At 66.1% G+C, this 56,108-nt stretch carries 52 protein-coding genes and 3 pseudogenes (2 of these 55 cut by a window edge); 25 read left to right on the top strand and 30 right to left on the bottom strand.

All coding sequences use genetic code 11. The annotated features are described in order from the left end of the window. A protein-coding gene (locus tag ACWEO2_RS30730; protein ID WP_355184873.1) for a QsdR family transcriptional regulator crosses the window boundary here: on the top strand, positions 1–433 show its 3' portion. The gene continues 176 nt to the left of window position 1, outside the view; 433 of the gene's 609 nt are visible here — the last part of the coding sequence; its start codon lies beyond the left edge, outside the window; its stop codon occupies positions 431–433. On the opposite strand, the gene ACWEO2_RS30725 is transcribed toward ACWEO2_RS30730, so the two are convergent. From ACWEO2_RS30725 to ACWEO2_RS30715, 3 genes are read right to left on the bottom strand one after another with little or no spacing between them, the layout of a single operon-like run. After that, entirely contained in the window at positions 418–1,410 is a 993-nt protein-coding gene (locus ACWEO2_RS30725; protein WP_452408524.1) for a 1-aminocyclopropane-1-carboxylate deaminase/D-cysteine desulfhydrase, read from the bottom strand. The genes ACWEO2_RS30730 and ACWEO2_RS30725 overlap by 16 nt on opposite strands. Positions 1,411–1,427: 17 nt before the next feature. Next, positions 1,428–2,462, bottom strand: coding sequence for a phosphotransferase family protein (locus ACWEO2_RS30720; RefSeq protein WP_452408523.1), 1,035 nt, complete (start codon positions 2,460–2,462; stop codon positions 1,428–1,430). Between the two features lie 5 nt (positions 2,463–2,467). Next, the gene (locus ACWEO2_RS30715) at positions 2,468–3,583 is read right to left on the bottom strand and encodes a hypothetical protein (protein WP_452408522.1); all 1,116 of its coding nucleotides are present in this window, start codon (positions 3,581–3,583) and stop codon (positions 2,468–2,470) included. 92 nt (positions 3,584–3,675) lie between these two features. Here ACWEO2_RS30715 and ACWEO2_RS30710 point away from each other — a divergent pair, with 92 nt between their 5' ends. Continuing rightward, positions 3,676–4,278 (top strand): TetR/AcrR family transcriptional regulator, encoded by a 603-nt coding sequence (locus ACWEO2_RS30710; protein WP_452408521.1) that lies wholly within the window; start codon positions 3,676–3,678, stop codon positions 4,276–4,278. Between the two features lie 186 nt (positions 4,279–4,464). Here ACWEO2_RS30710 and ACWEO2_RS30705 read toward each other — a convergent pair whose 3' ends face one another. After that, positions 4,465–7,311, bottom strand: a complete 2,847-nt coding sequence (locus ACWEO2_RS30705; protein WP_452408520.1) for an ATP-binding protein — start codon at positions 7,309–7,311, stop codon at positions 4,465–4,467. Between the two features lie 110 nt (positions 7,312–7,421). Between ACWEO2_RS30705 and ACWEO2_RS30700 the strand changes: the two genes are divergently transcribed. Continuing rightward, positions 7,422–8,579, top strand: coding sequence for an epoxide hydrolase family protein (locus tag ACWEO2_RS30700; protein ID WP_452408519.1), 1,158 nt, complete (start codon positions 7,422–7,424; stop codon positions 8,577–8,579). 292 nt (positions 8,580–8,871) lie between these two features. On the opposite strand, the gene ACWEO2_RS30695 is transcribed toward ACWEO2_RS30700, so the two are convergent. Next, positions 8,872–9,357 (bottom strand): hypothetical protein, encoded by a 486-nt coding sequence (locus tag ACWEO2_RS30695; protein ID WP_452408518.1) that lies wholly within the window; start codon positions 9,355–9,357, stop codon positions 8,872–8,874. Positions 9,358–9,618: 261 nt separating this feature from the next. Continuing rightward, a complete protein-coding gene (locus tag ACWEO2_RS30690; RefSeq protein ID WP_452408517.1) occupies positions 9,619–10,410 on the bottom strand; it encodes a CPBP family glutamic-type intramembrane protease in 792 nt (263 codons plus the stop codon). 122 nt (positions 10,411–10,532) lie between these two features. Here ACWEO2_RS30690 and ACWEO2_RS30685 point away from each other — a divergent pair, with 122 nt between their 5' ends. The 3 genes from ACWEO2_RS30685 to ACWEO2_RS30675 all read left to right on the top strand — a co-directional run bounded on the left by ACWEO2_RS30685 (position 10,533) and on the right by ACWEO2_RS30675 (position 13,324). Then, positions 10,533–11,357, top strand: coding sequence for an IS5 family transposase (locus ACWEO2_RS30685; protein ID WP_452408516.1), 825 nt, complete (start codon positions 10,533–10,535; stop codon positions 11,355–11,357). 666 nt (positions 11,358–12,023) lie between these two features. Continuing rightward, complete coding sequence (locus ACWEO2_RS30680) at positions 12,024–12,203, top strand: hypothetical protein (RefSeq protein ID WP_452408515.1); 180 nt, start codon at positions 12,024–12,026, stop codon at positions 12,201–12,203. A 335-nt stretch (positions 12,204–12,538) separates the two neighbouring features. After that, positions 12,539–13,324 (top strand): GNAT family N-acetyltransferase, encoded by a 786-nt coding sequence (locus tag ACWEO2_RS30675; RefSeq protein ID WP_452408514.1) that lies wholly within the window; start codon positions 12,539–12,541, stop codon positions 13,322–13,324. Between the two features lie 399 nt (positions 13,325–13,723). On the opposite strand, the gene ACWEO2_RS30670 is transcribed toward ACWEO2_RS30675, so the two are convergent. The 3 genes from ACWEO2_RS30670 to ACWEO2_RS30660 all read right to left on the bottom strand — a co-directional run bounded on the left by ACWEO2_RS30670 (position 13,724) and on the right by ACWEO2_RS30660 (position 14,750). Continuing rightward, on the bottom strand, positions 13,724–13,903 hold the full coding sequence (locus ACWEO2_RS30670; RefSeq protein WP_452408513.1) for a hypothetical protein: 180 nt from the start codon (positions 13,901–13,903) through the stop codon (positions 13,724–13,726). A 35-nt stretch (positions 13,904–13,938) separates the two neighbouring features. Further along, on the bottom strand, positions 13,939–14,190 hold the full coding sequence (locus tag ACWEO2_RS30665) for a hypothetical protein (protein ID WP_452408512.1): 252 nt from the start codon (positions 14,188–14,190) through the stop codon (positions 13,939–13,941). A gap of 74 nt (positions 14,191–14,264) precedes the next feature. After that, positions 14,265–14,750, bottom strand: a complete 486-nt coding sequence (locus ACWEO2_RS30660) for a DNA-directed RNA polymerase subunit beta (RefSeq protein ID WP_452408511.1) — start codon at positions 14,748–14,750, stop codon at positions 14,265–14,267. Positions 14,751–15,116: 366 nt separating this feature from the next. Here ACWEO2_RS30660 and ACWEO2_RS30655 point away from each other — a divergent pair, with 366 nt between their 5' ends. From ACWEO2_RS30655 to ACWEO2_RS30630, 6 genes and pseudogenes are all read left to right on the top strand, one after another. Beyond that, positions 15,117–16,004 carry a helix-turn-helix domain-containing protein gene (locus ACWEO2_RS30655; protein WP_452408510.1) on the top strand — a complete coding sequence of 296 codons (888 nt, stop codon included), beginning with the start codon at positions 15,117–15,119 and terminating at the stop codon, positions 16,002–16,004. 2 nt (positions 16,005–16,006) lie between these two features. Then, the gene (locus tag ACWEO2_RS30650) at positions 16,007–16,207 is read left to right on the top strand and encodes a DUF397 domain-containing protein (RefSeq protein ID WP_452408542.1); all 201 of its coding nucleotides are present in this window, start codon (positions 16,007–16,009) and stop codon (positions 16,205–16,207) included. Positions 16,208–16,345: 138 nt separating this feature from the next. Beyond that, positions 16,346–16,783 (top strand): annotated as a pseudogene (locus tag ACWEO2_RS30645) (IS701 family transposase); the annotation flags it as partial. Positions 16,784–17,066: 283 nt separating this feature from the next. After that, positions 17,067–17,975 carry a phosphotransferase family protein gene (locus ACWEO2_RS30640; RefSeq protein WP_452408509.1) on the top strand — a complete coding sequence of 303 codons (909 nt, stop codon included), beginning with the start codon at positions 17,067–17,069 and terminating at the stop codon, positions 17,973–17,975. 118 nt (positions 17,976–18,093) lie between these two features. After that, on the top strand, positions 18,094–18,369 hold the full coding sequence (locus tag ACWEO2_RS30635; RefSeq protein ID WP_452408508.1) for a hypothetical protein: 276 nt from the start codon (positions 18,094–18,096) through the stop codon (positions 18,367–18,369). Between the two features lie 68 nt (positions 18,370–18,437). After that, positions 18,438–19,370 (top strand): MerR family transcriptional regulator, encoded by a 933-nt coding sequence (locus ACWEO2_RS30630; RefSeq protein WP_452408507.1) that lies wholly within the window; start codon positions 18,438–18,440, stop codon positions 19,368–19,370. 43 nt (positions 19,371–19,413) lie between these two features. Here the strand turns inward: ACWEO2_RS30630 and cysC are convergent, their stop codons facing one another. The 3 genes from cysC to ACWEO2_RS30615 are packed head-to-tail and all read right to left on the bottom strand — an operon-like array spanning position 19,414 to position 23,103. Next, positions 19,414–21,252, bottom strand: coding sequence for an adenylyl-sulfate kinase (gene cysC, locus ACWEO2_RS30625; protein WP_452408506.1), 1,839 nt, complete (start codon positions 21,250–21,252; stop codon positions 19,414–19,416). Continuing rightward, positions 21,252–22,184, bottom strand: a complete 933-nt coding sequence (gene cysD / locus ACWEO2_RS30620) for a sulfate adenylyltransferase subunit CysD (protein ID WP_452408505.1) — start codon at positions 22,182–22,184, stop codon at positions 21,252–21,254. The genes cysC and cysD overlap by 1 nt, the downstream gene beginning before the upstream one ends. Positions 22,185–22,215: 31 nt before the next feature. Then, on the bottom strand, positions 22,216–23,103 hold the full coding sequence (locus tag ACWEO2_RS30615; RefSeq protein WP_452408504.1) for a helix-turn-helix domain-containing protein: 888 nt from the start codon (positions 23,101–23,103) through the stop codon (positions 22,216–22,218). 123 nt (positions 23,104–23,226) lie between these two features. On the opposite strand from ACWEO2_RS30615, the gene ACWEO2_RS30610 reads away from it, so the two are divergent. From ACWEO2_RS30610 to ACWEO2_RS30600, 3 genes are read left to right on the top strand one after another with little or no spacing between them, the layout of a single operon-like run. Further along, on the top strand, positions 23,227–24,390 hold the full coding sequence (locus ACWEO2_RS30610; protein ID WP_452408503.1) for a hypothetical protein: 1,164 nt from the start codon (positions 23,227–23,229) through the stop codon (positions 24,388–24,390). Next, on the top strand, positions 24,390–25,166 hold the full coding sequence (locus ACWEO2_RS30605) for an SDR family oxidoreductase (protein WP_452408502.1): 777 nt from the start codon (positions 24,390–24,392) through the stop codon (positions 25,164–25,166). The genes ACWEO2_RS30610 and ACWEO2_RS30605 overlap by 1 nt, the downstream gene beginning before the upstream one ends. Before the next feature lie 4 nt (positions 25,167–25,170). Then, positions 25,171–26,340 (top strand): sulfotransferase family protein, encoded by a 1,170-nt coding sequence (locus ACWEO2_RS30600; RefSeq protein WP_452408501.1) that lies wholly within the window; start codon positions 25,171–25,173, stop codon positions 26,338–26,340. Between the two features lie 189 nt (positions 26,341–26,529). Here ACWEO2_RS30600 and ACWEO2_RS30595 read toward each other — a convergent pair. Next, positions 26,530–26,613 (bottom strand): annotated as a pseudogene (locus ACWEO2_RS30595) (hypothetical protein); the annotation flags it as partial. 287 nt (positions 26,614–26,900) lie between these two features. Here ACWEO2_RS30595 and ACWEO2_RS30590 point away from each other — a divergent pair. Next, positions 26,901–28,361, top strand: a complete 1,461-nt coding sequence (locus ACWEO2_RS30590; RefSeq protein WP_452408541.1) for a flavin-containing monooxygenase — start codon at positions 26,901–26,903, stop codon at positions 28,359–28,361. On the opposite strand, the gene ACWEO2_RS30585 is transcribed toward ACWEO2_RS30590, so the two are convergent. Together ACWEO2_RS30585 and ACWEO2_RS30580 are read right to left on the bottom strand one after the other, a co-directional pair. Further along, on the bottom strand, positions 28,342–29,013 hold the full coding sequence (locus ACWEO2_RS30585; RefSeq protein ID WP_452408500.1) for a PaaI family thioesterase: 672 nt from the start codon (positions 29,011–29,013) through the stop codon (positions 28,342–28,344). The two genes, ACWEO2_RS30590 and ACWEO2_RS30585, sit on opposite strands and share 20 nt — an antisense overlap. A gap of 71 nt (positions 29,014–29,084) precedes the next feature. Further along, entirely contained in the window at positions 29,085–30,506 is a 1,422-nt protein-coding gene (locus ACWEO2_RS30580) for an MFS transporter (RefSeq protein WP_452408499.1), read from the bottom strand. Between the two features lie 71 nt (positions 30,507–30,577). Between ACWEO2_RS30580 and ACWEO2_RS30575 the strand changes: the two genes are divergently transcribed. Beyond that, complete coding sequence (locus ACWEO2_RS30575; protein WP_452408498.1) at positions 30,578–31,591, top strand: GlxA family transcriptional regulator; 1,014 nt, start codon at positions 30,578–30,580, stop codon at positions 31,589–31,591. A gap of 170 nt (positions 31,592–31,761) precedes the next feature. Continuing rightward, positions 31,762–32,415, top strand: coding sequence for an HAD family hydrolase (locus ACWEO2_RS30570; protein ID WP_452408497.1), 654 nt, complete (start codon positions 31,762–31,764; stop codon positions 32,413–32,415). Here ACWEO2_RS30570 and ACWEO2_RS30565 read toward each other — a convergent pair. Together ACWEO2_RS30565 and ACWEO2_RS30560 are read right to left on the bottom strand one after the other, a co-directional pair. Next, positions 32,412–33,395, bottom strand: coding sequence for an NAD(P)H-dependent flavin oxidoreductase (locus ACWEO2_RS30565; protein ID WP_452408496.1), 984 nt, complete (start codon positions 33,393–33,395; stop codon positions 32,412–32,414). The genes ACWEO2_RS30570 and ACWEO2_RS30565 overlap by 4 nt on opposite strands. Positions 33,396–33,460: 65 nt before the next feature. Continuing rightward, positions 33,461–34,054 carry a TetR/AcrR family transcriptional regulator gene (locus ACWEO2_RS30560; protein ID WP_452408495.1) on the bottom strand — a complete coding sequence of 198 codons (594 nt, stop codon included), beginning with the start codon at positions 34,052–34,054 and terminating at the stop codon, positions 33,461–33,463. A 21-nt stretch (positions 34,055–34,075) separates the two neighbouring features. On the opposite strand from ACWEO2_RS30560, the gene ACWEO2_RS30555 reads away from it, so the two are divergent. After that, positions 34,076–34,444, top strand: a complete 369-nt coding sequence (locus ACWEO2_RS30555; protein ID WP_452408494.1) for a hypothetical protein — start codon at positions 34,076–34,078, stop codon at positions 34,442–34,444. Continuing rightward, the gene (locus ACWEO2_RS30550; RefSeq protein WP_452408493.1) at positions 34,441–34,935 is read left to right on the top strand and encodes a hypothetical protein; all 495 of its coding nucleotides are present in this window, start codon (positions 34,441–34,443) and stop codon (positions 34,933–34,935) included. The genes ACWEO2_RS30555 and ACWEO2_RS30550 overlap by 4 nt, the downstream gene beginning before the upstream one ends. A gap of 315 nt (positions 34,936–35,250) precedes the next feature. Here the strand turns inward: ACWEO2_RS30550 and ACWEO2_RS30545 are convergent, their stop codons facing one another. The 4 genes from ACWEO2_RS30545 to ACWEO2_RS30530 all read right to left on the bottom strand — a co-directional run bounded on the left by ACWEO2_RS30545 (position 35,251) and on the right by ACWEO2_RS30530 (position 38,563). Beyond that, positions 35,251–36,501 (bottom strand): RNA polymerase sigma factor, encoded by a 1,251-nt coding sequence (locus ACWEO2_RS30545; RefSeq protein ID WP_452408492.1) that lies wholly within the window; start codon positions 36,499–36,501, stop codon positions 35,251–35,253. A gap of 58 nt (positions 36,502–36,559) precedes the next feature. Further along, positions 36,560–36,907, bottom strand: a complete 348-nt coding sequence (locus ACWEO2_RS30540; RefSeq protein ID WP_452408491.1) for a YciI family protein — start codon at positions 36,905–36,907, stop codon at positions 36,560–36,562. A gap of 107 nt (positions 36,908–37,014) precedes the next feature. Continuing rightward, a complete protein-coding gene (locus ACWEO2_RS30535) occupies positions 37,015–37,818 on the bottom strand; it encodes an ABC transporter ATP-binding protein (protein WP_452408490.1) in 804 nt (267 codons plus the stop codon). Between the two features lie 73 nt (positions 37,819–37,891). Next, the gene (locus ACWEO2_RS30530; RefSeq protein ID WP_452408489.1) at positions 37,892–38,563 is read right to left on the bottom strand and encodes a FadR/GntR family transcriptional regulator; all 672 of its coding nucleotides are present in this window, start codon (positions 38,561–38,563) and stop codon (positions 37,892–37,894) included. Positions 38,564–38,814: 251 nt separating this feature from the next. Between ACWEO2_RS30530 and ACWEO2_RS30525 the strand changes: the two are divergent. Beyond that, positions 38,815–39,885 (top strand): annotated as a pseudogene (locus ACWEO2_RS30525) (2-isopropylmalate synthase); the annotation flags it as partial. Between the two features lie 264 nt (positions 39,886–40,149). Then, complete coding sequence (locus ACWEO2_RS30520) at positions 40,150–42,450, top strand: LuxR C-terminal-related transcriptional regulator (RefSeq protein ID WP_452408488.1); 2,301 nt, start codon at positions 40,150–40,152, stop codon at positions 42,448–42,450. Between the two features lie 6 nt (positions 42,451–42,456). On the opposite strand, the gene ACWEO2_RS30515 is transcribed toward ACWEO2_RS30520, so the two are convergent. The 5 genes from ACWEO2_RS30515 to ACWEO2_RS30495 form a co-directional block, all read right to left on the bottom strand. Beyond that, positions 42,457–42,972, bottom strand: coding sequence for a DinB family protein (locus ACWEO2_RS30515; RefSeq protein WP_452408487.1), 516 nt, complete (start codon positions 42,970–42,972; stop codon positions 42,457–42,459). Positions 42,973–43,062: 90 nt separating this feature from the next. Further along, positions 43,063–43,911 (bottom strand): alpha/beta fold hydrolase, encoded by an 849-nt coding sequence (locus tag ACWEO2_RS30510; protein ID WP_452408486.1) that lies wholly within the window; start codon positions 43,909–43,911, stop codon positions 43,063–43,065. Beyond that, on the bottom strand, positions 43,911–45,131 hold the full coding sequence (gene hsaA / locus ACWEO2_RS30505) for a 3-hydroxy-9,10-secoandrosta-1,3,5(10)-triene-9,17-dione monooxygenase oxygenase subunit (RefSeq protein WP_452408485.1): 1,221 nt from the start codon (positions 45,129–45,131) through the stop codon (positions 43,911–43,913). The genes ACWEO2_RS30510 and hsaA overlap by 1 nt, the downstream gene beginning before the upstream one ends. 121 nt (positions 45,132–45,252) lie before the next feature. After that, positions 45,253–45,957, bottom strand: a complete 705-nt coding sequence (locus ACWEO2_RS30500) for a response regulator transcription factor (RefSeq protein WP_452408484.1) — start codon at positions 45,955–45,957, stop codon at positions 45,253–45,255. Positions 45,958–46,088: 131 nt separating this feature from the next. Then, positions 46,089–47,579, bottom strand: coding sequence for an FAD-dependent oxidoreductase (locus ACWEO2_RS30495; RefSeq protein ID WP_452408483.1), 1,491 nt, complete (start codon positions 47,577–47,579; stop codon positions 46,089–46,091). A 169-nt stretch (positions 47,580–47,748) separates the two neighbouring features. Here ACWEO2_RS30495 and ACWEO2_RS30490 point away from each other — a divergent pair, with 169 nt between their 5' ends. Continuing rightward, positions 47,749–50,178, top strand: a complete 2,430-nt coding sequence (locus ACWEO2_RS30490; RefSeq protein WP_452408482.1) for a PEP-utilizing enzyme — start codon at positions 47,749–47,751, stop codon at positions 50,176–50,178. A 59-nt stretch (positions 50,179–50,237) separates the two neighbouring features. Then, entirely contained in the window at positions 50,238–51,176 is a 939-nt protein-coding gene (locus ACWEO2_RS30485) for a tyrosine-protein phosphatase (RefSeq protein WP_452408481.1), read from the top strand. A gap of 79 nt (positions 51,177–51,255) precedes the next feature. Here ACWEO2_RS30485 and ACWEO2_RS30480 read toward each other — a convergent pair whose 3' ends face one another. The 4 genes from ACWEO2_RS30480 to ACWEO2_RS30465 form a co-directional block, all read right to left on the bottom strand. Continuing rightward, positions 51,256–51,885: a maleylpyruvate isomerase family mycothiol-dependent enzyme gene (locus ACWEO2_RS30480; protein ID WP_452408480.1), complete on the bottom strand. Its 630-nt coding sequence runs from the start codon at positions 51,883–51,885 to the stop codon at positions 51,256–51,258. 108 nt (positions 51,886–51,993) lie between these two features. Next, complete coding sequence (locus ACWEO2_RS30475) at positions 51,994–53,592, bottom strand: hypothetical protein (protein WP_452408479.1); 1,599 nt, start codon at positions 53,590–53,592, stop codon at positions 51,994–51,996. Positions 53,593–53,720: 128 nt separating this feature from the next. Further along, on the bottom strand, positions 53,721–55,133 hold the full coding sequence (gene xylB, locus ACWEO2_RS30470) for a xylulokinase (RefSeq protein WP_452408478.1): 1,413 nt from the start codon (positions 55,131–55,133) through the stop codon (positions 53,721–53,723). Then, complete coding sequence (locus ACWEO2_RS30465; protein ID WP_355187726.1) at positions 55,133–55,720, bottom strand: alcohol dehydrogenase catalytic domain-containing protein; 588 nt, start codon at positions 55,718–55,720, stop codon at positions 55,133–55,135. Before ACWEO2_RS30465 ends, xylB begins: the two co-directional genes overlap by 1 nt. Before the next feature lie 67 nt (positions 55,721–55,787). On the opposite strand from ACWEO2_RS30465, the gene ACWEO2_RS30460 reads away from it, so the two are divergent. Beyond that, a protein-coding gene (locus tag ACWEO2_RS30460) for a hypothetical protein (protein WP_452408477.1) crosses the window boundary here: on the top strand, positions 55,788–56,108 show its 5' portion. Its footprint extends 195 nt past the window's final position; only the first 321 of its 516 coding nucleotides appear in the window; it begins with the start codon at positions 55,788–55,790; the stop codon falls past the right edge of the window.

Genomic DNA, 56,108 nt, shown 5'->3' with positions numbered 1-56,108 from the left:
GGACGGTCTGCTCGGCGCGGTCATGGTGTCGGAATTCGAGCGGATGGTCCTGGCGGCGCGCACCCGCGTCGACGGATCGGGCGCACCGCGCGTGCTCGCCATGCTCGACCGGGTGGCGCGCTGGATGACGCGCAGCGAGGCGTACCGGTATTTCATCGCGACCGAACAGGCCACCGCGGGCCGCATCATCACCACCAGCGACGGACCGGTGCAGCCGAAGGTGGTCGGGGTGGTCGCCGAGATACTCGATATCGCGATCGAGGAGGGCTATCAGAACCGGGTCGACACCGAGACGTTCGCGTATGCCCTGGTCCGGCTCATCGAGGCGTTTCTATATCAGGATGCGGTGACCGGTATTCGGGGCGATGTGGATCGGCTGCGCGCGGTGCTGGCGGTGATCCTGGGGCTGGATCCGGATCAGCGCGGCCCGTAGGTATCGAGGAACAGCACGGGTCCGTCACCGAAGTCGCCGCGGGTATCCATATCCAGCAGTCCCGCCAAAGCCTTTGCGGTGTAGACGGTTTCCAATTCCAGTCCGTTGGTCGCGGCGAGCTGCTGCGCGGCGATAGCGGCCGGGGTTTCGTGGCCGTAGCCGGGACCGAGCCAGTCGCGTACCATTGTCACGTCCTCCGGACGCAGCTCGGGCACGGTGACTTCCGCGCCCCGCGCGCGCAGCACTGCCGCGGCACGGTTCGCCAGCCCGACAATGTGCCGCGCGTCGAGCGGGAGCGAATCGTTGACGATGACACCGACAACGCGGGTGGGTAATCCGGCCAGCCGTAGGCCGAGGGCCAAACCCGCTGCCGTGCCACCGGATCCGACGGCGGTCACCAGATGCGTCGGTTCGGGTAGTTCGCCCGCGGCGATTTGCGCCGCCAGCTCCAATGCGACCTCGACGTAGCCGAGCGCGCCGATCGGCGACGATCCGCCGACGGGCAGCACATACGGCAGGGTGCGGCCGCGCATATGCCGCAGCAGCAGCCACGGCGCGGCGAGGACCGTGCGCAACTTGCTGTGCGTGAAATGTAAAGTGGCGCCGGAGTTTTCCAGCCGCCGCAATTGTGCGCGGACGTGGTCGTCCACCGGTTGGTCGACCAGCGCCAGCGCCGTGTCGATGCCGAATTCCCGAGCGTAGAGCGCCGTGGCCAGACCCCAGTTGGTTCCGGTGCCGCCGAAGGTGAGGATGGTGTGGGCTCCGCGTCGTCGCGCCTCGGGCAACAGCCACTCCAGTTTGCGGATCTTATTGCCACCCCAGCCGCCCGAGCCGTATCCACTTTCGTCCTTGCACCACACAGCGGCACCGGTGCCGAGATCGAGCAGGCGGACCGGCGTCGGCGCGCCACCGAGCCGGGTAAACGGCAGGGTGCTGGCCAGTTCGGGGAAGCGCTGGTGAAGCAGGGATTCGGTCATCCGACCATTATTGGGGTTCAGCTCCCTTCGGTGAGCAGTTGGTCGAGGCGGGCCGCGCAGACCTGGGAGAGATCGCCCATGCCGAGATGGCTGGACATGCGCAACAGGGGTACCGAAAGCAGAACCGCGCAGAGGATTTCATTGAAACGCAGGTTGCGCACCGGCCAGCCCGTGCGCGCCTCGTAGCCCGCGATGGTCTCCGCGCGTGTCGGCGTGCCGGGCAGTCGCGCTTGGCCCTGGAAATCGCTGCACAGCCAGTCCGTCAGCAGTAGCCAGGCGAGGTCGGCCTCGTGATCGCCGAGGTAGGCGATCTCCCAGTCGAGGACGCCGATTACCGAGAGATCGTCACCGTAGAGGAGATTCGATAGACGGCTATCACCCCAGCACAGCGTTATATGTTCGGGTCGATAGCGATTGCCGCGCAGCCAGGCCAGCGAGCGTTCGAAGATGGGCGATGGGGTGGGACTTGCCCAGTGCACCGCCAGATCCAGATAGTTGACCACCTGTTCGACCGGTTCGGCTCCGAGTCGAGGCATGCGCAGAAAGTCCAGGCGCAGTGCGGCCGGATCGAGCCGGTGCACCTGCGTCATGGTGTCTACACAGGACCACCAGATCGATGCGCGCTCTTCGGGTTTCGCCTCGAAGTACATCCCGGCCTCGTGATAGGTCGGGACATCGCTCGGTGTCCGGCCGCCATCTATTCGGTCCATGACGAAGTAGGGCGCGCCGAGCGGATTCGGGTCGGTATCGATCCAGCGCACTGTGGGGACCGGGATATCGGTTGCGGCGAGGCGTTTCATCACCAGGAACTGCCTGCGCAGATCGTAGTCGGGGAACAGTGCGACCTCGGGTGGTCGGCGAAAGACGAAGCCGGCGTGTCCCGGTGCGGTGTTCAGCCCCTCGACATCGAAAAGGAAGGTGTCGGAGGCAAAGCCCTGGTCGGCGCGCTTCCAATTCGCGATGGTTGCCTGTTGCGAGGCTGTAATGTGCTGGTGCACAAGGGGTTCCAAATGCGCGGGCAGTTCATCCGGGGTGAGCCGGGTGGCACTCATATTGCTCACCAACCGGTGTAGCCGTAGCGCGGGTAGCTGCCCATGAACACCATCTCCAGCAGTCCGTGCCCGACCTTGTCGCCCGCGCGCACCTCGCACAACGTCTCGCTCAGCAGGCTGATCGGCCGGACCTGGTCGAGATCGGTGATGTCGACAGTGAATCCATCGCTGAACGACTTCCCCCGCCACATGCCCGACGCGTAGCCGCGGTACTCGTTGTACCCGGCGAAACCGGGCCAGAAGCGACAGCTCGGGCGCACCTCGAGCACCGAGGACGCGCGGTCGGCGCGATGCACGGTGAAGGTGCCGCCGGTGGCGACGCGCAGTTCGGATTCGAAGGTGAGATCGTGCTCGACATCGATGATCGGCGTCGAATCCCGTCCGGTCGCGATCGGGTACAGCACCTCCCCCTCGAATTGCCAGCGCGCGCCCGTGCTGGTCTCGCGCTGCGCGAAATGCACCAGCTCATCGTCGAATTGGAAAATGCCCATGTAGTAGAGCACGCCGTCGGGCACCTCGGTGGGTTGTAGGCCCGCGCCCTCGTCGAGACTGCCGCCGCCGGGACCGTGCCGCACGCCCCACGAGTGGTCGCGGCCGAACCACCATTGCTCGGGGTCGATGTCGATACGCCTGCCGTCGATCTCGATCCAGCCGGTGACGGTGCCGTTCTGGTAGTACCGCCGCGCGTCTTCGCGCACCCGTCCGTGGGAACGGTGGAAGGCGGGTGTCTGCTCGTAGGCGGGGAACGTCCCGTGGAAGTCCAGCCGCAGACGCAGGCCGTGGTCGTTATCGGTCAGCGTGGCTCTGGTGCCGAGCAGCGGTTCGGTCACCTCGTAGGTGTACGGGCCGACATCCCAGGCGCCGAGGGTCGCCGCGCGATGGTTGTATTCGGTGGACAGGCGCACGACCTTCGCCCGTTTACCGCCGACGGTCACCATGGCATAGGCGTCCATGACATTGCGGTTGGGGAAGCGGGCGAGACCCGTCATCACACTGATCTCGCCGGATTTGTCGAAGCCGTACATCACCACGCGCTCGGTCCAGCGCAGATCGCTCTGTCCGACGTGATCGAACGTCGTCGCGAGTTGATGGGACAGCATTTCGTCTTCGGGCACCAGCATTCGGACTCCTTCATCGGGGTACCCGCGAATGTAATGCGTTGCACATCGCAACGTAATTGTTTCGCCGATTCCCGCCGGGTACGCTCCGCCGTATGACGTCCACCGATTCCGCGCCCCCGAGGTCCGCCGCCGGGCGGCCACGCGATGCGCAGATCGATCGGGCCGTCCTCGACGCGACCAGGGAACTGCTCGCCGAGGTCGGCTATCAGGACACCTCGATCGCCGCCGTCGCCCGGCGCGCCAATGTCGGGACCGCACCCATCTACCGGCGCTGGCCCGGTAAGGAAGCGCTGATCGAGGACGCCGTCTTCGGCTCCGAAAACCTCTGGCTCCCAGCAGAAACCGATGATCTACACGCCGATTTGATCGCGTGGGTGCGCGTTTTTCTGGCTCGCATCGCCGAACCCTCCACGCGCGCCGCGATTCCTGGACTCATCTCGGCCTACCACCGCGACCCCGACCGCTACCGCGCCCTGCACGACCGCGCCGACCTACCCGCCCGCCAGGCGTTCACGGCCCGAATCCACTCGGCCATACCCCCGGACGCCGATGCAACCGCGACCGCGGACCTGGTATTCGAAATCCTGGTCGCCCGGACCCTGGTCCGCGGACTCACCCACGGCACCGATGACGACGAAACCTTCTGCGCCCGCACAGCCGATGCTCTGGTGACCCTGATCCGTTCCGCCACCTGACCGGGTTCGTGGAAAGAGTTCGCGTTGGGGATCGGCAGGCCGGCCGGTACGAAGACGAGTGAGCCCAGCGAATGCCATCGACCACCGCCTTGGCGCGCAATGCGATCGACGACTGTCGGTGGCGATCCGGTTATCGGATGGCGTGCCACCGCACGACCCGCTCAGGGCGTCGATATCGAGCCGGGCTCAGTCGAGCTCGATGAGGCCGTGTTTGCGCGCGACTGCGGCGGCCTCCGTTCGCGTCGCGGCACTGAGCTTGGTGAGGATTCGCGAGACGTGTACGCCCGCGGTATTGCCGCTGATAAAGAGTTCGGCCGCGATCTGCCGATTGCTCAAACCCTGTGCGACCAAGCGCAATACGTCGATCTCACGTGGTGTCAGGCCGAATGTTCGCGGCGCGGCCGCCGCCGGTTCCGGGCGGCTCACCTCGAGTGCGACCCTGGCGCGCTCGGCCAGTTGCCCGGCCGCCTCGGTCAATGGCGTCGCGCCCAATTCCGCTGCCAGTTCGGCGGCTTCGCGCAGGGGTTCTCGGGCGGCGGTGCGATTGCCCACCGCCAGTTCGGCTTCGGCGCAACCGAGGAGGCTGCGGGCCAGGTCGTAGCGCTGGCCGATGGTGCGCCACGCGGATACCGCTTCGGCCCAGGCGGCGGGATCGCTGTTCCGGGTGGCAGTGAAGACGGCACGGTGGGCCGTGTCGACCATGGTGGTGACCGGCAATTGGTCGGCGATCGACGCGAGATCCGTTGGCGCGTTCTCGATCCGGGCTGCGGTCGCGAGCAGCGGCCACGCCTCGTGGTGATGGGTGGCCAGATCATCGGCCGCCAGCGCCTCGGCAACAACCTCACCTGCACGAAGGGATTCTCCGTCGGCGATCGCGATATCGGTTCGCAGAGTGTGCAATTGGAGCTGGTACTGGCGTGCCCACCGTCCGTCGCTCAGTAGCGCCGCGGCGGCGTCGGCACTGTTCGTCGCCGCCGCTGACGAGCCCTGTGCCAGGACGATCCTGGCATGGCACAGCAGTAGCGCGGCCTTGCTCAGCGGTGGCAGCTGCCCGGTGAGCGATTCATCGATGAGACCGAGCGTCTCCGGCCAGCGGCCGAGAGCGGTGAGCGCTTGGGCCCATTTCACCAGCAGAATGGGCCCGGCCTCGGCGAAACGGAAGGTTTCGTGCGCCGCTCGTAATCCCTGTTGGATCGCTTCGATAGCCGCATGATGCTGGCCCGCCGTGACGAGTGCTGCCGACTCCCACAGCACCACGGTCAACAGCGTCTGCGGATCGGCTGCCGCGGCATGGGCCTTTTCGAAATATGTAATAGCGGAGCCGGTCCGGGTGGCCGCCGCCAACCCCTGATAGGCGTAGCCGCGCGCCGCCAGCGCTGGCGTCCCGGTCTGTTCGGCGACCTCGACCGCGGCCCAGGCGGCCCGGGCGGCCCCGGCGGCGTCACCGCTGAAGACACGGGATGCGGCGAGTTCGGCGAGTGCCTCACCACGCAGCACGGTCGGCGGCTGCTCGGGCAGCAATTCGAGTGCCCGGTCGAGATCGCCGACGGATCCGCCGCCGCTCTGATTCCTCAGCACCGCGCGGTAGTAGTAGAGCCGGGCGGCGCGCTCCGGTGCGGCCGTCGCATCCAGCAGTTCCAGCGCCTCGTCGGCCGCCGCGACACCGTGCTCGACGATGCCACCGAGATGACAGGCCTCGACGACGCGTTCCAGTACGTCGAGGCGATCGGCCCCGACCAGCATCGCGGCATCGGGCACTCGATCCCACAGTGTCAGCACCCGGTCCAAATGCCGCAGGCGTTCGCCATGTGCCGCTTCGGATTCCGCGGCTGCGGCGGCCGCCCAGGATGCGGTGACCGCGCGCGGTAGATCGCCCGCGGCGTACGCGTGATAGGCCAACTCGCCCATCCGCCAGTCGTCGGCACGCAGCGTATCGTCGGCGATCAGCGCGTGAGAAAGTCTGGTGTGCAAGCGCTTTCGTTCGATCGGCAGCAGGTCGTCGTAGACGGCATCGCGAATCAGGCTGTGCGGGAACTCGTAGCCGGTATCGGTGGCGAGCAGCAGCCGCTGCTCGGTCAGCTGGCGCAGCGCGAGGTCCAGCGCATCGTCGGTCAGGTCCGTGGCGGACTCCAGTAGTCCGCCGCGCACCGGCGACCCCGCGACGGCGGCGAGCCGCAAGAGCGCCTTGGCATCGTCGGGCAGACCGGATTGATAGTCGAGCAACAGTTCGGACAGGTCCGCGGGAACGTCCTCCGGCGCGCGATCGGGATCCGTTCGCAGCGCACGGCCGAGCGCCTCAACGAACAGCGGAATTCCCTTGCTGCGCTGGAAGACTCGGGTGCCAATGCCCGGATCTGGTTCGCGGCCGAGCATTGCGGCGAGCTGGCGACCGACCTCGTGTTTGGTCAGCGGCTCCGGATTGAGTACGCGCACACCGGGATTGCGCCGCAGTCCGGCGACGAGCCGACGCAGCGGCTCCGCATCGCTGGGCCGATAAGTCCCGATCAGCAGTAGATCGCGCTGGGCGAGATCGGCGACCAGGAAGGCCAGCAGTTCCTGGCTCGAATCGTCGGCCCAGTGCAGATCCTCTAGGACGAGCACCACCGGACGCGCAAGTGCCAGCTGTTCCAGCACGGTCAGGATCTCGCCGAACAGTCGGATCCGATCCGACTCGGGCTCCGCCGATCCGGCCCGCATTGCCAGTTCCGGCAGCCAGCGCGATAGCGCGGGGCGGGTGACCGGAAGTAGCGCGGTCAGCTCCTCGATGCCGATCCGGCGTAGCAGAGCGCGCATGATCGAGACGAACGGCGCGAACGGCACCCCGTTGTCTCCGGACTCCGGGCACTGGCCGACCAGTACGACCACATCCGCGCCGAGCCGCGACGTGAACTCGCCGACCAGCCGCGATTTACCGAGGCCGGGCTCACCGGCGATCAGCACCGTATGCACCGACTCGTCCCGATACGCCTGCTGGAGCGCGGCGACCTCTGCTGCTCGCCCGACAAAGGCACCGCGGTCGGGAAGGCTCAACACCACGCGATCATGCCTCGATCGTGGGCCCGGTGCCAATAAAGAGCGCGCGGCCCGAAGATAACGAATTCTCGTGATTCGCCGGCACTCCCGTTACCAGCAGAGTCAATGCCATGACGAACAACGACATCCGCCCCTACCGCATCGAAATCCCACCGGCCGCGATCGACGATCTGCGCGAGCGCCTGGCCCGCACCCGCTGGATCGACGACCTGCCCGGCACCGGCTGGGAGCGCGGCGTACCCACGGCATATCTGAAGGAGCTTGCCGGTTACTGGGCCGAGAAATTCGATTGGCGCGCGGTTGAGGCGGAGCTCGACGAGTACCCGCAGTTCATCACCACCATCGATGGGCAGGATGTGCACTTCCTGCATGTGCGCTCCGCCGAAGCCGACGCCACCCCTCTGCTGTTGCTGCACGGCTGGCCCAGCTCGGTGCTCGACTTCCTGGACATGATCGGCCCGCTGACCGATCCGAAGGCGCACGGCCAAGCCGACGTGCCCGCCTTCCACCTGGTCATTCCGTCGCTGCCGGGCCACGGCTTCTCCGGTCCCATTACCGAGGCGGGCTGGCATGACGGCCGGGTCGCGGCGGCGCTGGCGGAGCTGATGGCTCGCCTCGGCTACGACCGGTACGGGGTGCAGGGTGGTGACCACGGTGCATTTCTCGCGCCACGGCTGGCCCGGCTCGATGGCGAGCATGTGCTCGGCGTGCATGTCAATGCGCTGGTCACCTTCCCGACCGGCGATCCGGCCGATATGGCCGCGCTCACCGACGCCGAGCGGCAGCGAATGGCGCGCATGCAGAACTTCCAGGACGACGGCTCGGCCTATATGCAACTCAACGGCTCGCGCCCGAACACCATCGCGCAACTGGTGGCCGATTCTCCGGTCGGGCAGCTCGGCTGGATCATCGAGAAATACAAGGAGTGGATCGACCAGTCGCACGAACTGCCGGAACAAGGCATCGACAAGGACCGGATCCTGGCGAATGTGAGCATTTACTGGTTTACCGACACCGCCCGCAGCGTGGCCAATTTCTACTACGAGCGCTTCCACGATGCCGCGATGTTCGCACCCGCCCCGAAAGGCACCGTGCCCACCGGGGTGGCGGTCTTCAAGGACGGTGACTACGCGATCCGCCGCTTCGCCGAGCAGGCGCACAACATCACGCACTGGTCGGAGTTCTACTCCGGCGGCCACTTCCCGGCCCTCGAGGTGCCCGACCTGCTGGTCGGCGATATCCGCGAGTTCTTCCGCACCATCGGCTGAGCGCATCGCGCCCGTAACATCGCGCTGGGACTTGCGTCTCCACCAAGGGGAGGAGAGTAGGAAGCAGTAGGCACGAGAGCGGCCCGGCGCCCTTCGAGGTGCCGGGCCGCTCTCGTGCTACCAGGTTCGGGGGCACGATGGAACAGAGCCGGACGGGTGAATCAGCAGCGCTGAGATGGCCGCGCTCGGTTGGACATTCGAGTTCGGCCGCGCCCATTTCGTGCCCACAACCGCCCGGAAATCCGACGTCATCGCGGATCAATCACAGTCATGTGTTTCCGCCCCGGTGGTTTCAACCGGCCGAGCCAGTGCGGACCTTGGGGGCGTTGGGGTCGTATATCACAGCCTCGGAATAGCCGATACGTGTTGGTTCGGTCGGCAATTGACTAGTTCTCGAGGGGAAATCGTCGCCCAGGGACGAATGTTCAGTTGTCACATGCGGTGGGCACTTCACCCCTTCGACTTCCACCGATTCGTGGGGTCGAACCACCACATTGAAGGGGGTTTCGGTTTCTGATGCGGTGCCGATGATGCGGCAGTGCTGCCAGGCTTCGATGAGATAGGTGTCGTCGGTGTCGTTACGGCAACTCGTGCCCGAACAAGACACCCCCTCGGGAAAGGGCCGCGCACTGGCCTGCGGGGCCAGTCCGACGACGGTGGCTGTGAACACAGCGCCCGCGATACCCGAGACAGCCAGCAACCGGTTGAACAAATTGATCGTTGTCCTTTCGACTTTCCTGCATGCTGTGACATGCGCGATTACCGACCACTGCCGCACTCGGCGGACCCGGTGTCGACGGCGGCCAGGACGGCTGCCCGTCCATCGCAGTATGCATTCGCCTCGATGGTGGGAACATCCGCCGGCGCCCAAGTGATCACTAGGTGACCGCCGTCGCTGCGACCGGCCGGACACACGGACAGCGTGTGCTTCCAGGAGGCTTCAGCTGGTGGAAGCTGGATAAGACCGTGTCTCATATCGTCTGATTCCGGAGTAGAAGCTGTGTCGGTCTCGTTCTCGGGCGCCCGGCTTGCTCGCAATTCAGTGGATTAGCTGTGCCGAATCTTTCTGAAGCGCACGCGGTCTCGCGATGACTGCTACTGCTACCGCAGTGGTCAGGATGCCGGTGGTGATCATGCTGATCGACTTGTCCAGGCCAGGGGTGTAGGCCTCGGTGACGTTCACCATGGTGTGCAGCAGGATTGCCGCACTCACCCCGTGCCCGGTCTGATTGTGCAGCCAGACGATGAGCACGCGGGCGGCGACGGTGCCGAGGAACCATCCGGCCAGCCACGTTGCCGGATGCCCGGCCTGTAGCAGTGGAATCAGATGCCAGAGCGCCCCGTATAGGCCGAGCCCGATCCCGGTCGCGGTCGGACCGAAGCGCTGCTGTAGCGGGTCGGTCGCATACGCAGTCCAGCCGAGTTCTTCGCAGGTGGCCGCCAGCGTGTACATCACGATCACTACGGGTGCCGCTGTCAGCGACAGTGGCAGCACCGCATCCACCTGCCCGGACCACCGCAGCAGCAGATGCGACACCACCGCGATCACTGGAATGAGCAGCGCGGCCAGCACATACCAGCGCAGCTGGGCGGCGGGCCGGTCGACCGCGCGCCTCAGAATCGTCACGGTGGCGGCACCACCGCTGTGGCGCCAGGTCAGTACCGCTGCGACGATGATGGGCAGCACGAACATGAATGCGCTGCTCGGTAGTCGCATCGCGCCTATTTGCAGCCCGCCGGTGACCGCACCGAGGACGAAGAACGGAACTGACAGTGCCGTAAGCAGGCTGAGGAACAGTACGGGCCGATCTCGGGCATTCACGGCGCTCACGATACAAAGATCACTCCCGTGATCGCCTCCGAGTTTTCTGTGCTGCACCGCGGACCGTGCCCGACGTCGCCAGAATTCGTTTCGAATGTGTCGGGATCGGTTGTGCTGCATGATGTTCGACCGTGGTGGACAAGCTGTCGAAACGTATTGCGCCGGATGCGCTGTGGGATCTGGTCGAGCCGTTGCTTCCGGAGTTCGCATCGCGTGCCCAGGGTGGCGGGCGAGCGCCAGTGAACCAGCGGGCGGTGTTCACGGCAGTGGTGTACGTGCAGACCAGTGGGAGTGCTTGGCGGATGCTACCGCCGTCGTTCGGGGTTTCCGTGCCCACAGCGCACTGGAGGTTCACGATGTGGACCAAGTCCGGTGTGTGGCGTCGATTGCACCGGGCGGTGCTGGACGAGCTGGGCAGCCAGGGCTTGGTTGACTGGTCGCGGGCGGTGATCGACGCCGCGAGTGTTCGGGCGAAAAAGGGGGGCGATTTGGCGGGACCGAGTCCGGTCGACCGCGGCAAGCCTGGCTCCAAGCTCCACATTCTGTCCGATTGTGTGGGAATCCCTCTGTCCGTTGGAGTTTCGGCTGCCAACACCAACGACGCCGAGGCGCTGCGCCCGCTGGTGCGGGCTATCCCGTTGGTCCGGGCGCGGCGTGGGCCGCGTCGATGCCGGCCTGCGAAATTGCACGCGGACAAGGCCTATGACATCGCTGAGCTGCGACTGTGGGTGCATCGGCGCGGCATAGCCGTTCGCATCGCCCGCAAGGGCATCGAATCGTCCGAGCGTCTGGGTCGCCATCGGTGGGTCATTGAGCGGACGGTGTCGTGGCTATCTGGCTACCACCGTCTCAACATCCGCTACGAGCGCAAAGCCATGCACTTCTGTGCCTTTCTCACATTGGTAGCCGCACTGACCTGCTGCAAGAAACCGGCGAAGGCGAGATCAACCAAATGAGACACCGTCTAAGGAGGGGCTACCGGAATGCCGAGAGAAATTGCTGGGAAAATCCTCTATGCCCCGACAAGGAAACATCCGCCACCCGCGGCTCATCACCGAGGAAATCGCCGGATGCAAGAAGCAGTTCGCCGCGTTCAACGCCCAGCGGAAACCTGATAGCCAGTCACCCTCCCGAACCGAAAACCGGAGCCAACCGCAGATTCTGGGACGACCTGTCCGGCACTGAATACGAGGACTGGACCTACCCTGGCGACGCGCCCTTACCCGTGGAGGTGCGGCGGCAGCAGTTGGCCGCGGTTCAGCCAGCACACGTCGGCAAGCGCGCGTCGGGGCATGTAGGTTCTCAAAAGTCATGGCAAACCGCCAGCTCACTGACCTGGCCGTTTACGGTTTGTCTCACGCCGTGGCGGACGTTGTCAGTCTCAATTCGGAGGCATTTCCTAACACTTCGTCCGTGGGTGGTCCACGGCATCCCACCACGGACCGCGCTACTGCTCGCCAACCTCCGCCCGGTTGATCGCTCGCTCAGCCGCATGAGCGCACGCCGCGGCCGGGTGTAGCTGGGTTTGGCCATGATCTTCCGCTAACCCAGCTGGGTGAAACATCGACTCCTCGAGAGCCGATTCGACCAGCGTGGAGTCCAATCACGCACCTGGCTATGTCATGCACACTGATCACGCACCTGCCGTAGCTTTGCTCATCGGAGTTCTCGTGCTCGCCACCCTCGTGGTGGTGACACTTCGGTTGCGCGGCAAGTCCTGGGTTGTGGTGGTGCTCGGTGGTGTAGCCGCGGCGGTCATCGGCTACGTCGTGGGCCTGGAGGCGCTCATTCTGATGTGGTGAAGACCGTTGCCTACGGAGTCGATCACCGTGTTCGCGCCCGAAAATCGGTATGTGCGCGCGTTCGCGAGATCAACAGTCACCCATTCCACGGGGCCGGATACGACACCGACCGAACATCGTGCATTCGGCATTGTGGGACGTCTCGAGGCGCAGCCGGTCTCGTCCGTCGAACGCGCGATAGGTGGCAGGAGAGTGCATTCTTCGGCAACCAGTGCGCAGAAGCTCTTCTGGGTCCACAGCGCACCGCCCCGATCCTTTCCGCACGCCCACTGCTTGCCGAAGAACCAAAACGGCGGATCCGCGACGAATACGACGGAGTCGAATACTGTTCTCGCATGTTCCCCACCTGGCGAATCGCTGCTGCCAAAGCGGCATTTCAGCACTGGCCCCGGCGTGCCACCCTTGGGCTGGCGGGATGGATCGTGCTCCTCGGGTTTCCCGCAGCAGTCATCGGCGTTGCGGTTACGGCCGGATTTCGCTCCGCCGCAACCGAACTCATCGTTGGTGTCTGGCTGCTGCTCGTGGTGGCCACCGTACTCGTCGCGGTTTGGCTCTGGGTGTGGCGCGTCAGCGAACTCGCCAGCAAGGAAAGCAGTGCACGCTATGACGTGCTGCGGGACATCGAAACCTCGCGGCTCACCCTGCGCCGACCGGCGCCGAAGGACGCAGTCCCGCTCGAGGCCACGATCGACGATGCGATGCTCGCCAGCAACGGTTGGACAGAACGAAATGGCCGGGCACTGATCAAGGCGGTCGGGCGCGGCCACCTGACTCCCGGGCTGCTGGTGATCGAGTCGCGATCAGACACAACCGTGATCGGTGGCGCGACTGTGCACCCGAGCGCCGACCAGACGTTCGCGTCCATCGGTTGGTGGATTGGCCCCAGTCACCGGCGAGCCGGCTATGCGAGCGAAGCGGTGGCCGCCCTCGTCGACGCGATCCACGACACCGGATACACCAGCGTAGAGATCGGCACGAACGAGTCGAATCTCGCGGTGCAGCGCATCTGCGACAAGATCGGCGCAACAGAAAAGGACCGGCGACCGCAGCCGTTGCCGGACGGATCGACCGTCCCTGGAATTTGGTATGAACATTACCGCGTGGTCACAGAACCAACGTGAATCAAGTGCTCTGTCCCAGATGTGAACGGGCCGCCGGTTTCGAGTCGTTGCCGCTCAGCGGACGGTTAGCCGATTGCCAGGACGCATGGGTGGATCGCGTCACGAGCTGAGCACCTGACCTGCTCCAGTCGCCCGGCAATCGGCTATTACAGGGTAGTTGGACCGCTACGCTTCGAGCCGATCGTCAGAAGGAATGCCGACGAACGGCAGGGCAGTCGGCGGAGGGTTGCTGCGATCACCGCACCGGCTGTGCATGCCAATCTGCCCCAGCGAAGCGTGCGGAATCTCAGAACCGTGGCGGATCCGACACGTCACCGCCAAACGTTCTGAGATTCCACCACGAGTTTTGAGAACCTACAGGGCAGGTGTCCAACGGTCCGAACCACTCCGTGTGTTCGATCAGGGTTCCAGATACAACCTTTCATTGGGAAGACGCGGGTAGCCGCTGGCGTCGCCGAGGTCCATGGTCACTGCATCGGCGTGGTGCCGCGCCTGATGCTCCTGCATAAAAGTCAGCGCCGCGGTGAGGCAGGCGGCGAAGTCGAAGCGTGCTCCGTGCAGGAACACGCTCAGATGCACATCCGGCTCTCCTGGGTTCGGAGATACGTTCGCGCTCACGGGTTCTCGCGATCGCCAAGGCTGGCTGACAGGGCATCTATCGCGTCGTCGTTGCTTCGGTCGTTCTCGTAGTCGGCGCACCAACCGTCCTCGTCCACCTCGGTAATCCCGTCGGCGGTGTGGCAGAGCGTGACGCTATCGACAGGTGCGAGGTTCAATTTCTCCGGCGTGTGTTCGTGAAAAGCCTTTAGCAACACCGCCACCGACGGCGCGATCTCGGTCCTACGTTGCCGTTCAACCTCATTCATGGCGCACAACTCCGAAACCGCTGGGCGCGAAGTCGGTGCGGTCGTCGAGGACCCGCACACCGTCCACGGACCACTCAAGCATGAGCGTCCCTGCGTCGCACCGGCCGGCAGTGCTCTGAGCAGGCGCGGATCGTGTCAACCACCACAAGTCCGGACGGTCGGAAGGTGCATCGGGGTGGTTCGATCCAGCGCCGGAACTGCTCACCTTGGTCGACTGGTGACGGTAACGCGACAGTGCCACCGGTTCGCACCACCGATACGTTCAGACGGAACATCTCGGCGAACAGGAGCACGTCATCGGGGATGTCGGGCCTGACCAAGTATGTCCAGCGGTTCGAGCGTGGATGCGACAGGATTGGACCAATGTCCGAACCCTGGTGCTGCATATGTATTTTCACGGCCTGGCCGAGGTGAGCAGGAAGCATCAGTGCCCAAACGTGTTCGGCCTTCATGATGATGCGGCCCAGGTGCGGCGGATCGATGTTCGCGGGCAGATCGCACACCCGCCGATAGAAGTGGCAGCGTGACACCGGGCTATCGCCAAAAGCTATGTGGTCCATCAGTTTCAGACCCCTCGATCGGGTTGTTCAGTGCGGGTTTGCTCGGGCTTCCACTTGCGTAGGGCGTCTAGGTATCGATCGAGAACATCGGCGGGGACATCGACCCCGAGTGCGGCGGGCGGGCCGACGAGTGGCCTTCGGTGCGGTAGCTCTGGGTTCAGCATCGTGACCCCCTCGGTACGACTGCGGATAAGGTGCGCGCGGCCCCTGAACCAAACTCCCTGATGAAGGGGAAGAGGAGGTTGCCTCTCCGGGCGCACATCCAGTAGACACCTAGACTCGCCAAACTGGAACTATCAACGCATGAGTTCCATGGAATACACTGGAGTTCCAGTTTGAACCTCCACCTGTAGCGAGGCTAACGAGATGACGACTCTTCCCTATCGGGCCATGGGCCGACTACTGCGCGAGTTGCGTGGCGAACACACGCAATTGGCGGCCAGTCGCGTACTGGAGATTTCCAAGCAGGGCGTCGGCAGGCTGGAGAAGGGGCAGCCGATCAAGATGACGACAGCGGACCTGAACAACCTGCTGGACTTCTACCAAGCCGCATCGGAACAACGTCAGACCGTGCTAGCGCTGTGGGCGGAAGTGCGGGAAGCCAAGTCGCAGTATGGAAACCGGCGAGGCTGGTGGCGGGCGTACGCGGACACCTACGGCGCCCATTTCGATCATTACTTGTCACTCGAAGAGTCCGCCAACAGGCTCACGACCTTCCAACTCACCTTGCTTCCTGGGTTACTTCAGACTCCCGCGTACCGCAGGGCGGTCGTTGAAGCCGCGTATCCAGAGATCTCCCGAGTTGAACTCGAACGCCGCGTCGAGTTGATGATCAGGCGGCAGGCGCGACTCTCTGTCGACGCCGATTTTATGGTGGACGTGGTCTTGGCTGAGATGGCGTTGCGCCTGCCGGTTGGCGGGCCGAAAGTGATGGCCGAACAACTGGACTCATTGATCAAGGTATCTCGCTTGCCCAACGTGTCCATCCGAGTGGTTCCGAGCGGCGTCGTCGGCTATCCGGGCTTGGTGATGGGCAGCTTCACGTTGTGCGAGTTCCCAGCGATAACGCCCGGTCACGATGACCTGCTCGAACCTCCGGTCGTATACATCGAGAGCCATGAGGGGGCATTGTTCCTCGATGAGGACGCCGCCATCGCCAGGTATCGCAGTGCCATATTGGATATCCAGCGTGTAGCGTTGTCTTCACAGCAGACTAGGCGGCTGCTCTCGGAGATAGCGGAGAGTTTGAGGTGATCATGGACCTTTCGGATGCCCGGTGGTTCAAGTCCAGCCACAGTGGCAGCGAACATGCTTGTGTTGAGATCGCTCATCTTGACGAGGGCATGGTGGGTGTGCGCGACTCGAAGAACCCAACTGGTCCCGCGCTGGTATTCACGCCTTCGGAGTGGGACGCGTTCACCGTTGGCGTACACGATGGCGAGTTCGACCGGCCGTGACGCGTCGCTAGCAGACAGCCCCCAGCCTCAAAGCTGGGGGCTGTCTTCGTGGTACGCCCGGCACGTCCGATCACTTGGGGGTTGCGAGTCTTTGGAGGAAGCCGTGGTGCTAATACTGCAACGCCACTTACGTGAGCTGCCGACGACCTGATCGCGGCGCTGCCGGCGAAGTCGTGGCAGCGGTTGTCGGTCGGGGCCGGAGCCCACGGGCCGCGCCTGTACGACTGGGCGCGCATTCGCGTCGACGGCGACTGGAAGACCGGGCGTGGGCACTGGCTGTTGGCGCGGCGCTTGCTGACACCCAACAGCAAAGGTGAGCTCGAGATCGCCTACTACGTCTGCTACGGCCCGCGCCGATCCCGACTGGTGGACCTGGCCTGGATCGCGGGCAGCCGTTGGCATATCGAGGAAGCGTTTCAGCAGGCCAAAGGCGAGGCCGGACTCGACCACTACCAGGTCCGCGCCTGGCGGGCCTGGTAGGCCCATATCACGTTGTCCGTGCTTGCCCTTGCCTGGCTGTCGGCATCGAAATCCATTGCCGCAAAAGGGGAATCGGCGACAACGAGCACGACATGATTGTCCTTACGCTACCCGAGATACGACGGTTGCTGGTGAACCTCGTTCTCCGACACGCCAACCCGCCATCAAAGGTGTGGGCATGGTCGAACTGGCGTCGCAGACGGCAATACCAAGCCCGCCTCAGCCACTACCGACGACGGCGGGGATCCCCGCTCGCGTGAACCCAACCTGACAGACGGGTCCGCCACAGGACACTTTGCCTCCAGGGTTTCGACCGGTCAGCGCGGGAATGGCAAGGAGTTGGTTCTGATCGCAAACCTGGGCAGTTACAGTCCGTGACATGGGAAGCTCGAACGACACTCAAACGGGGGATGTCCGCAGCCTGGTGGTTGCACATTTGCCCGACTACAAGATCGACTCGGTGACGTTGCTGGGTGAGGGACAGGACAATATCGCCTACGAAGTCAACGCCGACTTGATCGTGCGGTTCAACAAGGAATCCGATCCGCAGGTTCGAGCAGCGCAGGTCGACGCCGAGGCCCGTCTTCTGGCCGCTGTCGCCGACATCTCGCCGGTTCCGGTCCCTGAGCCGAGTTTCACCGTCGCCGAGCGGGGTTGTCTTGCGTATTTCAAGGTTCCCGGGCTGCCGCTGATCAACCTGCCCGTAGCCCGCCGACGGGCCCACACGGGCCCGGTCGCCACCGTGCTCGGCCAGCTTCTCGACACCCTGCACGCCGTCCCCGTCGAACGATTCGCCGGATTGGTGGACGTCGACAACCAGCCGATGACACTGTGGCTGGACGAGGCCGCCCAGACCTATGAGTCGATCGTCGACGAGGTCCCCCGCCCGCATCGAGCGGCCGTCGAACTGTTCCTGGCCGCGTCGCCGCCGACAGACCAGCACAACCTGGTGTTCTCCCACAACGATTTGGGGATCGAACACGTTCTCGTGGAGCCGGATTCGGGAACAGTCACGGGCGTCATCGACTGGAGCGACGCCGCGATCACAGACGCCGCCTGCGACTTCGGCTTGATCTACCGCGACCTCGGTCCGACCGCCCTCGACACAGCCCTGCACAACTACAGAACCGGCTCTCACGACCTGCGATCGATACGCACACGCGCCGACTTCTATGCCAAATGCAGCGTCTTGGAGGACCTGGCATACGGACTCGAGACCGGACACCACCAATACCTCGACACAAGTCTCACAGCACTGACCTGGCTCTACCCACTCGGAGCCCACTGATCTCGACACGCACCTGCAAGGCCCGGGCCGCCGCCTTCCAGCACCGCAACGACACCACTCGAGTGGCGTTGCAGTACTGACTCCGAACCGGAGGCACCGGGATCGGATCCTGGCGAATGTGAGCATTTACTGGTTTACCGACACCGCCCGCAGTGTGGCCAATTTCTACTACGAGCGCTTCCACGATGTCGCGATGTTCGCACCCGCCCCGAAAGGCACCGTGCCCACCGGGGTGGCGGTCTTCAAGGACGGTGACTACGCGATCCGCCGCTTCGCCGAGAAGGCGTACAACATCACGCACTGGTCGGAGTTCCAATCCTGCGGCCACCCTGCGCTCGAGGTGCCCGACCTGCTCATCGGCGATATCCGCGAGTTCTTCCGCACCATCGGCTGATCGCGTCGCGGCCGTAACATCGCGCTGGGACTTGCGTCTCCACCAGGGGGAGACAGGAGGGTAGGGGCATGGACGGCGACACGCTTTATCCGATCGGCACCATGGCCGAACGGACCGGCCTCTCGGTCAAGACAATCCGGTTCTATGCCGATACCGGTGTCGTGCCGCCGACCACCCACAGCCCCGCCGGCTATCGGCTCTACGACGACGACGCCCTCGCCCGCCTGCAACTGGTGCGGACCCTGCGCGAACTCGGCATTGATCTGCCCGCCATCCGACAGGTGCTCGAACGCAAACTGTCGGTGTCCGAGGTGGCCTGCGCACATGCCGAAGCGTTGGAATTCCAGATCAGCGCACTTCGGGTGCGGCGCACGGTGTTGCGAGCGATCGCCGAGCGGGGTCCGACTCGCGAGGAAATGGAACTCATGCACAGGCTCGTCGAACTCTCCGACGCCGAAAAGCGCCGACTCATTGCCGATTTCGTCGAAGACACCTTCGGCAGTACCGATGCCAATCCCGAATTCGTCGATCTCATCCGCTCGGCAATGCCGGAACTGCCCGACGATCCGGAACCTGCTCAGGTGCAGGCCTGGGTGGAGCTCGCCGAACTGACCCGAGACCCGGACTTTCGCGCATCGGTACGCCGCATGGCGCAATACCAGGCCACCCAGCGCGCCGAAGGCGATACCACCGGTTTGCACCACGAGTTGACCGAACTCGTGCGCGATCGGGTCGGGCAGGCTCTCACCTCGGGGATAGCGCCGAATTCCGTTGCGGCCGAACCCATTGTCGACGAGTTGACGGCCGCATATGCGACAACTTTCGATCGCCCCGATGACTCCGAGCTACGAGGCTGGCTGCTGGCCCGGCTCGAGGTTGCAGGAGACCCGCGCTCCGAACGCTATTGGCAGCTGCTTGCGGTCATCAATGGCTGGCCGGTCCCGCCGACACTCGTGCCGGTGTTCGACTGGCTCGGTGCCGCATTGCGTGCACATCCCTGAACCGATGCCGGGCCCCCGCGGTGGCGGCCCGGCATCCGCTCGGTCAGTCCAGGTCGGCCAGCTTGGCGAGGATGGCCGCGGCCATGGCGGCCGGGTCGCCGTCCTCGGGACGCAGCACGAGTTCGGCACCGGTGGGCGCCTCATAGGGATCATCGATGCCGGTGAAGCCACGGATTTCACCGGCCCGCGCCTTGGCGTACATGCCCTTGGGATCGCGGGATTCGCAGATCTCGAGGGGGGTGTCCACGAAGACCTCGATGAACGGGATCCCGGCCGCCCCGTGGACGGCGCGGACTTTGTTGCGGTCGGCGGCATAGGGGCTGATAAGGGAAACCACCGCCACCACACCGGCCTCGGCGAACAGTCGCGCCACTTCGCCGACGCGACGGATATTTTCGACGCGGTCCGCGGCGCCGAAGCCGAGGTCGGCATTGAGGCCGTGGCGCAGATTGTCGCCGTCGAGCAGGAAGGCGGGGCGTCCCGCCGCGACCAGACGACGCTCCAATTCGACTGCGACAGAGGACTTTCCGGAGCCGGACAGGCCGGTCAACCAGACCGTCAGTCCGGTGGTCGGGCGCTCGTCGCGGCCGACGGCGGTGCCATGCCAGACGACGCGGGACGAGGGCAGGGTGGGGCCGGTGATCATGCCAGCGGCGACGGTGTTGTTGGTGGTGTCGTCGACGAGGATAAAGCTGCCGGTGGTGCGGTTGCGCCGGTAGGGATCGAAGAGCAGCGGCTGGCGGGTGCGCAGCTGGATGCGCCCGATCTCGTTGAGCGACAAGGAATCGGCATTCTCATCGCGGTGCAGGGTATTGACGTCGAGCCGGTAGTCCAGGGAGCGCACCTCGGCGGTGGCGGTGCGGGTGGTGTGTCGGATCGTATAGGTCGCGCCCGGGGTGAGTTCGCCGTCCTCGGCGAACCAGCACACCATGGCGTCGAGATCGCGTCCGACGTGCGGCCGGTTCGCCGGGCGGCAGATCAGGTCACCGCGGGACACGTCGAGATGGTCGGCCAGCTGGATGGTAACCGCCTGCGGCGGAAAGGCTTCCGCGATGGGCGTCCCGCCCGGACCCCAGATCGCCTCGACCGTGGTGGTGAATCCCGAAGGCAGCACCGCGACCTCATCTCCCGGCTTGAATACGCCACCGCATACGGTGCCGGCGTAGCCACGGAAATCCTCGGCGTGCCTGCGGGTTACGTACTGCACGGGGAAGCGCGCATCGATGAGGTTGCGGTCCGAGGCGATGTGCACCTCTTCGAGATGGTGCAGCAGCGGTGAGCCCTCGTACCAGGGCATGCTCGCGCCGCGATGCACGATATTGTCCCCGTGCAGTGCCGACATCGGAATGAAGGTCAGGTCGGCGACGTCGAGTTTCGTTGCGAAGCCGACGAATTCCTCCTTGATCTCTTCGAACCGGTCCTGTGACCAGCCGGCCAGATCCATCTTGTTCACGCACAGCACCAGGTGCGGGATGCCGAGCAGACTGGCCAGGAAGGCATGGCGTCGGGTTTGTTCCACGATGCCCTTGCGCGCGTCCACCAGGATCAGCGCGAGATCGGCGGTGGAGGCGCCGGTGACCATATTGCGCGTGTACTGGATGTGGCCGGGGGTGTCGGCGATGATGAACTTGCGCCGGGGCGTGGCGAAGTAGCGATGTGCCACATCGATGGTGATGCCCTGCTCGCGCTCGGCGCGCAGGCCGTCGGTCAGCAGCGCCAGATCCGGATAGTCGTCGCCGCGCGCCCGGCTGGTCCGCTCCACGGCGGCGAGTTGATCGGTGAAGATCGTCTTGGAGTCGAACAGCAGACGACCGATCAGGGTCGATTTACCATCGTCGACACTGCCCGCGGTGGCCAGCCGCAACAGGGTGGTGGTCGTCATCAGAAGTACCCTTCCCGTTTGCGGTCTTCCATGCCAGCCTCAGAAATACGGTCATCGGCGCGGGTCGCACCGCGTTCGGTGACGCGGGTGGCGGCGACCTCGGCGACCACCTCCGCGGGGGTGGTCGCGCTCGACTCGACACATCCGGTGCAGGTCGCATCGCCGACCGTGCGGAAGCGCACCGTGCTCTCATAGGGCTGCTCGCCATCGAGCAATTCGAGGAATCTGGTGTGCGCCAACAGCATTCCGTCGCGCTGGACCACGGCCCTGCGGTGCGCGTAGTACAGCGGCGGCAGCTCGATGCCCTCGGCGGCAATGTAATGCCAGATATCGAGTTCGGTCCAGTTGGACAGCGGGAACACCCGGATGTGCTCGCCCTTGCGATGCCGACCGTTATAGAGGCTCCACAGTTCCGGTCGCTGATTGCGCGGATCCCACTGCCCGTATTCGTCGCGGAAACTGAAGACGCGCTCCTTGGCGCGCGCCTTCTCCTCATCCCGGCGCGCGCCGCCGAAGACCGCGTCGTATCCGCCCTCGCGGATCGATCGCAACAAGGTGGCTGTCTGCAAGCGGTTTCGGGAGGCGCGCGGCCCGGTCTCCTCGATCACCCGGCCCGCGTCGATATCCTCCTGCACACTGCCGACCACGAGTCGCAGACCGAGTCGTTCCACGGTGTGGTCGCGGTATTCGATGACCTCGTCGAAATTGTGCCCGGTGTCGATGTGCAATACCGGGAACGGCAGCGGGGCGGGCCAGAAGGCCTTGGCCGCGAGGTGCAGCATGACCACCGAATCCTTGCCGCCGGAAAACAGCAGCACCGGCCGTTCGAAGGTGGCGGCGACTTCGCGGAATATATGTGCCGACTCGGCCTCGAGCGCGTCCAGATGAGGCAGCTCGTAGGTGCTCGCCGTCGACTTTGCGTACTGGCTCACGTCACAAAACTAGAACACGTTTCGGTCGTGGTCAATGGTTCGTGCCCGGCTTGCGACCGCCCGATTGCATGGTCACCCGGTCGGCCGCGGCCACGAGTGCCGTTCCGCGACGGTCGATTTCGGCGCCGGTGATGGACGCGCCGACGTACATCGTGAGCACCATGTTCTGCCTGCCGTCCCCGCTGTAGGTCGGCGCCGCGAGCAGGCTGACCGGGTGCTCCTTGCGCGGTCGCAGATCGGTGCCGACGTAGACCCGCTCCCCGAGGCTGGTCACCAGCTCGCCGACGAGTTCGCGCACCTCTTTGGGCAGCTCATGGGCGGCGACCCCGGCGAGCAAGGAGTACAGTCGCCGACCGGCCGCGGTCAGGCTCTCGACCAGGTAGCCGCGCTCGCGGCACTCCGCGACGACCTGGCGCAGCCGGGCCTCGTCCTGCTGTAACGGCACCGTCGGCGGCTTGTTGAGCCAGGCGTCGAAGGCCGCATCGGTATCCCACAGCACATACATCAGCCCGACCGGGGGTGCGAAATGGTAGGCCGCACCCACCTTGACCAGGCCGGGCCCCGTGCTCTCCAGCACCATGATCTGCTCGCCGACGACGGCGGAGGCCGTGCAGGTGGTGCGGTAGAGCGCGGTGAGCTGCTCGAGTTCGGCGCGGGCGATGGCGGAGCTGGCGAAGCTGTCCTGCGCGATCCGGCCCGCGGCGATAAGCGCAGGTCCGAGGCCATAGGTGCGGGTGTCCGCAGCGCGCACCAGATAGCCGCCCGCGGTCAGTTCGGTGAGGATGCCGAGGCAGGTCGGCTTGGCCAGATCGAGTTCGCGGGCCAGTTCGGACAGGCCGAAGCGTTTGCCGCGCTGTTCGACGAAGAAATCCAGCACTTGGACCACGCGGGCGGTCGGGGCGGATCTGCGGGCAACCATGGACAACTCCTAGAACACGTTCTAATCTTGCTCATATCGAAATGTACCAGAGCGGTACATATTTGGAAAAGTGGTCAACGGTAGCGACCGCCTGTGGGTCGCTCGAAAGGATCGGAAAGCCTCTTGCTGACACAGCCGTTCGCGGAAGCCATCGCCGCCGCCGAGCAGATCATCACCGACGCACCGCATATTCGGACCGAACAGGACCTCGTCGAGGGCTATGACTACCTCGCGGGCAGTATTCGCGCCTCCATCCAGATGGCCTGGGCCTATGAGCGGGACTTTCCGTTCTTCGTCATGTCCACCGGGCCCTATACGAAGATGGGCCTGGACAACCCGGACACCCTCTACTTCCACTCGTACCTGCGTCCCGACGCCGAATATGTGGTGACCGGAACCCGCGGCACCACCCGCGACCTCAGCTTCCAGGTGCTCAACGGCAACTATTCGCCGGTGGACGTCCCCGACAGCGAGACCGCCTTCGATGCCCGCGCCCTCGATATCGCGGCCGACGGCTCGTACGAACTCCGGCTCGGCCCGGGCGCGGCGCGGCCCGGCTATGTCCATCTCGCGCCCGACTCCGCCATGCTCGTGGTGCGTGAGGTGTACAGCGACTGGGCCACCGAGCAGGCGGGCACGATTCGCATTCAGCGGGTGGACACGATCGGCCACGCACCGCCGCCGCTGACCAAGGACCTGATGCGCAAGCGCTATGACATCGCGGGGAAGATGCTGGTCTCGCGGCTGAATACCTTCCTGGCGTTTCCGAAGTGGTTCTATCTCAACCTGCCGGTCAATACGATGACCGAGCCGCGCTCCACTCCGGGCGGACTCACCACGCAGTTCTCCTCGGTCGGCCATTACGAACTCGATGACGATCAGGCGATGATCCTCACGGTGCCGAAATCGGATGCGCCGTATCAGGGGTTCCAACTCGGCAGCATGTGGTACCTGTCGCTGGACTACATCAACCACCAGACCAGCCTCACCGCCGACCAGGCGCGCGTGGATCCGGACGGGATGATCCGGCTCGTGATCAGCGAGCGCGACCCCGGACTGACCAACTGGATCGAGCGCACCGGGCATGCGCGCGGATATCTGCAGTTCCGCTGGCAGCAGCTGTCGCGGGATCTCAAACCCGAGGACGGGCCGACGGTTGAGGTGGTCTCGGTTGCCGAATTGCCCGAGCGGCTGCCGTACTACCAGGAGGCTCGGGTCACACCCGAGGAATGGCGGGCGCGGATCGCGGCGCGTCAGGTCGCCGTGGCGGAAAGGATGCTTGGCTGATGTTGTTGCAGGACAAGGTTGTTGTGGTCTCCGGGGTCGGTCCGGGTCTGGGCCGGGCCATTGCGGTGCAGAGCGCGCGGGCCGGAGCGGATGTGGTATTGGCCTCGCGTACCGAATCGCGGCTGACCGAGGTGGCCAAGGAGATCACCGAACTCGGCAGGCGCGCGGTGGTAGTGCCGACCGATATCAATGACGAAGCCGCGGTGACGAATCTGGTCGAGACGGCGCAGAGTGCGTTCGGGCGGGTGGACACGCTGGTGAACAATGCCTTCGCGATTCCGCCGATCACCGATCTGGCCGATGTCGACCTCGATGACGTGCGCGCCGGATTCGAGACCAATGTGCTTGCCGCACTGCGGTTGACGCGACTGTTCGTGCCCGCGCTGACCGAGTCGAAGGGTTCGGTGGTCATGATCAATTCGGCGGTGCTGCGGCATTCGCGGCGCACCTTCGGGCCGTACAAGATGGCCAAGGCGAGTCTGCTCGCGCTGGCACAGAGCCTGGCCACCGAACTCGGGCCGAAGGGAATTCGGGTGAATACCATTGCGCCCGGCTATATCTGGGCCGACAACTTGAAGTGGTACTTCAACTACCTGGCCCAGCAGCGCGGGATCACCGCCGAAGAGGTGTACGCCGAGACCGCCAAGACCATCGATCTGCGCAAACTGCCCGAACCCGATGAGATCGCCGACGCCGTCGTCTTCTTCGCCTCGCATCTGGCACGCGCGATCACCGGCGCGTGTCTGGATGTCAACGGCGGCGAATACCACCACTAGGAGAATGACTGTGATCGGCAGAGACGACGTCGGGACCATCGACGATCTGCACGCCTCGGCGACCAAGGTCGTCGGGTTGAGCGATTTCGGCGACGACGGTTACCGCGAAGGTCTGCAGGTGCTGCTCGAGTCCTATGCCAAGGACGCCGAGTTGACGCCCTTCGGCAATAAGGTCAATCGGGCATTCCTGCGCGGGGCCCTGATCGCGCGATTGCTCAGTGAGTCGGCGTGGCAACGCTTTCCGGAACACGCCGAGGTGGCGATCGAGCGCCCGATCTTCGTGACCGGACTGCCGCGTTCGGGCACGACGGCGGTGCATCGACTGCTCAATGCGGATCCGGCGCATCAGGGCCTGGAAATGTGGCTGACCGAGATGCCGCAGCCGCGACCGCCGCGCGAGACCTGGGCGACCGATCCGGTCTATCAGCGGATCGAGGCCGCATTCGAAAAGCATCATGTGGAACATCCGGAATTCATGGGCGTGCACCATATTTCGGCAGATCAGGTAGAGGAGTGCTGGCAGCTGCTGCGGCAGTCGGCGATGTCGGTGTCCTATGAATGCCTCGGCTATCTGCCCGGGTACTCGGAGTGGCTGCGCGAACAGGATTGGACCGATGCCTATCGCAGGCATCGGCGGAATCTGCAATTGATCGGGCTGCCGGACGCCGGACAGCGGTGGGTTTTGAAGAATCCGAGCCATCTGTTCGCACTGGACGCGATCTTCGAGGTGTATCCGGATGCACTGGTGATCCAGATGCACCGGGATCCGCGCACGATCATCGCCTCGGTCTGCAGTCTCAATGAGCAGGCCTCGGCGGGGTGGTCGGAGAAGTTCCGCGGTCCGGTCGTCGGTGCGGCCCAGTTGGATCTGTGGGCCAGGGGAGCGGATAGGTTCCTCGCGGATCGCGAGCGACACAACGCTGCTCAGTTCTGCGATGTGTACTACGACGACTTCGTCGCGGATCCGATCGGCACCGTCGCGTCGATCTACCGCCACTTCGATCTGTCATTGAGCCCGGAGGCCGAAGCAGCGATGACGCAGTTGCATTCGGAAAGCACCTCCGGTGCGGCCCGCCCCGCGCACCGCTACACCCTCGAGGATTTCGGCCTCACCTCGGCCCAGGTCGACACCCGCTTCGCCGAGTACCGCAACAAGCACTTCCCGGCCAGCTAGGGATGATCGAGATCGGGTGGAAACCGTGGCGGCGTCGGTTCCACCTGATCTCGGTCGGTCAGTGGGACCAGCGGTAGCGGCGGGGGGCGATGCCGTGCCAGCGCATGAAGGCGTGGGCGAAGCTTGCGGGATGACCGCGCCGATATCGCGTTCGACGAGGAATTCGCGGACATCCACAGGCGCGCTACCTCGCCCGCGCTCGGTCAGGGTGAGATGTACGAAGGCCGAGCTGAGGCCGATATGGCGCAGGCCGGTGATGATCGCCTCGCGCATCGTCGGACACGACAGCAGCGCGAAGCCGAGGATTTCGGCGGTACCCGGGTGTAGCGCAGGCCGGTCTCCACACCGCGCAAGCAGCCGGCCGGGTCGAGACCGTGATCGCGGCCGGTTGCCAGCATGATGCGCACACCGTGCGGCGTGCGATCGAAGGCCCACGCGGCTGTGACACCGGAGCCAAGGTCGGAACCGTAGCGAACAGCCGAATGTCCGAAAAAGTCATGAAATGTCGGGTCGACGCATTCTGTCGGCGGGCCGAGTCATAGCCTTGAAGTATGGCCGGAATGCGACGGCGCAACCCACGGGTCGCCATTATCGGGGCCGGGATGTCGGGCATCTGCATGGCCGTGATGCTGCAGCGTGACGGCATCGACGACTTCACGATCTTCGAGAAGGCCGATCGGTTCGGCGGGACCTGGCGCGACAACACCTATCCGGGATTGAGCTGCGATGTGCCCTCGCGCTTCTATCAGTTCACCTTCGCCAAGAACCCGCGGTGGTCGCATTTCTTCTCCCCCGGCGCGGAGATCCGCGATTACTTCGCGAAGGTCGCCCACGATCGCGGGCTGGCGAGCCGCACCCGGTTCGGTACCGAGGTGGTCGGGGCCGAATTCGACGGTGTGCGGTGGGACGTGACGACCTCGAACGGCGCATCGGAGCGGTTCGATTTCGTGCTCTGTGCGACCGGCATCCTGCACCACCCACGCATGCCGGACATCGGCGGTCTCGGCGATTTCGCGGGGGCGATATTCCATTCGGCGCGGTGGGATCACGATGTCGACCTGGCGGGCAAGCGGGTCGGCGTGCTCGGCACCGGATCCACCGGTGTGCAGATCGTGACGGCGCTCGCCGGAAATGTCGCGCACCTGAGCATGTTCCAGCGCACGGCGCAGTGGATCCTGCCGCTGCGCAATCGCCGATACTCGCGGCTCACCATTGCCGCGCACCGCAGATTCCCGGCGCTCGACGAGTTCAGCTACGCGGTAACGCGGCACATTTTCGAATTCTTCCTCGACGCCGTCACCAAGCCCGGACTCAAGCGTGACCTGGTCGGCCGGATGTGCCGGGCGAACCTGCGCACCGTGCGCGATCCGGCGCTGCGTGCCGCACTGACACCGGATTACCAGCCGATGTGCAAGCGGCTCGTGGTGTCGAGTGACTTCTATCGCGCCGTGCAGCGTGACGGTGTCGAGATCGTCACCGATGCGATCGACCATATCGAGCCGCGCGGCATCGTCACCGCAGACGGGCGGCTGCACGAACTCGATGTGCTGGTGCTGGCAACGGGATTCGACGCGCACGCGTTCATGCGGCCCATGGGCATCACCGGAACCGACGGCCGCACCCTGGATCAGGTCTGGGCGGACGGTCCGCGTGCCTTCGAAACCGTTGCGATGCCGGGCTTTCCGAATATGTTCCTGCTGATCGGCCCGCACAGTCCGGTCGGCAACTATCCGCTGACACTGATCGCGGAGACCCAGGCCGAGCACATCCTGGGCTGGATCCGGCGTTGGCGCGACGGTGAATTCGATACGGTGGAGCCGACCGTCGAGGCCACCAGCAGCTACTACGCGGAACTGCGGGCCGCGATGCCGAATACGGTGTGGGCGACCGGCTGTCAGAGCTGGTATCTCGGCAAGGACGGCGTTCCGGAACTGTGGCCGTGGACTCCGGCTCGGCATCGCGCATTGATGGCGCGCCGACCGGACCCGGCGAACTACCGGATCACTGCTGCCCGGGTTTGAGCACGATGAACAGGCCGCTCGCTTCGGCGCAGAGCCGATCGCCGTCGTGCAGGGTGCCCCGCACGTAGACCTTGCGGCCCTCCTGCCGCTCGGCCCAGGCGTGCACCCGCAGTTCGGTGTTCAGCGGGGTGATGGACCGGTAGTCGACGGTGAGCGATGCGGTGCGGGTGACCGCGCCCGCGTGCACCGCCGCGGCCATGCCGAGCAGATCATCGAAGCCGACTGCCACCTGTCCGCCGTGGGCGGCGTTATTGCCGCCCAGGTGGAAGGTGCGGAAGGTGATGCGGGCCTCGACGCCGTCCTTGCCCGCCTTGTCGACGACGAACGGCGGCAGCGTGATATTGCCGCGGGCGGGCAGGTCGACCCTGGTCCAGGTGGGCGCGGACCATTCGTCGACGACCGCCGCGTCCAGCTTGTCGTTGAGCTGTTTGAGGACGGCGATCGTCTCCAGCGCCAGCTCATCGGACGGGCAGGCCAGCCGGGCCCGATCCATCAGGCCGCGCACCTGCTCGACGAATGCGCCGTAGTGCGGCCCACCGCGGGAAATATCGAGCTCGTCCAGCTGTGCGTTGATCAACGCCGACATCGGCCGGAACCCGCCCTCATGGTGCTCCTGGCTCGGCAGCGAGTTGCCGACCTGCTGTTCGCTCATATGGAACACGTTATCGGTTGCCCGCCGAATGCCCGCGACGGGCTCAGGTGAAGTGCCCGGCGAGCGGGCCGTCAGGCCCGGTGATCGCGCGGGTGGCCGGGGCGGTAGGCAGTGCCGGCTACGGTGGCCAGCGCACCGACCGCCACCATGTACAGCCACCCCAGGCGGAAATCGGACAGGTCCGGATGGGCGGTGCGGCCGATGATCGCGGTGAGGATGGCGACGCCGAGGGCGGAACTGGTCTGGCGGGCCATCATGAGGGTGCCCGATGCCAGGGAGAGCTGGTCGGCGGACAGCAGGGCCGAGGCGCCGAACAGCGGCGGCTGCAGCAGCGCGGTGCTCGCGCCCGCCAGGACGGCGCCGGGCAGGAACATCGCGAAGTAGTCGGTTGTCGTGCCGGCTGTCAGCGCCCACCATCCGGAACCGGCCGCGATGGTGGCGCCGCCGAGGGCGGCCGACAAGCGCGCGCCGAAGCGGTTGACGAAACGGCCCGAAAAAGGTGAGAGCACAAGGCAACTGAGCGGAACGGGCGTCACCGCCAGGCTGGCCCGCAGGATCGAGTAGTGCCAGTGTTCGGTGAGGAATAGGGTGGCTTCGAGGATCATGGCCGCGAAAGCCAGGTAGTAGCAGAAGACGCCGAGGGTGGCGATGCGGAACATCCTGTGCCGCAGGACGACCGGGCTCACCACGGGATCCGGATGGCGGCGCACGTGCGCGGCGAACAGTGCCGTCAGCAGTATTGCGGCGAGTAGACAGGCCAGCGTGGCGGCGCCGGTGTATCCCCAGTCCGATGCCTGTACGAACGCCGTCGTGAACGCCGCGGTGGCGCCGAGAATCAGTGCGGCACCGAGCATATCGAGTCGGCGGTCGGCGTGCTGGCGGATATCGGGGAGCACGCGCAATCCGAAGAGGAAGGCCGCGACGGTGAACGGCACATTCAGGAAGAAGATCCAGCGCCACCCGGCCTGGAGCAGTAGGCCGCCGAGTACCGGCCCGCTGCTCGCGCCCGCGGCCGCGATGGCGGTCCATATGCCCATTACGGTCGGATGTTCGCGTTTGGCGAAGGACGGCAGCACGAGACCGAGTCCGGTCGGGATCAGTATCGCGGCGGCGATGGCCTGGACCACCCGGGCGGCTATGAGCGCGGCCAGATTCGGCGCGAGCCCGCAGGCGATGGACGCCAATCCGAACAGTGCGATGCCCGCGAGGAAACCGCGTTTGCGGCTGGTGTCGTCGGCTAGGCGGCCGGCCGGGACCAGTAGCGCCGCCATCACGATCGTGTAGGCGTTGAGGACCCAGGAGACCGCGCTCACCGTGGCGCTGCCGAACGCGGATTGCAGCGTCGGAAAGGCCACGGTGACCGCGAGCAGGTCGAGGATGGCCAGATATTGGGCTACGGATGCGACCGCGAGCACGCGCCAACGACGCGGATTCGGTGATTCGACTGGTGTATTCGCTTCGCGTAGCGCTTGGTCCGCGGTGATCGTTTGCATGAAATCGACTATGTGCGGCGGCGGTTCACCGGACGAGTGTCAGAAATGCCAACATGCGCTAGATTACTGCCATGGAGTCGAACGCGACCGGCCCGGGAACCCTGGCTGTTGCCGTTGCACCCGGTCAGCCGGTGTTCGAGGTGGCGATCCCGTATCAGGTGTTCTTCGAGCCGCCGCCGGGTGTCGACGGGGCGCGGTGGTACGAGTTCAAGCTGTGCGGCCCGCGTGACTCCCGGCATGCGACGCTGCGGGATCCGTTCGTGGCATTGACCGATTACGACTACGACGACCTGATCGCGGCCGATACGGTGATCGTTCCCTCGATCCCCGATGTGCGCCGAGACCCACCCGCCGACCTGGTCGAGGCGGTACGCGCCGCCTACGAGCGAGGCGCCCGGATCGTGTCATTGTGCTCCGGTGCGTTCATCCTCGCCGCTGCCGGATTGCTCGAGGGTCGTCGCGCCGCCACGCACTGGAAGCACGTGCCAGCGCTGATCGAGCGATATCCGGAGATCGACGTCGACCCCACGGTGCTCTACATCGATGACGGCCAGATCTGCACCAGCGCGGGCACCATGGCGGGCCTGGATCTGTGCATCCACCTCATCCGCAAGGATCTCGGCTCGCAGGCCGCCAATGCGGCGGCGCGAAATATGGTGGTGCCGCCGCACCGTGCGGGCGGCCAGGCGCAGTACCTCGAATCCCCGGTGCCCGCCTGTGCGAGCGATTCCGGCGTTGCCGCGACACTGCAGTGGGCACTGCAACGACTCGACGAACCGCTGACGGTCGCCGATCTCGCCGAACATGCCAGCATGAGCGAACGCACACTGGCCCGCCGTTTCCACGCCGAACTCGGTGGCACACCCCTGCAGTGGCTACTGACCCAAAGGCTCATCCGCGCAAGGGAATTCCTCGAAGGCACCGACCTACCGGTCGATGCGGTCGCGGCGCGCTGTGGGTTGGGGAGTGCGGCCAATTTGCGTGCGCATTTCGGTCGCGAAGTGGGCATATCGCCCAGTGAGTACCGGCGATCGCATCGGGCCGACCGACATGAGGTGGTGATCGGAACGGTCGAGGGTGCGTGAGGCTCGCCCGGCGCGGATGCGGTGGGCGGGTGCGCGGGCGGGGTGGCTGGCCTAAGGTGGGTGTCGTTGCTCATCAGGTCTAGGCGAAACCCCCCACCGCGGGGCGGGTCGATGGGTTGGCCATCGGGTCGTCACCTGTTCGGTGTTGTCGGCGAAAGGCTATGTCCCGGATGCACATTGCGGCAGTTGTCTTCGATATGGACGGTGTTCTGATCGATTCGGAGCCGGTATGGGAGCAGGTGCGCCGCGGCTATGTCGCGGAGCAGGGCGGGCGGTGGCTACCGGATACCCAGCAGCGGTTGATGGGGATGAGCACGGGGGAGTGGTCGGACTATCTCAGTACCGAGCTCGGGGTCGGTGTGCCACCGGACACCGTGGCCAATGATGTGATCGAGCGGATGGCCGAGCATTACGAGCAGGCCGTACCGCTGCTGCCGGGTGCGGTCGAGGCGGTGCAGCGCCTCAGCGAGCATTGGCCGCTGGCCGTCGCGAGTTCGTCACCGCGAACGTTGATCAATACCGTGCTCGGCCGCACCGGGCTGATCGAATTCTTCGGCGTCACCTTCTCGACCGAGGAGGTGGATCGCGGGAAACCCGCACCCGACGTCTACGTGGCAGCCGCCGCGTTCCTTCGACACAAGTCCACCGAGTGCGCGGCGGTCGAGGATTCCAGCAACGGGCTGCGCGCGGCACACGCCGCCGGAATGCGCGTCATTGCCGCCCCGCGCCCGGAATATCCGCCGGCCCCCGACGCCCTCGCCTTGGCCGCGGAGGTCATCGACACCCTCGACAAACTCACCCCCGAACTCGTCGCCGGGACCTAACGCCCAGCCAGTTCGGCCACCGCCTGCTGCGCGGAGACGATGTCGGTGATCCGCAGTGCGGATTCACCCGCGTACAGCGCTGTCCGATCCACCCACGATCTCGGCATGCCCTCCAGTGGCGCCACCGGGCTGAACAGCGGAAGCGATGGCACCTGCATGCGCGCCACGGACCCCGCACTGCTTTCCGGCACCAGACGCGCCAGCGGGGCACTGCCCGCGTTGATCAGTGCAGGCAAGCGTCGCGCCGTGCCGTCCGGATGGCACCACCGCTGGGTGGCGCCATTCGGAACCACTCGATGCCGAGCGGGCCAGCCCAGCCCGAACAGCGTGGTCTCGATGGTCCTTTCCGCGGACAGCACTCGCTGCCGATAGCTGTCATGAGCCTCGGATTCTGCCGTCAGGAGGAAGCGGGTGCCAGCGACAACCCCCGACGCGCCGGCTGCCAAGGCCGCGGCAGTGTCGGCCGACGACGCCACTCCGCCGGCCAGCAGCACCGGACGCCCCTGGGCGAGCTCGATCGCGTGCGGCAGAAATCGCAGTGCCGCAACGGTTCCCACCAGATGGCCGCCGGCTTCGCGGCCCTGTGCGATCAGTCCGTCGACACCCCAGGCCACCGCATCCCGGGCTTGGTCTTCGGTGCCGACCATCATGAATACGAACACACCGGCATCTCGAAGTTCACGCACCAATCGCGCGTCGCCGCCGAAAGCGATCACCGCCGCGTCGACACCCTCGTTCAGACATGCCTCGACATGCCCTCGCCGTAGGAACGGCATCAGCAGATTGACCACCACCGCCCGCCCCGCGGCCTCGTCCCGCACCCGCCGAATCGCGGCACGCAGTTCCTCCGGCGGATGCAACCCGATCGTCCCGAGTCCACCAGCACTCGCGACCGCCGCGGCCAACCGGCCGCCCGCGACGCTGCCCATTCCCGCCTGCGCGACCGGAACATCCAACCGAAGCCTGTCGAGAAAATCCACGAAACGACCCTAATCCGATCCATCGCAAGCTGAAGCCAGCTGAATTGGGGGGCTGCCGGCGAGGGTCAGGGGCGGTAGGACTCGAGGAGGGCGCGGGCGGCGGCGGTCAGGTCGGTTTCGAGCCAGTCGGGGAGGGTGCGGGCGTGGGCGTGGCGGCGCAGGGCGGCGTAGGGGAGGTCGACTACGGCGCGGCTGATGGCATCGATTTCGCGGTCGCCGTCGCGGCCGAAGAGGGCGGCGGCGATGCGGCGCAGATGCTCGATGAGCGGTGCGTTCATGCGGTCGAGGCGGGCGCGGAATTCCGCGTCCGGTCCGCCGTCCAGTAGGTCGCTGGGGCGCAGGTTCAGCAAAAGCTTTGCGTCGTCCGGTAATTCGCGTCCGAACTGGACGCTCGCCACGGCCATCGCGACTCCGGCCCCGATCGGGTCCGGATCGGTGGCGGCGGCTTTGATCCGATCCTGGAAGCGTTCGAGTGCGCGCAGCCAGGCCGCGGTCAGTACGCCGTTGCGATTGCCGAAGCGGTGGTAGAGCGTGCCGACCGGGGCTCCGCTCGCCGCCGCGATCGCCGCCACGCTGGCGGCGCGGGGACCGTCGGTGAGCACCAGGGTGCGTGCTGCGTCGAGGATCACGTCGGTGTCGTGCTTGCGGGGTGGCGCCATCTACTAGTACGTTCCTTCTATATGGAGCGATTGCCCTACATAGATGAGCATGCCAGATCGGTCGACGCGAATCGCGACCGGGCGTGGAAAGCCTTGCTGAAAGTTGTCTGCAAGGATCCACACGATCCATCGAAGGCTCCGACCGGCTTCGTACTCGATGCGGCCGAGGAGCCGAGTCGGCTGGCGCTGCGGGGGCGGCACTGGTTCTCGCGCTATGCGCTGGTCTTCGAACTCGACGAGCAGGGGCCGAGCCGGACGCTGGTCCGGGCGCGCAGCTGGGCCGAATTTCCGGGCCTGCACGGCAAGATCTATCGAGCATTGGTGATCGGCAGCGGCGGTCACAAGATCGTGGTACGCGATATGCTCCGGCGAATCGCGGCCGCGGCATGATTTCCGGGTTGGTCTGGGGTGCGACCAAGGCCGAACGCGAGCATCCGCTGCCCTGTGACAATCTGCAACCCGGCGGGATACAGGCAGACCGGGCCATCAGTATCGATGCGCCGCCGAGTGTGGTCTATGCCTGGCTGTGTCAATTGCGCGTCGCGCCTTACAGCTACGACCTGCTCGACCATTTCGGCAGGCGCAGTCCGCGGCGGCGCGATCCGGCGCTGACCGAACTCGAAGTCGGACAGCGGTTCATGTCCGCGTTCACGCTCGTCTCGTTCATATCGTGCCGACATATCACCCTGGTATCCGGCAAGATCTGCGTCACCTACGCCGTGCGGCCGGAGGGGACCGGCACCCGTCTGACGGTCCGAATGCATTGCGGCGCACCGTGGATCATCGCCCGCGCCCTAGCGCTCGGCGATGTGGTTATGATGCGCAAGCAACTGCTGACGCTGAAGGAGCTGGCGGAGGCCGAAGCACGCGCTTCCACCTGAGCACTAATGCCGCCTCCACATAGCTCCTGCCGTATCCCCCTGGGTCCAGGAGCGGTCGAAGGTAGTCGAATGGTGGTTGCCGCCGCAGATTCGACCGCATTATGACTACGCTCGGCGGGCAGGCGGAGTGGGTGGGGGAGCAACCTAGCTGGGCGGGGGCTTGGTTTGGGCGATCGCGGCCCTGGATTTTCGTATTCTGCGAGTTTCGTGATGGATGCACCGGACGCGAGAACATCTGGCTGGACGTCGCGGTGATTGTGCAGCAGTTTGACGTGTACCGGGGAGTGTGTCCATTGTTGCGTGGGGGTACGCGGTTTATGTTGTCGGCGTGCGGGGTTGGCGTCCGCGCGCTTGTTTGCATTCGGCGATGCGGTCGAGTAGCAGCGCCTGTTCGGCGTTATTGCCGGTTAGCTGCGCCGCCCGGGCGAATTCGGCGCGTGCCTCGTCCAGGCGGCCGAGCCGTTCGAGCAGATCGCCGCGAACGGCGGGCAGCAGGTGATAGGTGTCCAACGCGCCGGTGGCGGCCAGTGCGTCGACCAGCTCGAGTCCGGCGGCCGGGCCGTGCACCATGCCGACCGCGACGGCTCGGTTCAGATCCACGATCGGCGACGGAAAGCGTTCGGCGAGAACGGCATACAGTCCGGCGATGCGCCGCCAATCGGTCTCCTCGGTGCTGGGCGCCATGGCGTGCACCGCGGCGATCGCGGCCTGCAGCGCGTAGCGGCCCGGCGGCAGCCCATGATTGCGGCTGACCGCATGGGCGCGCCCGAGTGCGGCGAAACCGCGGCGGATCAATAGCTGATCCCAGTGTGAACGCTCCTGATCCGCCAGCAGGACCACGGTTTTCGTGGGTCCGATGCGCGCGGCGGAGCGCGAGGCCTGTAGCTCCAACAGCGCGGCGAGGCCGTGCGTCTCGGCTGCATCGGGCATCAGCTGCGCCAGCATCCGCGCCAATCGCAGTGCGTCCTGGCATAATTCGACGCGAATCCAATCATCACCGGCGGTCGCCGAATAGCCTTCATTGAAGATCAGGTAGACGACCTCCAGGACCGAATCCAAGCGCTCGGCCAGCTCATCCCCGTGCGGCACCGCATAGGGCACCCGCCGAGCGGCGATGGTGCGTTTGGCCCGGACAATGCGCTGGGCGACAGTCGATTCCGGTACGACGAAGGCGCGTGCGATCTCCTCGGTGGTCAACCCGCCGAGCAACCGCAGCGTCAATGCCACCCTGGCGGGTGCGGACAGCACCGGATGACATGCCGTGAAGATCATCCGCAGCAGATCGTCCTCGATGTCCTCATCCGCGGACTCGGGCTCGCGATCTTGGTCGGTCCGCAGTTCGTGACCGACCAAGGTCAGCTTGCGCGCCAGATTCTGGTTGCGCCGCACCAGATCGATCGCCCGATGTTTCGCGGTGAGCATGAGCCAGCCGCCCGGATTCGGCGGGACACCGTCGCGCGGCCACTGCTCCAGGGCCGCGACCAGCGCGTCCTGGGCGAGTTCCTCGGCGGCGTCGATATCGCCGACGATCCGGATGAGTCCGGCGACCAGGCGCGGCCACTCCATCCGCCAGACCGTTGCGACGGATTCTCGGATCTGTTCGGGCGACCGGCTCATCTGCACATCAGCCCTCTTGCAGCTGGCGAATTTCCACCTCGATATCCCATTCCGGCCCGTGCACGGCGAGGAAGCGCGAGGTCCATTCCACTGCCTCCTCCTTCGACTTCGTCTGCAGGATGCAGTACCCGCCGACGACCTCCTTGGATTCGGTGAACGGACCGTCGAGCACGGTCTGCTTCCCGCCGGACTGGGCGATCTTGGTGGCTTCGGTGATCGAGTGCAGACCGGCGGTATCGAGCAGCACCCCGGCCTTCGTCATCTCCTCGATCACCTTGGTGACCTGTTCGATCAGTGCCTCGTCCGGCTCCGGCGCATTCGTCGGGTCGACTCGGATCAGCATCATGTGTCGCATCTGGCCATCCTTCGCTCGGTGGTCGGCATTGTCCGACCCTCACCTCAACGCATCGAACGGCGCGGGCTCGAATCGACATGCTCGGCGAAAATTCTTCCGGAACCTGCTCATGCCGGCCAGGCGCGGACCGCGGCACGCGCTGTCCAGCGGCCGCCGTCGTAGCGCACGGTCACGGGGTGGTCGAAGGCGGTGGATACGGTCTGTGTCGTGACCGTATCGACCGCGGGTCCGGCGGCGACCATGCGCCCACCGGCGATCAGCAGCGCGTGGGTTGTGGTGCTCGGCAGCTCCTCCAAATGATGCGTGACCAGTATCGATGCGACCTCGGGATGGGTTTCGCCGAGCGCGTCGATGGTCTCGAGCAGTTGTTCGCGCGCCGCCACATCGAGTCCGGTGGAGGGCTCGTCGAACAGCAGTAGGCGCGGTTCGGCGATGAGAGCGCGCGCGATCATGGTTCGGCCGCGTTCGCCCTGCGACAGCGTCGGCCAGATCTCCTCGGCCTTGCCCTCGAGACCGACGATATCGATCATGGCGTCCGCGCGGCGCAGGTCATCGGGTGTCGGTGTCCAGCGCATCGGGGTGTCGATGGTGGCGGTGATGCCGGTGAGCACGACCTCGCGAACGGTCAGCGGAGAGCGCAGTGGGTGGCGGGGATTGACATGCCCGATCGAGTGGCGCAATGGGGCGAGGTCGACGCGGCCCATGCGCTGGCCGAGGATGTCGACGGTGCCCGAGGTCGGGAAGGTGACCGCGGCGCAGAAGCCGAGCAGGGTGCTTTTACCCGCGCCATTGGGGCCGAGCAGTGCCCAGTGTTGGCCCGCGCGCACGGTCAGCGAGATGCCATCGATGATCTGTTTGCCCTCGCGGCGGAAGGTGACATCGGTGAGTTGGAGCACGGGGGGTTCGGTCACGGGAGATCTCCGTTCGGGTCGAACGCTGTCGTTTCGGCGATGCGCGCCGTCGCGCGATGCGACCGCCGGGTGGTCACGAGAACGCTTGTTTGAGGGTGGTCAGGTGGGAGCGGCTGAATTCGGCTGCGGCACTGGGATTTCGGTGTGCAATCGCGTCGGTGAGCCGAATGTGCGCGTCGTGGTCGGCGGGTTCGGACGGGACCGGGCGGATTTTGAGCATGTCGATCATGGCCACCCGCAGCCGGGGCAGGAAGGTGTCGAAGAGTTGGGTGAGCACATCGTTGTGCGCGGCGACGATGACGGCGCGGTGGAAGGCCATATCGGCATCCACATGGTCGGCGATCGGTTCGCCGTGTGCCTCCCGCGCGGCCAGTGCCCGGCGGATGGCGCGCAGATCGGCGGGGGTGCGGCGCTGTGCGGCCAGGGCGGCGGCCTCGGCCTCGATGGCGATGCGGGCCTCGATGACCGCGGCGATGGTGGCGCGGCGCAGTACGACGTCCCACTCCTCGGTGACATCGAGGGCGGTGACGAAAACCCCGGCGCCCTGACGACTGTCGAGCACGCCCTTGCCGGCCAATTCGCGGATCGCCTCGCGCAGTGTGGATCTGCCGATACCGAGCTGTGCGGCCAAGGTCGTCTCGCTCGGAAGGCGATGTCCCAGTGGCCATTCCCCGTCCCGGATGCGGGTGAGTAGCAGTTCGGCCGCCTGCGCCGCCAGTGGCTGGCGCCGTACCTGCGAGACCATCGCAACCTCTCTACTTGTCTGAGGAGTTGTGTATAGTCTAGCAATCATGCGCACCATGCTTCTGCTCAGCCGCCACGGCGGGGCCTAACGACCGGCCTCCCGCCGTGGGGCTGCGTCGTGGCCGGTCACCTCTCGGTGACGGCCGCCGAGGCCAGGAAGCAGTAATCATGAGCACTTTCCCCACCATTGCCACGCCGTCCGGTGCGCTGGCGGGCGATGCCCCGGCGTGGAACCGGCAGCGGCATTCGCGGATGCCCTCGCACCGCTATCGCGATATCTATGATCGCGTGGAAGTGCCACTGCCCCAGCGCGATTGGCCCGATGCCCGGCTCACCGATGCGCCGCTGTGGGTGCCGGTCGATCTGCGTGACGGCAACCAGGCGCTGGCCGAGCCGATGGATCCGGTGCGCAAACGGCGGTTCTTCGAACTATTGGTCGCCATGGGCTACAAGGAGATCGAGGTCGGCTACCCCTCCGCATCGCAGACCGATTTCGACTTCGTCCGGCTGCTCGCGCGCACCGATATCGCGCCGGCGGATGTCGCGATCGTCGTCTTCACCCCGGCCCGCCGCGATCTCATCGAGCGCACGGTGGCGTCGGTGCGCGGCATCCGCAACGAGGTCGTCATCCACATGTACACGGCGACCGCACCAACCTGGCGAAATGTGGTGCTGGACAAGGATACTGCCGAGTTGCGCGAGCTGATCCTGTCCGGTGCGCGCGATGTCCTCGAATTCGCCGGTGACCTGCCGAATGTGCGATTCGAATTCTCGCCCGAGGTCTTCAACCCGACCGAGCCGGATTTCGTACTCGATATCTGTGACCGCATGACGACGCTGTGGGATGCCACGCCGCGGCGCCCGGTCATCCTGAATCTGCCCGCCACCGTGGAGGTCGCGACGCCGAATGTCTATGCCGACCAGATCGAATATATGCACAAGAATCTGGCCAGGCGCGCGAGCGTGATCCTGTCCGTACATCCGCACAACGACCGCGGCACCGGCATCGCGTGTGCGGAACTGGCCGTACTCGCGGGTGCCCAGCGCGTGGAGGGCTGTGTCTTCGGCAATGGTGAACGCACCGGCAATGTCGATATCGCCACCCTGGCGCTGAATCTGCATGCCCAGGGCATGGATCCGATGATCGACTTCTCCGATATCGATGAGATCCGCCGGACCGTCGAGTACTGCACGCGCATGCCCATCCACGAAAGGCATCCGTACGCAGGCGATCTCGTGCACACCGCGTTCTCAGGCACCCATCAGGACGCGATCAAGAAGGGGATGGCCGAACACCGCGACCGGGCCGCCGCCACCGGTGTCGCCTATCCGGTCGAGGTGCTCGGTCTGACCCAGCAGTCGATCGGCTCGGGGAACAGCGGCACCGCGATCACCTACCTGGAATACCGCAGCGGCGAGCGCACGGGATGGGCCTGCGGACGCAGTGATTCCGTACTCGCGGCCTCGATGGCCGCGGTCATGCGAGCGGCGAATACGCTGGTGGTCGACTAGCGAACTGGCCGCGAATCCGGCATCTCGGTCAAAATGCCCGAGACGGCGGCCACACGTGAAAAGGTATGCAGCGTGGTGCGGCACGAGACAGGGAACCTCCCCGCTGAGGTGACGAGCTTCGTCGGTCGTGGCGCCGAGGTCGCCATGGCGCGCAAGCTGCTGTCCAGCACGCGTGTGCTCACGCTGACCGGGCCGGGTGGTGTCGGCAAGACCCGGCTCGGTCGGCGGGTCGGGGAGGCGGTGCGGCGCGCCTTTCCCGACGGCGTGTGGTTCGTCGAGGTCGCGCATGTGCACGACGGGGAACTGGTGGCGCTGAGCGTCGCGCAGACCTTGGGTCTGCGCGATGACACCCGTTCGCCGGTCGTGAGCCTGACCGACTATCTGGCGGACAAGAGTCTGCTGTTGATCCTGGACAACTGCGAGCACCTGATCGACGCGTGCGCGGCCTTGGTGGACCGGCTGATTCCGGCGACGACGAATGTGCGGATACTCGCGACCAGCCGCGAACCGCTCGGGGTCTCGGGCGAGCAGGTCATGCCGGTGGCGCCGCTCGCGGTGCCGGAGGTGGATGGGGATGCCCAGGCACCTCACCCGGCACACGTCGATAGCGACGCGCTGCGGCTGCTCATCGATCGGGCGGTCGCGGCGAATCCGGACTTCCAGGTCACCGCTGCCAATCGCGGGGCGCTCGCGGCGATCTGCCGTCGCCTCGAGGGCATTCCGCTGGCATTGGAACTGGCGGCCTTGCGGTTGCGGATGTTCACCCCGGATCAGGTGCTCGCGCGCCTGGACGATGCGATGCGGCTGCTCACCACCGGGTTGCGGACCGCGCCGGAGCGCCAGCAGACCCTGGAGGCCGCCATTCGGTGGAGCTATGACCTGTGCACACCCGATGAACAGCATCTATGGGAGCAGCTATCGGTGTTCGCCGGCGGCTTCGATCTCGAGGCCGCGGAGGCGGTCTGTATCGTCGATCCGGCCGATGCGCTGCTGGACGCGCTGACCGGGTTGGTCGACAAATCCGTCCTCGGTCATCGCCAGGACGCCGACGGCACCGGCCGGTACACCATGCTCGAGCCGCTGCGCCAGTTCGCCTTGGCGCGCCTGGTCGCGCACGGCGGTGAACGGGCGGTGCGAGTACGCCATCGCGACCACTATCACCGAGTCGCGCAGCGGGGGCGCACCGCGTACTGGGGCAGTGAGGATGTCACCTGGTTCCGCGACGTCACCCGGGAACATCCGAATATGCGTGCGGCACTGCAGTTCTCGCTCGCCGATTCGGACAGCGCACATCGCGCGCTGGAAATCGCGACGGAACTGCGGCCGTTCTGGGAGCACTACCGATTCCTGTTGGAGGGCTATCGCTGGCTGCTGGAGGCCCTGGACAAGGATCTCGACCATACGAAGGATCGGGCGCGGGCACTGGCCGCCGCCTCGGTGATCGCCGCCATGCTCGCCGATCCCGAGACGGCGACCCGATTCGCCGGTGAATGTCTGGAAATCGCCAACGAACTCGATACCGAGGACGTACTCGTCGAACATGCCCTGCTGTCCGCGCTGCTGGCATTCGCCAACGACGATCCGATGCGGGCACTCGATATCGCCGAGGCCGCCTCGGACCGCGCGCGAGCCTGCGCACACCACGGAGTCGAGATGGAGAGCCTGGCATTCGCCTATGTATGCGCGCTGGTGCTGGACGACGAACGCGCGGGTGCCATCGCGGATCGGTTCCTCGCCAAGACGAAGGAGTACGGCTCGCATCTGCTCGGCGGGTTGGGCTATTGGGCGGTCGGGACCTACCACTGGCGAGAAGGTGCGCAGGACAAGGCCATAAAGGATCTGCGCAAGGCGGTCGAGCTGTTCAGTCTGTTCGACCGGTGCGTGTGGACGGCCTCCGGATTCGACGGGCTGGCGTGGGCGGCGACCGCCGATGGCGATCTGCAGCGGGCGGCGCGGTTGATGGGTGCCGCATCGACGGTGCGGCGCGGCAGTACCCAGCGGCTCGCCCATGAGATGACCGAGGTCGTCGGCGATAAGGTGCGTCTTCAGGTGCGCGATGCGATGGGCGAGAAGGAGTTTCGCACCGCCTTCGACGCGGGCGCGGCCCTTGGGCTGGAGGATGCGGTCGGCTATGCCCTCGGCACCGAGCCGCGTCCGGCCGCGCAACCGGTGAAATCCGTTGCGGCAGACGTTCTTACCCGTCGTGAGCGGGATGTTGCGCGGTTGGTCGCGGCGGGCTACAGCAATAAGAACATCGCGAGCGAACTGGTGATTTCGATCCGGACCGCGGAGAGCCACGTCGATCACATACTCACCAAACTCGGCTTCACCTCGCGCACCCAGATCGCCGGGTGGGTCAGCCACAATCAGCTCTGAGGCGGTTCAGTCACCGGTCGCGCCGTCGATGCGTTCGCGCAGGAAATCGGCGTGACCATTGTGCCGCGCGTATTCCTCGATCATGTGCACATAGACCCAGCGCAGGTTGTATTCGGTGGCGCGATAGCTGAAGACGTGCTCGAGCGGCAGGTCGGCGACGGCGGCGTCGGCCAGTTCGATTTCGGCCCGTAGCGCCGCGAGATCCGCGGCGGCGTCGGCATCGGCCACATCGTCGAAATCGCCGTCGGGGTTGTCGTCGCTGCAGTAGAGATAGTCCAGCGATGCACCACGGGTGGCGATGCGGAACCAGCCGCGTTCGCATTCGGTGAGGTGGCGGACCAGGCCGAGCAGCGAGAGCGTCGACGGTGCGACACATCGACGTTTCAACTGCTCGGCCACTAGTCCGGCGCATTTCCACTGTAGGGTCCGACGGTGCAGGTCGAGCCATGATTGCAGCATGGTCCGCTCGTCGGCGATCAGCGGTGGCTTGGTTCTGGTGATTTCGGGTGCGGTCCATGTCACGGGGCGACTCTAACCCCGGACCCGCGACCGAAGCCCCTGAATTCCCGCAACATCGGCCGGACACCATGCTGCCGACGCTGCGGTAGGGCGCTATAGACCTGAGGTCAGGAAATCGATGACCGCACGCTCGAACGCGTCCTTGCGTTCGATCTGCACCCAATGTCCGCACCGTCCGAACAGTCGCAGATCGGCACGGGGCAGCTGACGCGACGGCAGCAGCGCACCCTCGACCGGGGTGACCCGATCATCGCGACCCCACAGCATCAACACCTCGTGACGCAGTGCGCGCAGCCGCGCCCACAGCGGAACCGCCTCCGCGAAAGCGGGATTCGCGAAGGTCGCATAGGCGTCGCGGATGGCTGCGATGGCGGCCGGAGCCGCGGCCGTGGCCAATCGGTTGTCGACGAGTTCATCGGTGAGCACCGCCTCGTCGAACACCATGGTCCGCAGCCAGGCCAGCACCCGCTCCCGGGTGGGTTCGGCGGTGAAGTCGAGCAACCGCCGAATCCCTTCGGACGGTTCGGGTCCCAGCGCATTGACTCCGACGCCGCCGGGCGCCATGAGCACCAGCCGATCGACCCGCTGACCGTGTTCGAGCGCCACCAGCGTCGCCACCGCGCCGCCCATGGAGTTGCCGAGCAGGTGCACGCTGGGCAGGGCGAGCTGATCGAGCAGCCCGACCACCGCATCGGCGGAGATGCGCAGGTAGTTGCGCTCGTACACCTCGGGGCGCTCGCTCGCGCCGAAACCCGGCTGGTCCAGGATCAGGCAGCGGAAATGCCGGGTGAGTACGGGCAGGTTCGCACCGAAGTTGGCCCAACCCGACACACCGGGACCGGATCCGTGCAGCAGCACCAGCGGTGGACCCGAACCCGCCTCGTGATAGCGAAGTTTCAGCCCGTCGACGGTGATATGGCGACTGGTATCCGCCGCGTCCATCAGACCATCCGATCTTCGACCGGCAGCCCGAATTCACCGCGGCCGAACATGGCCAGGGCCCGTTCGACATCGTTGATCACGTGCACACTGCCCGCGTGTGCGTCGCGCCAGTGTCGTTCGATCGGATTGGGTTTGCGGATCGAGTGCCCACCGGAGTTGTCGAACAGCAGTTCGATGGCCTGGATCGCGCGCTCGGTGCCGCGCACCTGATCGCGCCGGGTGCGCAGCCGGACCTCGTACGGAATCTCTTCGCCCGCTTCGGCATAACGCAATTGTTCGGAGATATTGTGCTCCATCTGCAAGATGGCCGCGTCGATCTCCGAACCCGCGCGCGCGACCCGCACATGCGCGAATCCGTCCTCGGCGACCTTCTGCCCGCCGTAGGACAGCCGCACCCGTTCGCGCATCCGCTCGATATGCGCATCGTAGGCGCCCTGTGCGGCGCCGATAATGGGCGCGGTAATGGTGTTGGAGAACACGCCTGCGAACGGAATCTTGTACAGCGCAGCGGGATTGGCCTCCTGGCCCGGTCCGCGCAGCTGCGATTGTTCGGTGGCGCTGTAGGCGCGGTGATGCGGTACGAAGGCCTTCTCGATGACGATATCGTTGCTGCCGGTGCCGGACAGGCCGACCACCTGCCAGACGTCATCGATCTGATAGTCCTTGCGCGGCACCAGGATTGTCAGATAGTCCTTGGGATTGCCGTGCTCATCCGGTGCGAGTGCGCCGAGGAACGCCCATTGGGCGTGATCGCAGCCGGAGGAGAAACTCCACCGTCCGCTGACCTCATAACCGCCTTCCACCGGGGTGAGGCGGCCGGTCGGTGCGTAGGACGAGGAGATGAGCGTATCGGAGTCCACACCCCACACCTCCTCCTGCGCCGCCAGCGGAAACAGCGCGAGCTGCCACGGGTGCACGCCGAGCACCGATGACACCCAGCCGGTGGACGGGCATGCCGATGCGATCGCGCGAATGACCTCGTAGAACGCCACCGGCGAGGCCTCCGCACCACCGAAGCGGGACGGCTGCAGCATGCGGAACACCCCCGCCTCGGTCAGTTCCCGGATGCTCGCCACGGGAACCCGCCGCGCCAGATCGGTCTCCGCGGCCCGCTCCCGAATCGCCGGGAGCAGATCCCGGACCCGATCGAGCACCTTATTGGGCCCACCCGTCACCCGGCCACCACCCCTCATCGAATCGCTGCGCGATGCTGAGCTCATGCGGGACTCCTCCTGTGTTCCTGGGTTCGCCGAACGGCGCCATGGTTTCGACGCTATGGCGACCGCGGCGGCAACGCGGGGAGCAGTCCCGGTGATCGGAATACCGAGCAGCAGTGCTGCGCTATACCGCTTTCAGGAGCTTCGCGGCTTCGGTGGTCTCGTAGGGGTCCGGACCCCATCGGTAGCCGTAGCCGCGGATATTCGTGATCAGTTCGGGGCGGTCCAGTTTGGCGCGCAATGCGGCCATATGCACATAGAGCTTGCGTGATACGGCGAGCAGCGAATCGCCCCAGACGCAATCCATCAACTGTTCCCGGCTCACCGCGATGCCGGGCCGCTCGACCAGCACCCGCAACAGCTCGAACTCCAGCCGGGTGAGTGGAACCAGCTCCCCGGCCACCTCGACCCGCCGCGCCGCCAGATCCACCCGGACGTCATCGCTGACGACCGTCTTACCGCGCGCGACGGTGGCGACGCCTACCCGGCGCGTCACCGCTTCCAGCCGGGCCGCCAATTCGGCGACGCGCGCCGGTTTCACGACGTAATCGTCTGCGCCGCTGTGCAATCCGAGCACGATCGAACGCTCGTCGGCCTGATCGCCGAGGATCACCACCGGCATCGAGCTGACCTCGCGCAGTTTGCGCAGCACCTGCAGGCCGTCCATATCCGGCAGTTCGAGGCCGAGGATGACGGCGTGATAGCCGTGGTGGGCCAGTAGCAGATCGGCGCCGCGGTGTTTGCGATCGACCTGATGGCCGTGCAGTTCGAGCGCTTCCGCTAGGGCGTCGCCGCCTTTGGCGTCATCGTCGATCATGATAAGCCGCATCCGTCTCACCTTCCCGCACCGTCCCGCCGAAGAGCAGCGATTCTGCATCGTCGCCGCAGATGACGCCGCGTGCAAAGTGATTGCTTCCACTCTTGGGAAGGACAGGCGGACGAACTCACCTGGACGGATGATCAGGTGTGAGCTTTGTTGCGTGCCGCGGCGGCTCCGGCCTTGCGGCCGAAGAAGGTGCCGTCGCCCAGTGAGGTGCCGCTGATATAGCCCTCGCCGTGCAGGCCGGAGCTGGCTCGGCCCGCGGCGAAGAGGTTGGGGATGGGGCTGCCGTCGAGATCGAGGACTTGGCCGTCGAGGGTGGTGTGCAGCCCGCCGAGGGTGAATACGGAGGCTCCGGTGCCGCGGCGGTCACCGGATTCCGAGGGGGGACGCACGCCCGCTCTGATATCGATGGCGGCCAGCGGCGGCGTCAGCGGGCGCAGCCAGCGCTGCGCCTTGTGGAAGTCGGGATCGGTTCCGCGCGCGGCGAATGCGTTGTAGCGGGTGATGCTGGCGGCGAGTGCACCCGGCGGCAGGGCCACCAGTTCGTCGAGTTCGTCGACCGACTCGGCGACATGGGTCGGGCGCACACCCCAGCGCTCGCGCGCGGGCACCTCCTCGTAGCCCTGCTCGTCGAGCACTACCCATACGTTCATATCCTGGCGGAACAGCGCGGCCTGGCCGATGCGGCCGGGATAGGTGTCCTCGTTGACGAAGCGCTGGCCGCGATTGTTGACAATGATGCCGCGCGCGGCGAAGCCGGGGATCAACGAGGCACCGACCTGACCGGCCGACATATGCCGCACGGCGGCGCCAGCGGCCTGCGCGATCCGGATGCCGCTGCCGTCATCGGTGCCAGCGCTGACCTTGGTATGGCCGAGCAGCCGGGGCGCGTGGGCGGCGAGCATATCGTCGTTATCGACGAAGCCGCCGGTACTGAGCACACAGCCGCGGCGCGCCCGAATGGTGAGTTCGCGGCCGTAGCGGCGGGCCACGACACCGACCACCGCACCGTCGGCATCCAGGATCAGATTCGTCACATAGGTGTCGTATTGTGCTGTCGCACCGACGGATTCGGCGGCATGCACCAGGCAGTCCAGCAATAGCTTGCCGCCGAAATCATTGGTGGTCGGCCGGTGGCCACGCGGGGCTGGGGTGGCGAGTTCGGTAAAGGGCCAACTGTTCTCACCGAGCCACATAAGCCCGTCATCGGTGGGCGGCACCCAGGCGGGCGCGTCCCAGAGACTCGGTTTGAACGGCACACCCCGATCGACGAGCCAGTGGAAATGTTCGACACTGTGCTCGCTGTAGTGCGCGATCTTCTGCTGGTCCGCGCCCGGTCCGAGCGCGGCCACCAGGAATGCCGCCATCCGCTCGGGACTGTCGTCGAATCCGCACGCCCGCTGAATCGGCGTACCGCCACCGAGGTAGATCTCACCACCCGACATTGCCGATGCGCCGCCCGGCCCACCGGCCCGATCGACCACCAGCACCTCGGCTCCCGCGGTCGCCGCCTCGTATGCGGCGCAGGCCCCCGCACAGCCGTATCCGACGATGAGCACGTCGGTCTCGATGTCGTAGGACTTCACCTCGGACGCCGCGCGCGGCGCGACCGGATTGCGGACCGTCATGGCCTCGAGGTTGCGCTGGCCGACCGGGTGGCGGAAACGATGATCTCGGTGGTCGAGTCGGATGCTCCCGGTCAGTGGGACTGGAACCGGTCGCCGCGCCCCGCACTCGCGATGGTGTGTGAACGGCGTCACGTTTGCCTGTTCCGGCGCCAGTGAGGAGAGGAAATCGATGCGGGTTCTGGTCACCGGAATCACCGAGCCGAGCGGTCGCGCGGTGGCGCGCATGCTGTTGGCCGCCGGGCACGAAGTGGCCGGACTGGACCAGCGGTGGCATCGCGGCATCGATCCGCGGGTGCAGTTCACGGCCGGAGATCCCGCCGACCGCGCGGCCTGCGCGCAAGCGGTCGAGGGCTGCGCGAGCGTCGTGCATCTGGCCGGACGTGGCATCGCCGAGGTCGCCGCTGCGGCACGCAATGCCGGCGCGCGCGTGGTGGTTCCGGTGATCGCGGGTGCGCGCTCGGCGCGGCGATCCGAGGTCGAGGCCGCAGTGCGGGGTGCGGACGGTGTGCTGGTGCGCACCGCGCCGATAGCGGGCCGCCGGATCGATCACGAAACCCGCCGCGCACTGGAGCCGATCCTCGGTTCGAAATCCGTCGACGGGTTCCAGCTGCTGCACAGCGACGACCTGGACCGCTTCCTGGTACTGGCCGCCAGCGCACTGCCGCCCGGCGGGGCGGATGGGCTGGAGATCGTCGAGCTCGCGGCCTCGGGAGTGGTCACCACTGCGGAAGCACGCCGCATGTTGCGCGAAGCGGGCGTGCGGTACCCGTCCCGGGTGCCCGGTCGATCCGGCCCGCAGCAGCTGTTGGATCCGACTGTCGCACAGGAGAAATGGGGCTTCCGCTGCGGCTGGACCGCCCGCGAGGTGATCGCCGATCTGGTGCGCAGCATGATCGGCCGCAAGCCCGACGGCACCGGGTTCCGCACCCGTCGCGGCGCTATCCCGTTGCCGTCGCATGTGATTCCCGCCCGTGCCGCCACCTCTGACAACCACCCGCTGGCCGATATCGCGCCCGACGGGCTGGAGGGTGAGTTCGACGATCGGGTCGACGAGCGCTATCCGGTGCACACCGCAACCAATACCTCCGAGGCGCTGCCCGGCCCGCTGACCCCGCTGACCATCGACCTGCAGGCCGGTGCGATCCGCCTCAGCAACGAGGCCATGGGTGAGATGATCGCGCTCGACGGAATCGCCTTGGAGCACTGGACGAGTCGGGTCACCACCGTCCTCGGCCACCACATCTACATCAATGCCTCGATCGGTGTGCTGGCCGCGGAGAATATGCCGGGCTGGGACGAGGAGAGCATCCGTCGCGATGCCTACGGCAATATTCCGGCCGAGATCGCCCTGCAGCCGCACGGAAAGCCGCCGATGCCGACCGGGCTCGCCAGCTCCCTGGCGACGGCGCGCGCGACCTCCCGTGTCATCGCCACCGCGCGCCGCTTCGCGAAGACGGCGGAGCTGATCAATGCCGCTTCGCATGCGGAAGCGTTGAGTGCCAGCGATATTCGTGCACTCACCGATGAACAGCTGCACGTGCGCGCCCTGCTCTGGCGCGATCGCCTGCACCAGGCCTGGCAGGCCGCGGCGATCGGCGTAATGATGACGGGCGCCGCCACCGCCATCCACGCGCGCGGCAAGGATGCGGGCGAGGTTCCCATCGACCTGAACCGTTTGGAATCGGCCAAACCCATGCTCGCGGTGGAGCGACTGGCCGAATTGTGCCGTGCCGACGCGGATCTCGCCGAGGTGGCGCGCGCCGGCGATATCGCCGCGGCACGGGCGATATCGCCCGCCTTCGCGGCGGCGCTCGACGAGGAGCTGGTACGGATCGGCCACCGCGGTCCCGGCGAATGCGAGCTGATCAATCCGACATTCGGTGACCGGCCCGCACTTCTGGTGAGCGCCGCCGCCCGCGCCGCACAAATGCCCGCGCCCAAGCGCGAACCCGTGGATCCGTCGCCGAGCCGCACCGCGCGAATGGCGGCCGGAGCCACCGTTGCGCGGGAACGAGCGCGCGATGGCGTCGTCCGGATCACCCACTGTCTGCGACTGGCCGTGCGCGAGCGGGCGGATCGGCTGGTTCGCGCCGGTCGGCTGGGTGAGCTCGATGACGCCTGCTACCTGACGCTGGATGAAATCTTCTGCCTCCCGGCCGATGCGGCCGACAAGGTGGCCCGCAGGCGTGCCGAACGGCTTCGGCTGCATGACATCCGGATGCCGGATGTCATTGCCGGACACTGGGAACCGGTCGCCGAGGCGGCCGCGCTCACCGCCGACGAGAGCCTGACCGGCATCGGTGTCTGCCCCGGCGTGGTGGAGGGCCGGGTGAAGCTGGTGCTGTCGCTGGACGACGATATCGAGCCCGGTGACATTCTGGTCGCCGCGGTGACCGATACCGGGCACACCGCCATGTTCGCCTACGCCGCCGCGGTGATCACCGATATCGGCGGCTCCGCATCGCATGCCGCGATCGTCGCTCGCGAGTTCGGCATTCCGTGTGTCGTCGACACCAAGACCGCCACTACCCGGCTCGCCGATGGTCAGCGCGTGCGCGTGGACGGTGCGGCCGGGACGGTCACCCTGCTGGCCGACTGAGCCCGGCTCGAAGCTTGGGCCGCGACCTCTTGCGGCCCATGATGAAAGGAACACCCCTCGTGAAGAATTCGCGCGCTTACCGCGGCGCTGTCGCGGCCGCCGCCGCAGTGCTCGTCGGCGTCCTCCCGGCGCTGGCCGGTCCGGCATCGGCGGCTCCGGCGCTATCGGGTCCGGCCGCGCCCGTCCTGCTCTCCCCGGGCCAGGCCGATCGGCCGATGGGCCTGGCGCATGCGCCGAATGCCCGCGATATCGGCGGCTATCCGGCCAAGGGCGGCAGTAGGCTCGCGACCGGCGTCGTCTACCGCTCCGACGCGCTGGCCAAACTCGATGCGAGCGACCAGCAGAAGCTGGTGTCGTTCAATATCGGTCAGGTCATCGACTTCCGCAGCCCGATCGAAACCGGTCGCGATCCGGATCAGCTCCCGGCTTCCATTCGCCGCACCGAGCAGCCGGTCTACGATCCCGCCAATGACTTCTACCTCATGGTGGCGCGACTGATCCAGGCCGGACCGGCCGCGCAGCAGGAGGCGCTCGGCGGCGGCAAGGCCGCCCAGATCATGCGCGATTACTACGGCTGGTTCGTCTCGAATCCGTCCGCACGTGCCCAATTCGCGCAGGCGTTCAAGGATATTGCGACCGCGCAGGGTGCGGTGCTGTACCACTGCACGGCGGGCAAGGACCGCACCGGCTGGATGACCGCGATCCTGATGGGCGCACTGGATGTGCCGAAGGGGCAGATCTACAGCGACTTCCTGGATTCCAATGACAATCTGGCGGCCGGGAACAAGGCGCTGCTCGATGGGCTCGTCGCCCAGGGCCTGGTGACCGATCGCGCACTGTGGGAACCCATTCTCGGTGTGCAGCGCGATTTCCTGGACGCGGCCTTCGATCAGGTCCAGACGTCGTACGGGTCGTTCGACCGGTTCCTCAGTGACGGTCTCGGGGTCGACGCTGCGACGCTCGACGCGCTGCGGACGAAGCTGCTCACCAAGAACTGAGCCGCGGATGCCGTTGCTGGACACTGTGATCCAGCACGTGCCGGTGTCGTCGCGACGGCGACACCGGCACTCTCGCGGCCTACCCGGACGTGGTGAATCGCGCGGCCGCGTCGCCGCGCACACTCCCTACGGGCAGTGTCCGCCCGCACAACACCAGCAGCAGATCCTGAGCCGAGCCCGCGAGCACTGACCCGGTGCCGTAGCTGAAGTCGAGATCGTCGGCCCGCAATTCGATCCCGTCCAGATCGACGCCGAAATACTTGACACTCCGCGGCGAGAGTGCGCCGAGCACCAAACGCATCCGATCCGCCGGAACCACCCGGTCCAGCCCCAACGCGACGGTGATATCCAAGCCGTGGATGACGTCATGACTCAGCGCACCCGCGAACCCGCCACCCGGCGGCTTCCACGGATGAGTCACGTTATCCCGCACCGCGGCTATCAGGTCATCGGCCGTGAGCACCGCGGCGTCGGCTCGTGCCGTCCTATCCGCCATCCTGTTGAAATTCCCACGCGCCTTGAGCATTTCGAGTGCGAATCTCGGTGTGGTCAGCCGAAACGGCATGGTGATATGCGCGACGACCTCCCGCACCCGCCACCCCGCGCACAATGTCGGTTCCTCCCACTGCCTGGCGTCCAGCCCGCCGAGCAGATCCGCCAACTCACCCCGCTCGGCCTCGATCGCCTTTCGCACCTCGGTATCTGTCATCGAGCCTCCTCCGCCCGTCCGTATGGTCCTTTCCATGACCTGAGACGGACCTGCGCCCGGAAATTCATCGGTTGGCGTTTCGCTGGGCGGTGAGGAAGTGCCCGCATATCAGGCGACCTTGAGTCCGGCGTAGGTGGCCGCCAGCAGTCCGCCGACGATGCCGAGGCCGAGCAGCGGGCCGAGCGTGGCGACGGTGAGGCAGCCGAGGCCGATCAGCGCCGCACCGGTCAGCGAGGTCACCATGGGAGCGGAACGCGACATCAGCCCGAAGAACTCGGTGGGCTCGGTGGGCTCGGGTTCGCAGGGCGGTTCGCCGTCGTGGACGAAACCGACGACACCGGGCAGCCGCCGGTTCACCAGCGCCGCACCGTGCCCGCCCTTGATGTAGCGCACCTGCAGCGTGCCGGGCGGAACGGAGTCGAATCCGGTGAATCCGCCGACACCGACATCGCGCATACCGAGCCCACGCAGGGCGCTGCACAGCCAGGCGACCGGTTTATCGGCGCTCGCGCACACATTGACCAGGGTGCGGATCTGCCCGTTGTCGGCGCATTTCACCCAGTCGAATTCCCGGGGCAGCACACTGCCCGCCAGGAAGACATTGTGGAATTCCAGCGCCGGAATCTGCTCGAGCGATTGTCCGAACAAATAGGTGCCGTTGCTGTGACCGACGAAGTGGAACGGAACGTCGGGATGCCGGGCCCGATAGTAGCTGTACTGATCGGCGAACCAGCGCAGATTGCGTCGCCGGGTGAACGGCAATGCGAAGTCGTAGGCCGACAGCCGCCCGTACGACGGGGTCACCACCAGCACGTCCTTCTCGAACTCGTGCAGCTTGGACTCGAGTTGGGTCGGCCATTCCCCATTGCCGGACCGAATTCCGTGCAGTGCGAACACAACCGACTTGATGGCTGCCTCGTGCTCGGGCAGTGGGCTCGGATCGGTGGCGGCGACATCCTCGGTAATGGCCCAACGCAGGATGTCGTAGCGCTGCCCGGTGTAGTCCTCGCGGACCTTGCGTCCGGTGCACGCAATATCGCCGTGCGTCGAATTGGGCATCAGCTTCTGTACGCCGGTGGGCAGCGATTCCAGATCGCGGCTGTCCTCGCGGTCCACCGCCCAGTCATTCGTGGCGCGCACCTGCACGACGGTCGGCGCCTTCTTGCCGAGATCGGATATTTCGCGCAGCCATTGGATGCGCAGGTTGGTGATGAACGGTGTGCCGCAGAGCAGGTCGAACACGGTGAACATCCGCAGCAGCGGCGCCAGCAGCTTCGCCGCCACCCGGCACGGCCATGGCGCGCGGTCGAGAGCTATGCCGCGGTTCGGCGCGGCCAGCAGCACGATGCGGGTGACCGCATCGGCCCAGGCCAATTGCGGGCCGTCGAGACCGCGCAGTGCCTGTAGGAAGGCGTAGCGGAGCATGACGCCGCCGATGCTGTGTCCGATGAGGACGATCTCCGAGGTCCGGCGCGGTCCGCTCCAGTACGCGTCGATGCGATCGGCGAGATCGCGGCAGCGTGCGGTCAGACTGCCCCGGCTCAGCCGGGTGACCGGCTCCGGGAACTGCCAGTAGATGGCCTCCTCGGGCCCGTATCCCGGCTCGTGTCGCAGCTTGTTGAACAGGTCCTTGGCCGCGTGCGGCGGTTCGGAAAGACCGGCGACGTAGACGACGAGCCGACGTCGCGGTGGGTGCGCGGATTCCATGATGATCCCCCGGGTACGGTGCCGCCGATCCTCACTCGACAGCAAGTGGAAATGCTTGTACTACAACATCGCGAATTCGGCCACCTGCGTTTCGCGCGCTGCGGTATTTGCGCTGTTAGGCGGCGTTCTCATCGAGCGAAGACGGCCCGTTGTGCGCGCTTGTACTCGGCTCGGATGCGCCGACCGATCGCCCCGCCGTCGCCGGATGCGTGAACCTCGCCGGCGGTGCGTGCGGTCCATTGCGGTGGCCGCTCCGAGCCGCCGAGGGCCCATGCCGCCTGCCGGGCGGCTCCGAGCGCGACGTACTCGTTCGGCTCGGGCACGCTAACCGTGACCCCGATGATCTGGGCGGCGAGTTCGGCGACCAGACGGGAGCGGGCCGCACCGCCGATGAGCAGTACGCGGTGGATCGGTATTCCGATGGCGCGCAGGCGGTCGAGCGCGTCGGCCATATTGCAGAGCATGCCCTCGAACGCTGCGCGGGCAATATGGCTGGGGCGCAGGGTTTCCGGTCGCAGACCGTGCAGACTGCCGGTGGCGTGCGGCAGATTCGGGGTGCGTTCCCCGGACAGGTAGGGCAGGAGTACGACCCCTTCCGCACCCGGGGGTGCCTGGCGCGCAAGGGTTTCCAACCCGGGCAGGTCCACGTCGAGCAGGGCGGCGGTGGAATCCAGTATCCGGGCGGCATTGAGCGTGCAGACCAGCGGCAGGAAAGCGCCGGTCGCATCGGCGAATCCGGCGATTGCTCCGGCGGCGTCGGCGCTGGGCGCTGCGGCCCGGGTGTAGACCGTGCCGCTGGTGCCCAGTGACATCACGACGTCACCGTACTCGATGCCCAAACCGAGTGCGGCGCCGGCATTGTCACCGGTGCCCGCCGCGACCAGCGCGCCGGCGGGCGTGCGTCCGACCACTTCGGCCGGTCCGGCGACGCGGGGGAGCTCCGGCGTGCGGCCCCGGAAAGCCAGCGCCAGGAGGTCTTTGCGATAGGCCCCGGTCGCGGGCGACCAGTAGCCGGTGCCCGACGCCTCGCCGCGGTCGGTGGTCGGTTCGACCCTACGATCGGACGGCCCACCCCGCAGCCGCCAGGTGAGATAGTCGTGTGGCAGCAGCACTCGGTGTGTCCGGTCGGCGTGTGCGGGTTCGTGATCGGCCAGCCAGCGCAGTTTGGCGACGATGAACGCGGCCAGCGGCACACTGCCGACGGCATCGGCCCACGCCTGCGGGCCGCCGAGTTCGGCGATCAACTCCTCGGCCGCGTGTGCCGAGCGAATATCGTTCCACAGCAACGCATCCCGTACCGGCCGGCCGTCGGCGTCGAGTGCGACCAGCCCCTGTTGCTGACCCGCCACCGCCACCGCATCGGTCCGATCGAGCAATCCGTCGCCCGCCGAACACAGTGCCTGCCACCAGGATTCCGCGGAAACCTCGGTGCCATCCGGGTGCGGGGCGTAGGCCTGCGCCAAGATCTCGCCGGTATCGGCATCACAGCGGACGACCTTGCAGGATTGGGTGGAGCTGTCGACTCCGACGACGGTGGCCATCAGGCGGACACCCCGCCGGAATCCCGATCCGGTCGAATCTGGATCTTGCGACCGGTGCCGTCACGGAAAGTCTGTAGCGCATCGGCGAATTCGGGCAAACCGAAGCCGTGGGTGATCATGGTGTCGGCATCGATCACCCCCTTGCCCATCAGTTCGACCGCGCGCCCGAAACTGTGCAGCACCGCCATCGAACCCACGATGGTGATCTCGTCGTGGTAGATCCGAAACGGCGAAATCGATGCGGTCGCCGCCCCCGGCGCCACGCCGAACTGCTGGAACACCCCGCCGCGGCGCACCCGGCCGAGCCCATCCTCGATGGCGGCGATCGCGCCGGTGCAGTCGATGACCACCTCCCAGCCCTGCGGGCGGTCGAATTCGTCGGCGGTGGTCGCGGTGGCACCGGCGAACTCGTGGCCCGGCACGATCGGATAGGGCGTCGGCGGGAACTCGCCGTCGACAATGTGCACATCGGTACCGCAGATCCCGACCGCGTCCACCCGGACCACGACCTGGCCGGGACCGGGTGTCGGATCCGGCACCGTCCGCACCGAGAAATTCCCTGGCGTCTCGATCACGACCGCGCGCATAGCACTACCTTGCACCCGGACACCGGCATCGCGTCGCATTTCGCCCCGCCGCACCGCGGATTTCCGGATGAGGCAGACTGTCGCGGTGAGCGACGACCCGGACCGGCACGCCGACGTGCACGTCCGCACGGGCGACGGAACCACATTGCCTGCCCTGACGGATCCGCTGCTGGACGATCTGCTGCACGCACCACCCGACCTCGACTGCCCCGCGATCGTGGTCAGCCGCGGCGAGCGCGCCTACATCCAGGCTCGCCTGCTGCCCGACAACGTTTACGAACTGGAGCACCGCGCGGACGGGGCGGACGACTGCTTCCAGATGTACACCCCCGACGCCCGGCTGGTGCGTGATGTGATGTGGGCGTGGATCGACGAGGACCCTTGGTGG

The sequence above is a fragment of the Nocardia sp. NPDC004278 genome (assembly GCF_053602975.1).
This window is presented reverse-complemented; position numbering and strand designations above follow the sequence as displayed.

What these genes read in the sequence shown, in the direction of transcription:
- ACWEO2_RS30725 (WP_452408524.1), bottom strand. Translation starts at nt 1,410, where the DNA reads ATGACCGAATCCCTGCTTCACCAGCGCTTCCCCGAACTGGCCAGCACC.
- ACWEO2_RS30720 (WP_452408523.1), bottom strand. Translation starts at nt 2,462, where the DNA reads ATGAGTGCCACCCGGCTCACCCCGGATGAACTGCCCGCGCATTTGGAA.
- ACWEO2_RS30715 (WP_452408522.1), bottom strand. Translation starts at nt 3,583, where the DNA reads ATGCTGGTGCCCGAAGACGAAATGCTGTCCCATCAACTCGCGACGACG.
- ACWEO2_RS30710 (WP_452408521.1), top strand. Translation starts at nt 3,676, where the DNA reads ATGACGTCCACCGATTCCGCGCCCCCGAGGTCCGCCGCCGGGCGGCCA.
- ACWEO2_RS30700 (WP_452408519.1), top strand. Translation starts at nt 7,422, where the DNA reads ATGACGAACAACGACATCCGCCCCTACCGCATCGAAATCCCACCGGCC.
- ACWEO2_RS30680 (WP_452408515.1), top strand. Translation starts at nt 12,024, where the DNA reads ATGCACACTGATCACGCACCTGCCGTAGCTTTGCTCATCGGAGTTCTC.
- ACWEO2_RS30675 (WP_452408514.1), top strand. Translation starts at nt 12,539, where the DNA reads ATGTTCCCCACCTGGCGAATCGCTGCTGCCAAAGCGGCATTTCAGCAC.
- ACWEO2_RS30665 (WP_452408512.1), bottom strand. Translation starts at nt 14,190, where the DNA reads ATGAATGAGGTTGAACGGCAACGTAGGACCGAGATCGCGCCGTCGGTG.
- ACWEO2_RS30660 (WP_452408511.1), bottom strand. Translation starts at nt 14,750, where the DNA reads ATGGACCACATAGCTTTTGGCGATAGCCCGGTGTCACGCTGCCACTTC.
- ACWEO2_RS30655 (WP_452408510.1), top strand. Translation starts at nt 15,117, where the DNA reads ATGACGACTCTTCCCTATCGGGCCATGGGCCGACTACTGCGCGAGTTG.
- ACWEO2_RS30650 (WP_452408542.1), top strand. Translation starts at nt 16,007, where the DNA reads ATGGACCTTTCGGATGCCCGGTGGTTCAAGTCCAGCCACAGTGGCAGC.
- ACWEO2_RS30640 (WP_452408509.1), top strand. Translation starts at nt 17,067, where the DNA reads ATGGGAAGCTCGAACGACACTCAAACGGGGGATGTCCGCAGCCTGGTG.
- ACWEO2_RS30630 (WP_452408507.1), top strand. Translation starts at nt 18,438, where the DNA reads ATGGACGGCGACACGCTTTATCCGATCGGCACCATGGCCGAACGGACC.
- cysC (WP_452408506.1), bottom strand. Translation starts at nt 21,252, where the DNA reads ATGACGACCACCACCCTGTTGCGGCTGGCCACCGCGGGCAGTGTCGAC.
- ACWEO2_RS30615 (WP_452408504.1), bottom strand. Translation starts at nt 23,103, where the DNA reads ATGGTTGCCCGCAGATCCGCCCCGACCGCCCGCGTGGTCCAAGTGCTG.
- ACWEO2_RS30605 (WP_452408502.1), top strand. Translation starts at nt 24,390, where the DNA reads ATGTTGTTGCAGGACAAGGTTGTTGTGGTCTCCGGGGTCGGTCCGGGT.
- ACWEO2_RS30600 (WP_452408501.1), top strand. Translation starts at nt 25,171, where the DNA reads ATGACTGTGATCGGCAGAGACGACGTCGGGACCATCGACGATCTGCAC.
- ACWEO2_RS30590 (WP_452408541.1), top strand. Translation starts at nt 26,901, where the DNA reads ATGCGACGGCGCAACCCACGGGTCGCCATTATCGGGGCCGGGATGTCG.
- ACWEO2_RS30585 (WP_452408500.1), bottom strand. Translation starts at nt 29,013, where the DNA reads ATGAGCGAACAGCAGGTCGGCAACTCGCTGCCGAGCCAGGAGCACCAT.
- ACWEO2_RS30580 (WP_452408499.1), bottom strand. Translation starts at nt 30,506, where the DNA reads ATGCAAACGATCACCGCGGACCAAGCGCTACGCGAAGCGAATACACCA.
- ACWEO2_RS30575 (WP_452408498.1), top strand. Translation starts at nt 30,578, where the DNA reads ATGGAGTCGAACGCGACCGGCCCGGGAACCCTGGCTGTTGCCGTTGCA.
- ACWEO2_RS30570 (WP_452408497.1), top strand. Translation starts at nt 31,762, where the DNA reads ATGCACATTGCGGCAGTTGTCTTCGATATGGACGGTGTTCTGATCGAT.
- ACWEO2_RS30560 (WP_452408495.1), bottom strand. Translation starts at nt 34,054, where the DNA reads ATGGCGCCACCCCGCAAGCACGACACCGACGTGATCCTCGACGCAGCA.
- ACWEO2_RS30555 (WP_452408494.1), top strand. Translation starts at nt 34,076, where the DNA reads ATGGAGCGATTGCCCTACATAGATGAGCATGCCAGATCGGTCGACGCG.
- ACWEO2_RS30550 (WP_452408493.1), top strand. Translation starts at nt 34,441, where the DNA reads ATGATTTCCGGGTTGGTCTGGGGTGCGACCAAGGCCGAACGCGAGCAT.
- ACWEO2_RS30545 (WP_452408492.1), bottom strand. Translation starts at nt 36,501, where the DNA reads ATGGAGTGGCCGCGCCTGGTCGCCGGACTCATCCGGATCGTCGGCGAT.
- ACWEO2_RS30540 (WP_452408491.1), bottom strand. Translation starts at nt 36,907, where the DNA reads ATGCGACACATGATGCTGATCCGAGTCGACCCGACGAATGCGCCGGAG.
- ACWEO2_RS30530 (WP_452408489.1), bottom strand. Translation starts at nt 38,563, where the DNA reads ATGGTCTCGCAGGTACGGCGCCAGCCACTGGCGGCGCAGGCGGCCGAA.
- ACWEO2_RS30510 (WP_452408486.1), bottom strand. Translation starts at nt 43,911, where the DNA reads ATGGACGCGGCGGATACCAGTCGCCATATCACCGTCGACGGGCTGAAA.
- hsaA (WP_452408485.1), bottom strand. Translation starts at nt 45,131, where the DNA reads ATGAGCTCAGCATCGCGCAGCGATTCGATGAGGGGTGGTGGCCGGGTG.
- ACWEO2_RS30500 (WP_452408484.1), bottom strand. Translation starts at nt 45,957, where the DNA reads ATGCGGCTTATCATGATCGACGATGACGCCAAAGGCGGCGACGCCCTA.
- ACWEO2_RS30495 (WP_452408483.1), bottom strand. Translation starts at nt 47,579, where the DNA reads ATGACGGTCCGCAATCCGGTCGCGCCGCGCGCGGCGTCCGAGGTGAAG.
- ACWEO2_RS30490 (WP_452408482.1), top strand. Translation starts at nt 47,749, where the DNA reads ATGCGGGTTCTGGTCACCGGAATCACCGAGCCGAGCGGTCGCGCGGTG.
- ACWEO2_RS30480 (WP_452408480.1), bottom strand. Translation starts at nt 51,885, where the DNA reads ATGACAGATACCGAGGTGCGAAAGGCGATCGAGGCCGAGCGGGGTGAG.
- ACWEO2_RS30475 (WP_452408479.1), bottom strand. Translation starts at nt 53,592, where the DNA reads ATGGAATCCGCGCACCCACCGCGACGTCGGCTCGTCGTCTACGTCGCC.
- xylB (WP_452408478.1), bottom strand. Translation starts at nt 55,133, where the DNA reads ATGGCCACCGTCGTCGGAGTCGACAGCTCCACCCAATCCTGCAAGGTC.
- ACWEO2_RS30465 (WP_355187726.1), bottom strand. Translation starts at nt 55,720, where the DNA reads ATGCGCGCGGTCGTGATCGAGACGCCAGGGAATTTCTCGGTGCGGACG.